Origin of the sequence: Streptomyces sp. NPDC088810 (genome assembly GCF_044750305.1) — a bacterium.
GTDB lineage: Bacteria > Actinomycetota > Actinomycetes > Streptomycetales > Streptomycetaceae > Streptomyces.
This window is the reverse complement of the sequence record NZ_JBIVJQ010000012.1, coordinates 1-55,756: the sequence shown is the minus strand read 5'-3', so window position 1 is coordinate 55,756 and position 55,756 is coordinate 1. Positions and strand designations below refer to the sequence as shown.

The following is a 55,756-nucleotide window of genomic DNA, read 5'->3' as shown; positions in this document are numbered from 1 at the left end:
GGCCGGGTCACGGGCGGCGTGCACCAGGAAGTCGGTCTTGACCAGCAGCCAGTCGACGTCGAGCAGCAGCACCTCGGTGACCCGGTCCACGGAGACGGACACGTCCAGGTCGGGCCCGTCCTGGGCGAGCGCGTCGGCCACCTGGGCGGCGATGAGGTCGGCGCGGTCCTGGTAGAGGGCGAAGAACAGCTCGTCCAGGGTGGCGAAGTTCGAGTAGAAGGCGCCCCGGCTGAATCCGGCGGCCTCGCAGACCTCCTCGATGGAGACCCGCCCGAAGCCCTTGGCCGCGAACACGGCGAACGCGGCGTCGAGCAGCCGGGCCCGGGTGCGAGCCCGGCGCCGGGTGACGCGTTTCGGAGTGTCGTCCATCGGCGTGTCGCTCCTCGCGTCTTTCCCTCGCCGGCCTGCCTCGGTTCGATACGCGAATGTATCCGATACATCGATGTATCGAAAGAGCCGTGACAGCGCCGTCCCGATCGGCCGCCTTGATCGAATGGGAACGCATTTTCGATTAAGGAGTACGCTGGCGTCATGGTCACGCACCTCCAGGGCTCCCTGTTCGACCAGACCGACGAGCTGCGGCTCGGACCGCTCGACGCGCTGCGCCGGACCGAGCTGGGCGCCGGCGCCTGGATCGACGTCCTGCCCGGCTGGCTGAGCGGGGCCGACACGCTGTTCGAACAGCTGGCGGCGGACGTGCCGTGGCGCGCGGAGCACCGCAAGATGTACGACAACGTGGTGGCCGTACCCCGCCTGCTGGCCTTCTACGGCGCCGAGGACCCGCTCCCCCACCCGATCCTGGACGAGGCCCGCGACGCCCTGTCCCGGCACTACGCCGAGGAGCTGGGCGAGCCGTTCACCACCGCCGGTCTCTGCTTCTACCGCAACGGCCGGGACAGCGTGGCCTGGCACGGGGACCGGATCGGGCGGGGTGCCCGCGAGGACACCATGGTCGCGATCCTCTCCGTCGGCGCCCCCCGCGACCTGCTGCTGCGCCCGGCCGGCGGAGGCGGCGGCACGCTGCGCCGGCCCCTCGGCCACGGCGACCTCATCGTGATGGGCGGTTCCTGCCAGCGCACCTGGGAGCACTGCGTCCCGAAGACCAGCCGGGCCACGGGCCCGCGCATCAGCATCCAGTTCCGGCCGCACGGCGTGCACTGACCGGGCGGGCCCCTTGCGCGGGGCCATGACGGATCTGGTTGGCTGTCCCCCCACGACCAGCCGCACACGGGCTCGGAGAGAACATGCGGGCAGAGGTACACCAAGTCGCCGACGGCATCCATCTGGTGCACGGCCACCACGTCAACTGGGTGATCCTGAAGGACGGGGACGCCGTCACCCTGGTGGACACCGGCTATCCGGGAGACCGCCAGGGGGTCCTGGAATCCCTCGCCGAGGTGGGGAGTTCACCCGAGGCGGTCGCCGCCGTGCTGATCACGCACGCGCACAACGACCACCTGGGCTCGGCCGAGTACCTGCGGGCCGGTTACGGCACCCCGGTGTACCTGCACCCGGCCGAAGTCCCCCACGCCCGGCGGGACTTCCTCCAGCAGGCCACCATCGGCGACGTGGTGCGCAACGCCTGGCGGCCCGGTGTCGTCCCCTGGGCGCGGCACGTGATCCAGGTGGGCGGCACCCGGCACAACCCGGTCACCGCGCCCGAGCCGTTCCCGAACGAGGGGCCGCTGGACGTGCCCGGACGTCCCGTGCCCGTGCACACCCCCGGCCACACCGACGGCCACTGCGTCTACCACCTCCCCGGGGCGGGCGTCGTCATCTCCGGCGACGCCCTGGTCAGCGGGCACGCGACCTCGCGCGTCAAGGGCCCGCAGATCCTGCACGACTTCTTCCACCACGAGCGCGCCGGGGTCGTGGCCTCCCTGGACGTGATCGGCGCGCTCGACGGCGACACCCTGCTGCCCGGGCACGGCCCGGTCCACCGCGGCTCGGTGCGGGCTGCGGCCGAGCAGGCCCGGGAGCGGGCCTCCTAGCGGCTCCGGACGCCGACGGGCTCCTCGAACAGGTACGCGGGGCCTTAGGGTGCGTGCCATGGCCTTGCAGATCAACGCCACGAACCCGGAGCACCCCGCGCTCCTGCTCGCCCTGCCCTGGGACACGCCGCTGGAGGAGTGGCCCGAGGAGTACCTCGTGCCGCTCCCCCGCGGCATCTCCCGGCACGTGGTGCGCTACGCGCACGCCGGGGACGAGGTGATCGCCGTCAAGGAGCTGGCCGAACGGCCCGCGCTGCGCGAGTACGAGCTGCTGCGCGACCTGGACCGGCTCGGCATCCCCGCCGTCGACCCGCTCGCCGTGGTCACCGGCCGCACCGACCGGTCCGGCGCCCCGCTGGAGCCGGTGCTGATCACCCGGCACCTGCGCGGCTCGCTGCCGTACCGGTCGATGTTCGAGACGACCATGCGCCCGGCGACCATGCACCGGCTGATGGACGCCCTCGCCGTGCTGCTGGTCCGCCTGCACCTGGCCGGTTTCGCCTGGGGCGACTGCTCGCTGTCCAACACCCTGTTCCGGCGGGACGCGGGCGCCTACGCGGCCTATCTGGTCGACGCCGAGACCGGCGACCTGCACCCGCAGCTCAGCTCCGGGCAGCGGGACTACGACCTGGACCTGGCCCGCGTCAACATCAGCGGCGAGCTGCTGGACCTGGAGGCGTCCGGGGCGCTGCACCCGTCCGTCGACCCGGTCGAGTTCGGCCACGAGATCTGCACCCGCTACCACGGGCTGTGGCAGGAGCTGACCCGCACCTCGGTGTACCCGGCGGGCAAGTACCACTACATCGAGCGCCGGATCCGCCGCCTGAACGACATGGGCTTCGACGTCGCCGAGATGCAGATCGAGCACTCCTCGAACGGCGACACGGTCACCTTCGTGCCGAAGGTGGTCGACGCCGGCCACCACCAGCGGCAGCTGCTGCGGCTGACCGGCCTGGACACCGAGGAGAACCAGGCGCGGCGGCTGCTGAACGACCTGGAGAGCTGGATGGCCACCCAGGACGACTACGCGCCCGGCGACCCCCTCGCCGCCAGGCCCGAGGTGCTCGCCCACCGCTGGGTGCGGGACGTGTTCCGGCCGACCGTGCGGGCGGTGCCGCCGGAGCTGCGCGGCTCCATGGACCCGGCCGAGATCTACCACGAACTCCTCGAACACCGCTGGTACCTGTCCGAGCGCGCGCAGCACGACATAGGGCTCGACACCGCCGTCGAGGACTACATCGACAACGTCCTGCCGAAGGCGCGGACGACCCTGGAGCCGACCACGCCGTTGTAGCTCACTCGTGCGGGACGACGGCCACCGGGCACTCGGCGTGGTGCAGCACCCCGTGCGCCACCGAGCCGATCCGGGCGCCGACCGCCGTACGGCGGGCCCGGCGGCCGACGACCATCAGCTGGGCCCGGCCGGCCAGCGACAGCAGCACCTGTCCGGCGCTGCCCATCTCCACGTGCTCGGCGACGGACACCTCCGGGAACCGCTCGCGCCAGGGCTGGAGGGCCTCGCTCAGCGCCTGCTTCTCGTACGGTTCGAGGCCGCCCGCGTCGTCGAGCAGCTTCAGCGAACCGGGGCTGTAGGCGAAGACCGGCGGCAGCGTCCACGCGCGGACGGCGGTGACGGCCGCGCCGCGGGCCGCCGCCGTCTCGAACGCGAACCGCAGCGCCGCCGCGCTGTCCTCGGGGTTGCCGTGCTGACCGACCACGACGTCCCGGCCGGCCGCCTCCGCCGTGGGCTGGTCCCCGGCCCGGACCAGGACCACGGGCCGGGTCGCCTCCGCAATCACCTGCTGGCCGACCGAGCCCAGCAGGAACCCGACGACGGGTCCGTGCCCGCGCGAACCGAGCACCAGCATCTCGGCCCCGGCCGCCGCCTCGGCCAGGGCATGCGCGGCAGCGCCCTCGACCACGTCGGTGGTCACCGTCAGCCCCGGATGCCGCCCGGAAACGGCGCGCACGGCCTCCGTCACCCCCTCCGCCACCCACCCGTGCTGGGTGTCCCGGTCGGCGGTGGCGAGCGCCTCGGCGTACCGCCAGGCGTGCACCACGCGCAGCGGCAGGCCCCGGCGCACGGCCTCCCGGGCCGCCCAGTCCAGCGCGGCCAGACTCTCCTCCGTGCCGTCCACCCCTGCCGTGATCGGGCGTGTCATCCGTGATCTCCTCGTCGTCGCGTCCTCAGGACACCGGTGCCCGCTGCCGGGCACCGGCGCACCCGGTCATGATGATCTCTCCCCCGAGCCGCCGCACCGGTTCCACGGGCGGCAGGCGCGCTCGATGGTCGCTGTGAGGCAAATGCCCGGTCCCCGTCGGACAAGCGCAACCCGGTCGGCCGAACATACGATGGCCTGGAACCGGCGCGGTGGTCCCCACGACACCGGCCGGGCGATCCGACACCCGGGTGGGGAGACGTATGGCACAGGCCGCCGAGACCGCGCGGACCGTCATCCTGACCGTGGACGACGACCCGGGGGTCTCCCGTGCCGTCGCCCGCGACCTCAGGCGGCGCTACGGCGAGTCGTACCGGATCGTGCGCGCGGAGTCCGGCGAGTCCGCGCTGGAGGCGCTGCGTGAGCTGAAGCTGCGCGGGGACCTGGTGGCGGTGATCCTGGCCGACTACCGGATGCCGCAGATGAACGGCATCGAGTTCCTGGAGCATGCCCTCGACGTGTACCCGGGGGCGCGCCGGGTGCTGCTGACCGCCTACGCGGACACCAACGCGGCGATCGACGCGATCAACGTCGTCGACCTGGACCACTACCTGCTCAAGCCCTGGGACCCCCCGGAGGAGAAGCTCTACCCGGTCCTGGACGACCTGCTGGACGCGTGGCGCAACAGCGCCTACAAGCCGGTGCCCAGCACCAAGGTCGTGGGGCACCGCTGGTCGGCGCGCTCCTCGGACGTGCGCGAGTTCCTGGCCCGCAACCAGGTGCCGTACCGCTGGTACTCGGTGGAGGAACCGGAGGGGCGGCGGCTGCTGGCGGCGGCCGGGCAGGACGGGCAGCGGCTGCCGCTGGTGATCACCGCGGACTGCACGGTCCTGGTCGAGCCGGAGGCGCCGGAGCTGGCCGCGCACGTCGGCCTGGCGACGACACCGACGGCCGACTTCTACGACCTCATCGTGATCGGCGGCGGGCCGGCCGGGCTCGGCGCGGCCGTGTACGGCGCCTCCGAGGGCCTGCGGACCGTGCTGGTGGAGCGGTCGGCGACCGGCGGACAGGCCGGGCAGAGCTCCCGGATCGAGAACTACCTCGGCTTCCCCGACGGCGTCTCCGGCGCCCAGCTCACCGACCGGGCGCGGCGGCAGGCGGCCAAGTTCGGCGCGGAGATCCTGACCGCCCGCGAGGTGACGGGTCTGGAGGTCAACGGCGCCGCCCGGGTCGTACGGTTCGCGGACGGCTCGGCGATCGCCGCGCACAGCGTGATCCTCGCGACCGGGGTGCAGTACCGGCAGCTGGAGGCCGCCGGCTGCACCGACCTGACCGGCTGCGGGGTGTTCTACGGCTCGGCGCTGACCGAGGCCGCCTCCTGCCAGGGCCAGGACGTGTACATCGTCGGCGGCGCCAACTCGGCGGGTCAGGCGGCGATGTACCTGTCCCGGGGCGCGAAGTCGGTGACGCTGCTGGTGCGCGGCCCCGACCTGTCGGCATCCATGTCGCACTATCTGATCCAGCAGATCGGCGAGGCCCCGAACATCTCGGTGCGCTGCCACACGGTGGTCGACCGGGCCCACGGCTCCGACCACCTGGAACAGCTGACGCTCCGGGACACGGTGACCGGGGAGACCGAACAGGTCGACGCCCAATGGATGTTCGTGTTCATCGGGGCCGCCCCGCTGACCGACTGGCTGGGCGAGACGGTGCTGCGCGACGAGCGCGGGTTCATCCTGGCCGGGCCCGACCTGGCCGCCGAAGGCCGGCCGCCGGCCGGCTGGGAGCTGGACCGGCCGCCGTACCACCTGGAGACCAGCATTCCCGGCGTGTTCGTCGCGGGCGACGCGCGCGCCGAGTCCGCCAAGCGTGTCGCGTCCGCCGTCGGAGAGGGAGCCATGGCCGTCATGCTCGTCCACCGGTATCTGGAGCAGTCGTGAGCGGGCAGATCGTGGCGTGCAGCCCGCAGGAGATCGGCTCGCTGTTCCTCTTCGAGAAGCTCAGCGCCGAGCAGTTGGGCCGGCTGTGCGCCCAGGGCCGGGTGGAGCTGTTCCAGCCCGGCCCGGTGTACACCGAGGGCGACCCGGCCACCTGCTTCTTCGTGATGATCGAGGGCACGGTCGTGCTGTCGCGCCGGGTCGGCGGTGACGACGTGGAGGTGACCCGGACCTCGCAGCCCGGGGTGTACGCGGGCGCGATGCAGGCGTACCTCGGCGACCGGGTGCGGCAGGTCTACAACAACTCCATGCGGGTCACCGAGCCGACGCGGTTCTTCGTGCTGCCGGCGGACCTCTTCGCGGACGTGATGCGCGAGTGGTTCCCGATGGCCGTGCACCTGCTGGAGGGCCTGTTCTTCGGGACGAAGAACACCCAGGCGATGATCGGGCAGCGGGAACGGCTGCTGGCCCTGGGCTCGTTGTCGGCGGGGCTCACGCACGAGCTGAACAACCCCGCGGCTGCGGCGGTGCGGGCCACGGCGACCCTGCGGGAGCGGGTCGCGAAGATGCGGCACAAGCTCGCCCTGATCGCCGAGGGGCCCTTCTCCCGCGACTGCCTGGCCAGCCTGATCGAGATCCAGGAGCGCACCGCGGAGCGGGTGGCGAAGGCCCCGGTGCTCAGCCCGCTGGAGGCCAGCGACCGGGAGGACACGCTCAGCGACTGGCTGGAGGACCACGGCTTCGACCAGGGGTGGCAGGTGGCGCCCACCTTCGTGCAGGCCGGACTCGACGTGGACTGGCTGGAGCAGGTCGCGGCGGCGGTGGGCGAGGAGATCCTGCCGAACGCGGTGGGCTGGCTCAACTACACCATCGAGACCGAGCTGTTGATGAACGAGATCGAGGACTCCACCACCCGCATCTCGCACCTGGTCGACGCAGCCAAGCAGTACTCGCAGCTGGACCGGGCCCCGTACCGGGTGGTGGACGTGCACGAACTCCTCGACAGCACGCTGCTGATGCTCTCCGGGAAGTTCGGGCCGGGCATCGAGGTCGTCAAGGAGTACGACCGCACGCTCCCGCCGGTGCCCGCCTACCCGGCGGAGCTGAACCAGGTGTGGACCAACCTCCTCGACAACGCCGTCTCGGCCATGAAGAGCGCGAGCGGCCAGGGCACGCTGACCGTGCGCACGGCGCTCGACCACGAGCGGCTGCTGGTGGAGTTCCGGGACACCGGTCCCGGTGTCCCGCCGGAGATCAAGGACCGGATCTTCGACCCGTTCTTCACCACCAAGCCGGTCGGCGAGGGCACCGGGCTCGGCCTGGACATCTCCTGGCGGATCGTCGTCAACAAGCACCACGGCACCCTGCGGGTCGAGTCCGTGCCCGGCGACACCCGCTTCCAGGTGCTGCTGCCCCTGACCGCCGAGACGCCCGACGAGGAGCCGGTATGACCGACATCGAAGGAATCGACCCGGGCGTCCCGCCCAGCGGCACGGGCTGTGCGGAGTGCGAGGAGGCGGGCGGCTGGTGGTTCCACCTGCGCCGGTGCGCGCAGTGCGGGCACATCGGCTGCTGCGACGACTCCCCCGCGAAGCACGCCACCGCCCACTACCGGGCCACCGGGCACCCGGTGATCCGCAGCTTCGAGCCCGGCGAGGGCTGGTTCTGGAACTACGCCACCGAGGAGTTGTACGCCTCCGGGCCCGAACTCGCTCCCCCCACCGGGCATCCCGCCGACCAGCCGGCGCCCGGTCCGGCGGGCCGGGTGCCGGACGACTGGGCGCAGACGCTGCGTTGACGCCGCGGCGGGCGGCGCGGTCCTTGGCGGCGTTGCCGGTGCCGGCGGCGTCGTCGGTGCCGCGTGGCAGGATGGGTCCGTGTCGCAGACCGCCTTCACCACAGCGCCGCTGATCGGCCGGGACGAGGAACTGGCCCGGCTCACGGGCGTGCTGGAGCGTGCCCGGGGCGGAGCCGCGGGAGCCGTGCTGCTCGCCGGGGACGCCGGGGTCGGCAAGACACGGCTGCTGGACGAGGTGGCCGGGCGGGCGGCGCGGGCGGGCACGACCGTGGTCACCGGGCACTGCGTGGACCTCGGGGACGTCGGCCTGCCCTATCTGCCGTTCACCGAGATCCTCGGCGTGCTCGCCGCCGACGAGCGGTTCACGGCCGTCCTGGCCGGGCATCCGGCGGCGGACCGGCTGCTGGGCGCCGGGCCGGACGCGGCCGGCGGTCCGGACGGGCGGCTCCGGCTCTTCGAGGACGTCGCCGGGCTGCTGGCCGACCTGGCCCAGATGGCCCCGCTGCTGCTCGTCCTGGAGGACCTGCACTGGGCCGACCAGTCCTCCCGGGACCTGCTGCGCTTCCTGCTCAGCCGGGGCGTGCCGCACCGGCCGGGCGGTGCACCGGAGCGGCGGCTGGCGATCCTCGCCTCCTACCGCGCCGACGACCTGCACCGCCGGCACCCGCTGCGGCCCCTGCTCGCCGAACTGGTCCGGCTGCCGGCCGTGGAACGCCTGGAGCTGCGGCCCCTGCCGGACCCAGCGGTCGCCCGGCTGGTGCGGGCGCTGGAGGACCGCCCGCTGCCCGACTCCGTCGTGCGCGGCATCGTCGCCCGCGCGGAGGGCAATGCCTTCTACGCGCAGGAGCTGCTCGCGGCCGGCGCGGGCTCGGGCGGGGTGCCCAGCGGGCTCGCCGACCTGCTGCTCATCCGGGTCGAGCAGCTGTCCGAGACCGCGCAGCAGGTGCTGCGGACCGCCGCCGTGGCCGGGCGGCGGGTGCGGCACGCGCTGCTGCGCGAGGCGGCCGGGCTGCCCGAGGAGGAGCTGGAGGCGGCCCTGCGGGAGGCCGTCGGACGCCAGCTCCTGCTCCCCGGGGACGACGGCACCTACACCTTCCGGCACGCCCTCACCCGCGAGGCGGTCTACGCCGACCTGCTGCCCGGCGAGCGGTCCCGGCTGCACGGCGCGTACGCCCGGCTGCTCGCGGCCGGCGGCCGGACCCCGGAGACCGCGGCGGAGCGCGCCCACCACTCCCGGGAGAGCCACGACCTGCCCGCGGCGCTCGGGGCCTGTGTGGAGGCCGCCGACCACGCCCGGCGGCTGGGCGCACCCGCCGAGGAGCTGCGGCACCTCGAGGCCGCCCTTGACCTGTGGCCGTCGGTGCCCGCGCCCGCCCGGCCCGCCGGGGAGGGCCTGGACCGGGTCACACTGACCCTGCGCGCCTCGGCCGCCGCGGCCCACGCCGGCGAGTTCCACCGCGCGGTCGCGCTGACCCGGGCGGCGCTCGCCGGGGTCGGCCAGGACACCGACGGCGAGCTGGCCGCCCGGGTCCGCTACACGCTGGCCGGGAACCTGCTGACCGTGGACCACCTGACGGCGGCGTTCCGCTACAGCAGCGAGGCACTGGCGATGATCCCCGCCGATCCCCCGTCCCGGACCTGGGTGTGGGCGGCGGCCACGCATGTCGCGGCGGCCCGCCAGACCGGCGAGGACGCGACCGCGCTGCGGATCGGCCGGCAGGCCCTGCGGGTCGCCGAGGAGCTGGGCGTGACCGGTGCCCAGGCCGATCTGCTGATCTCCCTGGCGGTCACGGAGGGCGGTGGCCGGCGCTGCCCGGAGGGCCGGGAGCGGCTGCGGCGGGCCCGGGAGCTGGCCCGCGCCGCCGGGAACGCGCCGGTGGAGACGCGCGCGCTGTTCCACCTGGCGATGGGCGCCTTCGAGGCCGGTGATCTGACGGAGTGCCTGCCGGTGGTGGCCGACGGCCTGGACCGGGCCCGCCGGGCCGGGCTGCTGTCCTCGGTGTATCCGCTGGAGATCCGCTACCTCCAGCTGCTGGTCCTGTACACGCTGGGCCGCTGGGACGAGTGCCTGCGCGCGGCGGCCGAGGCCGCGCCGGGGCTGCCCGGGGCGGGCGGCGCCTTCGCGGTCAGTCCCGCCCTGTACGTGGAGCTGGCCCGTGGCGAGGAGAGCGCCGTGGAGCGGGCCCGGGCGCTGCTGGAGGGGCCGTTCGACTGGATGGGCACACTGGTCGCCGGGATCGTGCTCACGGACGCTGCCGTACGGGACGGCGACCTGGAGGAGGCGGTCGCGCGGTTGCGGGAGACGGTCACGGCCCTCGGTGACGGTACGACGCGGCGGCCGGGCGTCGCGGTCCGGCTGGCCGCGCTGTGCCTGGCGGCGGTCGCCGACCGGGTCACGGAGCCGCGCCGCGCGGGCGGCACCGACCCGGACCCGGCCGGCTGGGCGGACCTCGCGGCCGAACTGGTGGAGCTGGCGCGGGTCACGGCCGGTCAGGACGAGGCCGGCCGCGTGCAGGGGCCGGAGGGGCAGGCCTGGCTGGCCCGTGCCGAGGCGGAGTGGGCGACGGTGGTGTCCGGGCCGGACCCCGCGGCCTGGGCGGAGGCGGTCGCCGCGTTCGGGTACGGCGACGGCTACGAGCAGGCACGGTGCCGGCTGCGGTACGCGCGGGCGCTGCTTGCTGTGGAGCGGCGGGCGGAGGCGGCGGAGCAGGCGCGGCTGGCCCGGGAGACGGCGGCCGGGCTGGGCGCGGCGCCGCTGCTGGAGGACGTCGACACGCTGATCCGCCGGGCCCGCCTCGGGGCCGGGGCTCCTTCCGCCGACCCGGTTCCGCTGACCGCGCGGGAGCGGGACGTCCTGCGGCTGCTCGCGCGGGGCCGCAGCAACCGGCAGATCGGCGAGGAGCTGTTCATCACCGGCAAGACGGCCAGCGTGCACGTGTCGAACATCCTCGCCAAGCTGGGCGCCGCGAGCCGTACGGAGGCGGTGGCGGTGGCCTACCGCCGGGGTCTGATCGCACCCGAGCCGGCCGGGTCGGGGTGAGGTCGGTCCAGGAGGGGAGCTGGGCCACGCAGTAGTCGGTGAACGCGTCGAAGCAGGGCGTGAGGCCCACCCGGTCGGCCATCCAGTAGTTCATCTGGAGGTTGATGTCGGTGTGGTAGTCACCCAGGGTCGGGTTCGCCGTCGCGGGCCCGCGCCCGGAGCCGCTCCCAGGTGTGGTTGCGGTGGTGGGCGGCGGCGTTCGGGGCGTAGTCGGTGCCGCCGCTCAGCACCACGGTCAGTTCCCGGCAGCCGGTGAACTCCACGTGCGATCCGGCGGTGACCGGCAGTTTGCAGGCGGCCCCGGCCAGTTCGGCCGACGGCACGTCCCGCCAGTCCAGGAAGCGGCGAGTAGCGTACGACCCCTTCGGCGGGGTCGACGTCGCCGGACACGGCGATGCCGAGGCCGGCCACGGGGGTGGCCGACTCGGCTGCGTGGGCGAGGAGTTCGTGGGCCAGAGCGGCGATCGTGGCCGGCGCGGGACCGGCGGCCTTCTCCGGCAGGGCGGCGCGACGGGCGAAGCGGACCCGGCAGCACAGGTCGGTGAGGACGGGGCGGACGGCCTTGGTCACGGCGGCCGGGGACAGGCCGGCCCGGCGGCCTGCCTCGAGGCGGGTCAGGGGGCCGTGGGAGAGGACCGCCGTGAAGACCTGGGCGGTGGCCGGCGTGTGCGCGGGGAACGTCTCGGCGTGCGGCGTCGAGCGCATGGCCGGGAACCCAAGGCGCCCTTATTTTCCGCTGTCAATAAAAGAAACAACGGCTGTGACGAAGCCTGTTGGCGCACACGCACGCCCCCGGACAGGCGGATGCCCCGCGCGAGGCGGGGCATCCGGTGGTGCGAGTGTGCTCCGGCGTCCGTCAGTGGTGGGCGCGCGGCGTGTTGGCGGCGGTGACGTTCACCGCGGTCCACGACCTGTCGACCGTCTTGTACTCGGTGCTGTTCGCGCCGTACAGGTCCTTGGCCGCCTTCAGGGTCGCGATGCGCGCCTGGTGGAAGTCGGTGGTGGAGACCATGTAGCGGGTGAGCGCACGGTAGTAGATGGCGGTCGCCTTGGTGCGGCCGATGCCCTTGACCGTGATGTTGTGGTACGTCGGCGAGTTGTAGTTGACGCCGTTGATCGTCTTCTTGCCGCTGCCCTCGGCGAGGAGGTAGTAGGCGTGGGACGAGACACCGGACCCGGCGTGCACCTCGGTGTAGTAGGTGTCCGGCGACCAGTAGTCGATGGTGCCCTCGAGCTTGTCGAGCGAGGGGTGGTCCAGGCGGCGCAGGAACTTCTGCGCGAGGCCCAGCTTCTCGCCGACCAGGTAGTCCGGGGTGTCCTTCGTGTTCTTGGCGTAGAACTCGACGTTCGAGCCGAAGATGTCCGCGAGCGACTCGTTCAGCGAGCCGGGCTCGCCGTACTGGTTGCCGTCGGAGTCGACGAAGGTCGGCTGCAGGTTGGCGGTCGCCTCGACCACGCCGTGGGTCAGCTCGTGACCGGTGACGTCGAGGACGACGAGCGGCTTCTTGAACATCTGGCCGTCGCCGTCGCCGTACAGCATGCAGTTGCAGGTCGGGTCCCAGAAGGCGTTGGCGATCTTGTTGCCCCAGTGGACCATCGCCTGCGCGGGCTTGCTGTTGTTCGCGATGCCCTTGCGCTTGAAGGTGCTCTTGTAGAAGTCGAGCGTCTTCGTGATGCCGTACTGGGCGTCGGCGGCGGCGCTGACCCGGCTGGTGGTCTTGCCGTTGCCCCACACGTTGGTGGTGTTGGTCAGCTTCGAACCGGCGCTGAACTTCTCCGTGTACGAGCCCTTGGCGTCCCGCGTCTCGGTGCCGTACCGGTTCGGGTCCTTGAGCTGGTAGTGGCCGCGCGAGGTCTGCGTGGTGGTGAGACCGACGGTGCCCACGAAGAGGGTCTTGCCGGTGCCCTTGGCGGCCGACGGGTAGGCCGCGGCACCGGTCGCGCCCGAGCCGACGAGGCCGGACGTGCTGGAGGCGGAGCCGACGCCGGTGGCCGGGTCGAGGGTTTCGCCGCGCTCGCGCAGGGCGTCGAGCAGCTTCGGCGACAGGAACTCGTCCCGGGTCGGCGTGTTGCTGCGCACCTTGCCGGTGACCGCGTCGACGACGACCGTGCGGGAGCTGTCCTTGTCGGTGACGGTGACCTGGTAGGCCAGCGCGGAGGCGCCGTCGCGGGCGTCGACCACGAGCTGGGCGCTGCCGGCGTCGCCCTTGGCGGCCTTGGCGGCCTTGGCGGCGGCCTGGCCCGCGGTCAGCTTGGCCTTGGCGGCGGCCGGCTTGACGGCGTGGTCGGCGGCGCGGGTCACGCCCGTGTAGCCGAGCCCCCGGTCGAGGTGGACGATGAGGTCGCCACCGAGCACCGGCAGGTCGTTGTGGGTGCGGACGAAGCGGACGTGACGGGCACCCTCGGGGTCGATCATGACGTCCTGCGCGTGCAGGTCGTCACCCTTCGACACACCGGTCGCCGAGGCGTGCGCGAAGGCCGCGCTGCGCGCCGCCTCCACCACCACCGCGGCGTTCGTGGCGGAGGCGGCGGACCGCTCCACCTCCGTGGAGGGACCCGCGAAGGCCGTACCGGCCAGGCCCGTGGCAGCCGTCGCCACCGCGACGGCGACCGCCACGGTGCGTATGTGCGGTCTACGCAATCTGATCAGGGTTCCTTCGTTCGAAGGCGGCCGGGGTGACCAACCGCCTTGAGGCATGGCGCAGTTGGGCGCCACGGGGGCTGGTATGGCCCCGGGGGTCAACCCTTGCGGATCAGTCATGGGCACGTAAAGCCGGAATGATCCATTTCGCGAACTTCTATGGCAATCCTTTACGAATGGGCGCCACAGAGTGATCACGACATCACCAACTGTGTGTCGACTGTGGAGACGTGACCCCGATCCCCTAGGTTCCCAGGGCGGGATGTGACCGATATCGCATCAGAAACCGAACCGATGGGAGTGGGTAGGGGATGGTCTCAGCAACGGTGGGGCGGGGAGCGGTTCTCGGAGCGGTCGCGCTGTCGCTGCTCGCGGTCCCGGCCCAGGCGGCGACCGGCGGCCCCGACACCCCGGCGGCCGCGACGCTGCCGGCGCCGGACACCGCGGGCCTGGCCGCGGTGCTGCGCTCGGCGGTGGCCCAGGGCGCGCCGGGGGCGCTGGCCCGGATCGACGACCACGGCACGACGTACCGGCTCACCCGCGGCGTCGCCGACCGCACCACCGGACGGGCCATCAGCACCGACGACCGGTTCCGGATCGGCAGCGTCACCAAGACCTTCTCCACCGTCGTGCTGCTCCAGCTCGCCGACGAGCACCGGCTCGCGCTCGACGCGCCGGTCAACCGCTATCTGCCGGGGCTGCTGCCCGACGACCGGATCACGGTACGCCAGGTGCTGAGCCACCGCAGCGGGCTGTACGACTACACGAACGACATGTTCGCCAGCAGCGTCTCCGGCTTCGAGGCGGTCCGGAAGAAAGTGTTCACCTATCGCCAGCTGGTCGCCCTCTCCCTGAAGAAGCCGCGCACCAACGCCCCGGGCGCCGCGTACTCGTACTCGAACACCAATTTCGTCGTCGCCGGGCTCCTCATCGAGAAGCTCACCGGGCAGCCGGTGAGGACGGCGTACCAGAACCGCATCATCGGGCCGCTGAAGCTGACCGACACGTTCTACGTCCACCCGGACACCGCGATCCCGGGCCGGTACGCCCGCGGGTACCTGACCCCGGACACGGCGGGCGCGCCGCTGGTCGACGCGACCGCGCAGACCGTGTCCTGGGCGCAGAGCGCGGGGGCGATCATCTCCAGCGCGCACGACCTCGACGTCTTCTACAGCGCGCTGCTCGGGGGGAAGCTGATGTCCGCGGCGCGGCTCGCGGAGATGGAGCGCTTCACCAAGGTGAACAGCACCACGGCGTACGGGCTCGGACTGCGGCGGCGTGACCTGACCTGCGGGGTGTCGGTGTACGGGCACACGGGGGCGGTACAGGGGTACTACACGTACGCGTTCAGCACGAAGGACGGTGGGCGGAGTCTCACGGCCGTGGCCAACACGTCGAACAACGGCAAGGTGCTGGACACGCTGGCCGGTGCGCTGGAGTCCGCGTTCTGCGGGAAGAGATAGGGCTGGGCAGCGCCGTTGTCGAGTGCCGGCGCGTCGGAGCCGAGTTCCCCGCGCCCCTTGAGGTCGGCCTGCGGGAACCTCCGGACACGTGGCCGGCGTTGTACCGAGCATGGGCGAACTCGTTCCCGGGGGCAATGTGCCCTTGCCGCGAGGTCCGGTACGGCTTCGGGTGGCCGGTGCCTTCGACCTGTCCGCTCTGGTCACCGGGTCCGACGGGAAGGTCGGCGGGGACGCCGACTTCGTCTTCTACAACCAGCCCGAGGCGCCCGGTGTCCGGCTGCGCGGGGACACGCTGGCCGTCGATCCGGGCCGGCTGCGAGCCGGTGCCTGCCGGGTCACGGTCGTGGTCAGCGCGGCCGAGCCCGGCACCCCCCTCGGCCGGCTGCCCGCGCCCCGGCTCCACGTCACCGACCACCTGGGCCGTCCGGTGGCCGGGTTCGCGCCGTCACGGCCCGGCACGGAGACCGTGCTGCTCCTCGCCGAGCTGTATCTCCGTCCGGGCACCGGCTGGAAGCTGCGGGCGCTGGGGCAGGGGTACGCCGACGGGCTGGCGGGTCTCGCCCGGGACTTCGGGGTGGACATATCCGACGTCGGCGGGCAGACGGCGGCGCCGCCATCGGTGCCGCCCGCCCGCCTCCGCCCGCGCCGCCCCGCGCCACAGCGCGCCGTCCGCCCCGGCGCCTGTCCCGCCCCCGCCGACTTCACCGGCCTGGTCAACGCCGCCCGCGCCCGCGCCGGTTCCCCGCCCGTCGTACCGGACCCGCGGCTGGACTCCGCCGCGCGGGCGCACGCCCGGGCCATGGCGGACGCGGGACGGCTCGGCGCGGCGGGGCGGGACGGGGTGCCGGTGTACCGGCGGATCTCGGCCGCCGGTTACGCGTACCTGACCGTCGGCGAGCATCTCGTCTCCGGGCCGCGCACCCCGGCCGCGTTCGTGGACTACTGCCTGGGCTCGGCACAGGCCCGGCGCACCCTGCTTGATCCGGCGTTCCGGCATGCCGTACTGGCCCACGCCGACGCGGGCGACCGGTACTGGACCGCACTGTGGGCCGCTCCGCTCACCCCGGACGGGCTGGCGCACACGGCCGCCGAGGTCGTCGCCCTCACCAACGCCGAACGCGGCCGGGCCGGGCTGCCCCCGCTGGCCGCCGACCCGCTGCTGACAGCCGCCGCCCAGGGGCACTGTGCCGACATGGTGGCCCGGGACTTCTACGCGCACACGTCCCCCGACGGCGGCCGGCCCTGGGACCGGGCCGCCGCTGCGGGATACCGGCGACGCACGATCGGCGAGAACATCGCCTGCGGCCAGCGCTCCCCCGCCGAGGTCGTGGACGGCTGGATGAACAGCCCCGGGCATCGCGCCAACATCCTCAAGCGTGACTTCACGCACATCGGCGTCGGCTTCACCGGCGGCGGCCGGGCGGGCACGTACTGGACCCAGCTGTTCGGTGGCTGAACCGGTACCGTCCGTGATCTTGGCGGAATGCCCTCGTCCGGGACACCATGCCCCACATGAAGGGTGATCTCTTTTCCAGTCAGCACGTGGTGCAGCCGGCCGCGGCGCCGGGCATGTCCGTCGAGAACGCCAAGTGCATCAAGTACGCGGTGAACGGCGAGATGTACGCCCGGCAGGGCGCGATGGTCGCCTACCGCGGCGACCTCACGTTCGAGCGCAAGGGGCAGGGCGTCGGCGGCATGCTCAAGCGTGCGGTCACCGGTGAGGGGCTGCCCCTCATGGCGGTGCGCGGGCAGGGCGAGGCCTGGTTCGCGCACGAGGCGCAGAACTGCTTCATCGTCGAGGTCGAGCCCGGTGACCAGTTCACCGTCAACGGCCGCAACGTCCTGTGTTTCGACGCCTCGCTGGCGTACGAGATCAAGACGGTGAAGGGGTCCGGCATCGCCGGCGGCGGCCTGTTCAACAGCGTGTTCAGCGGGCAGGGCCGGCTCGGCCTGGTCTGCGACGGCAACCCGCTGGTCATCCCGGTGTCCGCGCAGGCGCCGGTGTACGTCGACACCGACGCGGTGGTGGGCTGGACGGCGCACCTGCAGACCTCGCTGCACCGCTCGCAGTCCATCGGTTCGATGCTGCGCGGCGGTTCGGGCGAAGCCGTGCAGCTGATGCTCCAGGGCGAGGGGTTCGTCGTGGTGCGGCCGAGCGAGCTGACGCCCCAGAAGGCCCAGCAGCACTGAACCTTCACATGTGATCCGTGCCCCCGGGCAACCCCCGCCGCCGTACCGGCGTCTTGATCAACGACAGACCGGGCCCCGGCCCCTCGGGCCGGGGCATATTTCCGAGACGCTATACACGACATGTATACACTCCGTGTATAGAAGGGTACGCATGTACGGCAAGGCTTTCGCCCCGGAGTACCAGGGCGCCCTGACCACCCTGTCCGTGAACTCCTCGCTGGCCGATGTGCTGGCCGAGGGCACCGAGCGGCTGCGCGAGGCCGAGCGGGCCGGACGCCCCGGCGAGGCGGCGCGCTGCGGGCTCGCCGTCGCCGAGGCACACCGGCGGCTCGGCCATGTGCACGAGGCCGACCGGGCCTGGAAGGCGAGCTACCGCGCCGCCCGCGAGGCCGGCGACACCGCCGCCATGGCGTGGGCGATGTGGAGCGGGGGCACCCTGGCCCGGCAGCGCGGGGCGTTCCCGCTGGCGTGGCGGCTGCTGGGGCTCGCGGCCGAACTCGGCGAGCGCGGCGGGGACGTGGTCGTGCGCGGCTACTCGCTGGCCGGCCTCGCGGAGACCGGCCGGATCCAGGGCGACTACGCGGCCGTCGGCCGGCTGCACGAGCAGCTGCTGGCCGAGGCCCGCAAGCGGGGCGAGGCCCGGCACACGGTGTGGGCCCTGGAGGGCATCGCCCAGATGCACCGCAACACCGGGGACTACGACAGGGCGTACGCCCTGTTCCAGGAGGCGGCGGAGATAGCCGGCCGGGCCGACGACCGGCGCGGCCACGCCTGGGCGCTGCGCGGGCTCGCGGACGTGCTGTCGGTGCGCGACGGCGCCACCGAGCGGGCGCTGGAGCTGCTGGCCGAGGCCGAGGAGACCTGCCGGGAGATGAACCTCTCCAGCGCCCTCGCCTACAACCACAAGATGCAGGGCAACGTGCTGTACCGGGCGGGCCGTTACGCCGAGGCCCGCGACCGGTACGAGCTGGCGCTGACGGAGTTCCGGGCGATGAGCGAACCCCGCGGTGAGGCGCTGTCCCGGCTGGGTCTCGCCAAGTCCCTCGCCCGGCTCGGCCGCGACCGGGCCGAGACCGCCGCCGAACTCGCCGACCTGGCCCGGACGCTGGAGCGCAGCGGGCTGCGCCACGCGCGGGAGATGGTGGCCCGGGCCCAGCGGGAGTTCGGCCTCGACGCGGAGGCCGTACGGTGACGGCGCCCGTCTCACCGGTGCGGGAGTCCGCCCGGCACGTCCTCGTCCGGTGCCGCGAACTGGTGCGGCCGGAGCTGCGGGCGGCGGTGGGCCGGCTGCACCCCTGGGTGGCCGAGATGGCCGCATACTCCTTCGGCTGGTGCGAGGTCGGCGGGGCGCCCGCCGGCGCGCCGGGCGGCAAGGGCGTACGGCAGGCGCTCGCGGTCCTCGGCGCCGAGGCGGCGGGCGCCGACGGCCGGGCCGGGGTCCCGGCGGCCGTCGCCGTGGAGCTGGTGCACGCCTTCTCGCTCTTGCACGACGACATCATGGACGGCGACGCGACCCGGCGCAGCCGCCCTGCCGTCTGGCAGGCCTACGGCACGGGTCCGGCCGTACTGGCCGGAGACGCCCTGTTCGCTCTGGCGGTGGACACCCTCGCCGCCGCGCCCGAGGCACCCGGCGCGCTACGACTGCTCTCGGCGGCCCTCGCCGACCTGGTGCGCGGACAGGCCGACGACCTGCTGTTCGCGACCCGGCCCTGGACCGGTCCGGAGCGGGTGACGGTGCGGGAGTACGAGGCGATGGCCGAGGGCAAGACCGGCGCGCTGCTGGGCTGCGCCGCCGCGCTGGGCGCCACGCTCGGCGGCGCCCCCCGGGACACGGCCGTCGCCCTGGACCGGGCGGGCCGGCATCTCGGGGTCGCCTTCCAGCTGGTCGACGACGTGCTCGGCATCTGGGGCGAGCCGGCCGTCACCGGAAAGCCCGTCGGCGGTGATCTGCGGGAAGGGAAGAAGACGTTCCCGGTGCTGGCCGCGCTCGGCTCCCCGGCGGCCCGGCAGCTGCCCGCGCTGCTCGGGTCCGCCGAGCACGCCGAGGAGGCCGCCGCGCTGATCGAGGCGGCGGGTGGCCGTACGGCGGCCCTGGCCGAGGCACGCGCCCACACGGCCGCCGCACGGGAGCTGCTCGCCGCCGCACCCCTGGCCGCCGGGGCCGCCGAGGAGCTGACGGGGCTGCTGGACCTGCTGGTGGGCCGCGCGCTGTAACCATGATCGGAAACGCCGTTGACCGACGGCGTCCCGGCGGGCCAAGGTGCGAACGGCGCGGTTCCCGACCCGCGCAGGGAAGGTGGAGCACCGTGATCGACCTCGCGGACATCGAGACCGCCGCACAGCGGATCGCCGGACACGTCGTCCGGACACCGACGGTGCCGAGCCCCGGCCTGAGCGCACTGCTCGGCGTCCCGGTCACCGCCAAGCTCGAACTGCTCCAGCGCACCGGCTCGTTCAAGGCCCGCGGGGCCACCGCCAAACTGCTGTCGCTCAGCGAGGCCGAGCGGGCGGCGGGCGTGGTCGCGGTCAGCGGCGGCAACCACGGGATCGCGCTCGCGGTGATGGCGGCGGCCCTCGATGTGAAGGCGACCGTGGTGATGCCGCGCACCGCGCCCGCGCGCTCCATCGCGCTCGCCGAGGACGCGGGGGCGTCGGTGCGGCTGACGGACGGCATGGACAGCGCCTTCCGGCTGGTGACCCGGTTGCGGGACGAGGGCCTGACACTGGTCCACCCGTTCGACGACCCTGTGGTCATCGCCGGGCAGGGCACGGTGGGGCTGGAGCTGGCCGAGGACGCCGGGGAGCTGACCGATGTCGTCGTCAGCGTGGGCGGCGGCGGTCTGATCGCCGGTGTCGCGGCCGCCCTGCGCGCCCTGCGGCCCGAGGTGCGCGTGTGGGGCGTGGAGACCGCGGGCGCCGAGGCGATGTCCGGGGCGCTGAAGGCCGGCGGTCCGGCGCCGGTGCCGCTGTCCTCCCTGGTCACCACGTTGAGCGCGCCCTCGGTGTCGCAGCTGACGTACGACCATGTGTCCGCGCTGGTCGAGGAGGTCCTGGTGGTCCCGGACCGGGACGCGGTGCAGGGCTGTCTGGACCTCGCCGAGCACGCCAAGGTGTGGGCCGAGCCGGCCGCCGGCTGTCTGCTGCCGGCGGCCCGGCAGGTGGTGGCGCGGGCCGGCGCCGCCGCCCGGCTCGGGCTCGTGGTGTGCGGCGGGAACACCACGCCCGGGGAACTCGTCGGCTGGGCCGGCTCCTTCGGGCTGCTGTGAGCCGGGGTGGCATCCCGGCATCGCAAGCACCTTCGAACGTTTGAATAAAAGGCAAGAAGGGGCCTGAGTTGAGGATTCTTTGAACGCACCCCCGCGCGCCCCGCGTACTTCCGGGAAAGACGAGGCAGGGCTTTCAGCGAGGGAAGACCATGGTCAAGGGGCACGTCTCCGCACACGAGTTGGTCGCCGGCCGGTACCGGCTCCTGGAGGTCTTCGCCCGCGAGACGAACCGCCAGTGGTGGTACGCCGAGGACGTGACCGCGCAACAGCCCCGCCTGGTGGCGCAGACCGCCCTGCCCGAACCCGGTACGGAGGACACCGCGCGCCGCGTCACGGCCCGGGTCGTCCGCACGTCGGAGACCATGCGGCTGCTGCGCCCGGGCCAGATCGCCGCGGTCGTGGACGCCGTGGTGGAGGCGGGCACCCTGTGGACGGTCACCGAGTGGATCGACGGCACGCCGCTGGGCGAACTCCTCGCCGAGGAAGGCTCGTTCCACCCGGTGCGGGCGGCCCGGCTCGGCCTCGAGCTGCTGGACGTGCTGCAGGCCGCGCACGACGAGGGCATCACGCACGGGGAGCTGAGCCCCGGTCAGGTCTTCGTGCGGGACGGCGGCCCGGTCGTCGTCACCGGGTTCGGCCTGGCGGGCGCGACCCTGGTCCCGCGGCTCACGGCACCGTCGTACGCCTCCCCGGAGCAGGCCCGCGACGAACGCATCGGCCCGGCCGCCGACCTGTGGGCGCTGGGCGCGCTGCTGTACACGATGGTCGAGGGCCGGCCGCCGTTCCGGGACCGCGGCCGGCCCGACGCCACGCTGAAGGCGGTGGACCGGCTGCCGCTGCGCACCCCGCTGCGCGCCGGCCCGCTCACCCGGGCCGTACAGGGGCTGCTGCGGAAGGACGCGCGCGAGCGGCTGTCCCGGCCGGTGGTCCGGGAGGCGCTGACCCGGGCGCTGAGCGAGGACACCGACGCGGACCGGGAGCCGGCCCCCACGCCCCGGCTGCGCGGTGCCTACCGGGGCGTACGGCCGGCCGGGCCGCTGCGGAGCAGGCGGGCGGCGGCGGTCGGCGCCACGCTGGCACTGGTCACGGTGGCCGCGGCGGTGCTGGCCGCGACCGGCGCGCTGTCCGGCACGGACACGGCCGCGGCGCCGCCCCGGGCCAGCGCCCCGGCCACCCCCGCCGACCGGCACACCGGCGCCGGCACCCCGACCGCCTCCGCGCCGCCCGCCACGCCGAGCGCCCCGGCCTCCCCCGCCCTGCCGGCCGGCTACCGCGGGTACAGCGCCCCCGAGGGCTTCTCGGTGGCGCTGCCAGACGGCTGGAAGCGGCTGGCCACCTCCCGGGTGTCCGACCTCGCCTACCGCGTCACCTTCGGCCGGGGCGGCGACTCGCCCACCCTCGCCGTCACCTACAGCGAGCGGGTGGGCCCCGACCCGGTCGCCGTCTGGCGGGACGACGTCGAGCCCGGGCTGGCCCGGCTGCCCGGCTACCGCCGGGTGGGTGCCGTACGGGCCGCCACCTACCAGGGGCGCAGGGCCGCCGACCTGGAGTGGCTCGCGGGGTCCGGGGACGCGCGGACGCACACCTTCGGGCGGGGCTTCCTGCTCGGCGGGACGCGGGGTTTCTCCCTGCGCTTCACCACCCCGGCCGCGACGTGGGACGACACCGCCAACCGGCTGGCACTGAAGACGTTCCTGGCGACGTTCCGGCCGCCGAAGGGCTGAGCCGTGCCCGCGGGCCGTTTTCGGGCCGCCGAGCCGGGGACTCGCTTTCTATGGTGCAAATCGGATACACGATGATGACCGAGCAGACGGGTCCCCGGGACCTGGTGGACCACGTGGTGCGCGCCGAGGAGGTCGGTTTCGACTTCTCGGTGATCTCCGACCACTACTTCCCGTGGCTGCGCTCGCAGGGGCACGCCTCGTACGCGTGGAGCGTGCTGGGTGCCGCCGCCCAGGCCACCTCGCGGATCCCCCTGATGACCTATGTCACCTGCCCCATCCTGCGCTACCACCCGGCGATCGTGGCGCAGAAGGCCGCGACCGTCCAGCTGCTCTCGGAGGGCAGGTTCCGGCTCGGCCTCGGGGCCGGCGAGAACCTCAACGAGCATGTCGTGGGCGGCGGCTGGCCCCCGGTCGACGTCCGCCACGAGATGCTCGAAGAGGCGGTGCAGATCATCCGCGCGCTGTTCGAGGGCGGCCATGTCACCCATCACGGGCAGCACTACGACGTGGAGTCGGCCCGGCTGTGGGACCTGCCGGAGCAGGCGCCGCCGATCGGCATCGCCGTCTCCGGCGAGCAGTCCTGCAAGCTCGCCGGCCAGCTCGCCGACCTGGTGATCGCGACCGAGCCGAAGGCGGGCCTGCTCGAGGCCTTCGACCGCCACGGCGGCAGCGGCAAGCCCCGGGTGGGCCAGCTGCCGGTCTGCTACGACCCCGACCGGGACACGGCGATCAGGCGCGCCCACTCCCAGTTCCGCTGGTTCGGACTGGGCTGGAAGGTGAACGCCGAACTGCCCCACCCGGACTCCTTCGAGGCCGCGACCCAGTTCGTCACCGAGGACGACGTCGCCTCCGCCATTCCGTGCGGTGACGACCCCGACGCCTTCGTGGAGGCCGTACGGCCCTACGCCGAAGCCGGGTTCGGGGAGGTCGCCCTGGTGCAGATCGGCGGGGACTCGCAGCCGGAGTTCCTGGACTGGTCGGCGAAGACCCTGCTGCCGGCGCTGCGGGAGGCGTTCGCCTGACGGGCCGCTGTCCGGCCCCGTGGCCCGCGGGCGCCCGCGGGGTTCAGGGGAATCAGTCACTTGGGTGAGCATCTCGGGCACTTCGGGGGTACTAGAGGGCCCTACGCCGATTGTTGCCGGAGGCCCCCGCGTGAACTCGTTCGTGCACAAGACCCTGGTGGTGCAGCTCCTGTCACAGGGCACCGGCCGGTGTCCGGTGCTTGCCCACCTCAGCTACGACGCCGACGACCCGTTCGCCGTCAGCGCCGTCTTCGCCCACGACGGCCGGGTGCTGGCCTGCTGGCGGCTGGACCGGCAGATGCTGAGCGACGGGCTGGCCCGGCCGGTCGGGGTCGGTGACGTGCGGATGCGGCCGGAGGCCACCGGGCCCTGGCACGAGCTGCGCCTGGAGTTCCTCGGGGACACCCGGCCGGACGGCGGCCGGCACCACGCGGTGGTGTTCGCCTGGGCTCCCGCGGTCGCCGCGTTCCTGCGCGAGACCTACAAGGTCGTCCCGGCGGGGCGGGAGCGCTTCCCGGCGGACGAGCTGCTGGCGGAGATCCTCTCCACGGCTGAGTAGCCGTACTCATGCCCGCGACCGGCGCCGGGCCACACGATGGGGCTCCTACGACACCGAGGCCGTCCTCAGGCAAGGAGCCCGCCGTGACCGCAGTGCACCCCGCCCCGCTCCGCGCGGCGCGCCGCGTACCGCCCGCCCTCTTCGCCGGTGTGGTGGCCGCCGGGCTGGCCGTGTCGGCATGGGGCGCACGCGACCGCACCACCTGGTTCCTGGAGACGGTGTGGGCGCTGGTGGGCCTGCCGCTGGTGGTGCTGGCCTGGCGGCGCTTCCCGCTGACGGGGCTGCTGTGCGGGCTGCTGACCGTGCACGCGCTGGTCCTCGCGCTCGGCGGTCACTACACCTACGCGGAGGTACCGGCGGGCGACTGGGTGCGCGACACCCTCGGCCTGGACCGCAATCCCTACGACCGCTTCGGCCACCTGATGCAGGGCTTCGTCCCGGCCGTGCTGGTGCGGGAACTGCTCAGCCGCACCTCACCGTTGCGCGGCAGCCGCTGGCTGGTGCCGCTCACCGTGTGCGCCTGTCTGGCCTTCAGCGCCTGCTTCGAGCTGCTGGAGTGGCTGGCGGCCGAGATCGGCGGACACGGCGCGGACGCGTTCCTCGCCACCCAGGGCGATGTGTGGGACACCCAGTGGGACATGTGCTGCGCACTGATCGGGGCGGTGCTGTCCGTGCTGCTGCTCAGCAGGGTGCACGACCGACAGCTGAGGGCCCTGGCCGCCCGCCGCGACTAGGACCTGTCGCCCTGGCGGTCCGTCCGGGACGTGTGCCGGCGGCGGGCCCACAGGGGCAGGCCGTACCAGCACAGCAGGTACCAGGCGACGACGGCCGCCACCAGGTACGGCACATAGCTGTCGTGGGTGGCCACCCGCAGGATGAGCAGCAGGGACGACGTCATCGTGGCGAGCAGCAGGACCAGGCCGACGAAGGTCATCCGGGACGCCAGCTTCACCGCCTGCGGCTTGACCCGGCGGCCGGAGACCAGGCGGTGCAGGGACACCGGTCCGATGAGGGCGCCGGTCGCGCAGGCGCCCAGGACGACGGTCACGATGTAGATGGCCTGGTCGATGGTGGTGAGCTGCGTGTACTTCGGCTGGAAGACGACGGTCAGCAGAAAACCGAAGAGGATCTGCACCCCCGTCTGCGCCACCCGGACCTCCTGGATGAGCTCGCCCCACATCCGGTCGGCCCGCTCCTCCTCGGTCTCGTTCCGTCCTCTGCGCCGTCCTGCCTCCGTCATGCCGTTGCGTGTAACCGCCCGGCCGTCCCTTCAAACGGTCCGCGTGCGCGGCTACCAGCGGTGCTCCACCTGGTCCTTGATCCGGCGTTCGTACAGCTCGCGGATCGCGGTGAGGGTCTCTTGCGGCAGCGGCGGCAGCTTGGCCGCGGCGGCGTTGGCGCGGGCCTGCTCCGGGTTGCGGGCGCCGGGGATCACCGTGGTCACACCGTCCTGCTCGATGATCCAGCGCAGCGCCAGCTGGGCCGGGGTGTACCCCTGCGGGGCGAGCGCGGCGAACTCGGCGGCGGCCTCGACCCCGGTCCCGTAGTCGACGCCGGAGAACGTCTCGCCCTGGTCGAAGGCCTCGCCGTGCCGGTTGAAGGTGCGGTGGTCGTCGGCCGCGAACACCGTGTCCTTCGTGTACTTGCCGGACAGCAGCCCGGAGGCGAGGGGTACGCGCGCGATGATGCCGACGCCGGCCGCGCGGGCGGCGGGCAGCACCTCGTACAGTGGCTTCATGCGGAACGGGTTGAGGATGATCTGCACGCTCGCCACGTGCGGCCGGGCGATCGCGGTGAGCGCCTCGGCGCAGGTCTCGACGCTCACGCCGTACGCGGCGACGCGCTCCTCCTCGACCAGGGTGTCCAGGGCGTCGAACACCGCGTCGGAGGAGTAGACCGGGGTGGGCGGGCAGTGCAGCTGCACCAGGTCGATCCGGTCGACGCCGAGGTTGCGGCGCGAGCGGTCGTTCCAGGCGCGGAAGTTGTCCAGCACGTAGTTCTCGGGGACCTGCTCGACCCGGCGGCCCATCTTGGTGGCCACCAGCACGTGCAGATCGGGGCGTCCGCGCAGGAACGAGGCGATGGTGCCCTCACTGCGTCCGTCGCCGTACACGTCGGCCGTGTCGAAGAAGGTGACCCCGGCCTCGGCCGCCGCCTCCAGGACGGACAGGGCCTCCTTGTCGTCCACGGCGCCCCAGTCGGCGCCCAGCTGCCATGTGCCGAGGCCGACCACCGATGCCCACTGGCCCGACCTGCCGATCACGCGTTCGTCCATGGCGTCAGTCTGTCATCCGGTACGGCTCCGCCGCGCCCCGCGGAATGCACCGCTCCGCCCGCGGACCTCACCCGGACGGGTGAGACACGTCGACGGACGGCGGACGTCGTACGGGCAGCCCCTAGCGTGACCGCGTGAACGATCGTGCAGTGAACCGCCGTGTGCTGCTGCGCACCGGCGCCGTGCTGGCCGCCGCACCGGTGCTCGTCGCGGCGGATCCCGCCGTGGCCGCGGCCGAACTCCCCGGGTTCCCGGACCGGGTGACGCTCTACCGCACGGCCTACCGCAACTGGGTGGGCGAGATCACCGCCGCGGGACTGTGGGCCTGCGCCCCGGACAGCCCGGAACAGCTGCTCGCGGTCGTGAACTGGGCCTGGCGCCACGGCTGGCGGGTCCGCGCCCGGGGCTGCTCGCACGGCTGGTCGCCGCTCACGGTCACCGAGGGGACGAGCGCCGCCACCCGAGTCCTGCTCGTCGACACCACGCGCCGCCTGACGGGCCTCGCACGGGAGTCAGCCACGGCGGTCCGCGCCGGCGCCGGCGTCACCCTGGAGGCCCTGCTCGCCTTCCTGGAGAAGCACGGTCTGGGGCTGACCGCGACCCCCGCGCCCGGCGACCTGAGCCTGGGCGGCGCGCTGGCGATCGACGCGCACGGCACCGCCGTACCGGCCGACGGCGAACACCCGCCGCCCGGTGGCATGTACGGGTCGCTCAGCAACCGGGTGCTGGAGCTGACGGCGGTGGTGTGGGACGCGGACAGCGGGGCCTATGTGCTGCGCACGTTCCGCCGTGACGAGGCTGACTGCGCCGCGCTGCTGACCCACCTCGGCCGGTCCTTCGTCACCGAGGTGGTGCTGCGGGCCGGCCCGGACAGCAGTCTGCGCTGCGTCAGCCGTACCGACGTCCCGGCCCGCGAGCTGTTCGCGGCACCCGGTTCCGGCGGGCGCACCCTGGAGTCCTTCCTGCGCCGCTCGGGCCGGGTGGAGGCGATCTGGTTCGCCTTCACCGAGTTCCCGTGGCTGAAGGAATGGAGCGTGGCCCCGGTCCGGCCGGCCGGCTCCCGGCACGTCACCTCGCCGTACAACTACCCGTTCTCCGACCGCGTCCCGGAGCCGGTCGCCGATCTGGTGGGACGGCTCGTCGCCGGCGCGGCCTGGTACCTGGCGCCGGTGCTGGGTGCGGCGCAGCTCCAGGTGGCCCGCTTCGGCCTGGCCGCGACGGCGTCGGCCGACCTGTGGGGGCCGTCGAAGAACACGCTGCTGTACCTGCGGCCGACCACGCTGCGGGTGACGGCGAACGGGTACGCGGTGCTCACCTCGCGGGCCGGGGTGCAGCGGGTGGTGCACGAGTTCACCCGGTACTACCGGGAGCGGCTCGCCGCCTACGCGGCCCGCGGCCGTTTCCCGGTCAACGGCTCGGTGGAGATCCGGGTGACGGGCCTCGACGACCCGGCCGAGACGGGCGTCCGGGGCGCGCGCGCCCCGCTGCTGTCCGCGCTGCGGCCGAGCGCGGCACACCCCGAGTGGGACACCGCGGTCTGGCTGGACGTGCTGACCCTGCCGGGCACGCCGTACGCCGAGGCGTTCCTGAGCGAGCTGGAGGACTTCCTGCTCGGCCGCTACGACGGCGGGTACGCGCTCGCGCGTGTGGAGTGGTCGAAGGGCTGGGGCTACACCGCCGACGCGGCCTGGAGCGACGCACGGGTGCTCGGTACGGCCGTGCCGGGTTCGTTCGGCGCGGACGTGTGGGGGCGGGCGGTCGCCGTCCTCGACCGTCTCGACCCGCACCGGGTGTTCGGGAACGGCTTCCTCGACCGGCTTTTGCGGTGACTCACCGCCCGGGCGTGAGCTGCGCCTGTACGACGGGCCCGTAGCGGTCGGCGAGGGCGTCGGCGTCGGTGCCGCGCAGGTGCGGGCCGCGGGCGATGCCGTACATCACGCCGAGGCCGACGAGGGCGGCGACGGCGAGTTCGGCGCGCAGGCCCGCGTCGGGGCCGGTGAGCCGGGCGGCGAGGCGTTCGGTCACCTGGGCGCGGAAGTTGGCCCGCAGCACCTCGCCGTGGTCGCCGTGCAGCGGGGCGAAGGCGATGCGCAGCAGCGGATCGGCGCCCCGCTCGCGCTGGCTGGAGACCACGTGCCGGACCATGTGCCGGCCGAGGTCGTCCAGCGGGGCGTCGAGCAGGTCGTCGGCGTCGGTGTCGAAGGACATCACGCGGGCGAACAGGGCGTCCTTGTTGCCGAAGTACTTCAGGATCAGCGGCGGGCTGACCCCGGCCCGCTCGGCGACGGCCTTGAGGGTGATGTCGGCGTGCGCGTGCCGGGCCAGGAGGTGGCGGGCGGCCTTCAGGATGGCGGCCTTGGTGGCCTCCGCGTCCCGGCGTGCGGGGGCGGGCGCCTGACCGGGTGGCGTGGTCATGGTCCTCATGCTCCCTCCAAAGCCTCGTCGCGGGTGCCCCGGGGGGCGCCGCGGTCCCGCCGGGTGCCGCGGGCGGGGCCGTCGCCGGGGATGGACAGGGCCGCCGCGCAGGCCGCGAGGGCGACGGTGCCGGCCAGGGCGAAGGCGAGCAGGTAGCCGTGCAGGGTGGGCACGGGGACGCCGCCGAGGGGGCTGCTGTGGTGGACGAGGACGGCGGCGACGGCCGCGCTGGAGACGGCCTGGCCGATGGTCCGCATGAGGACGTTGACGCCGTTGGCTGAGGCGGTCTGGGCGGCCGGTACGGCGCGCAGGATCAGGGTCGGCAGCGCGGAGTAGGCGAGCGTGGTGCCGGTCGCCACCACGGTGGCGCCCAGGATGATCATCCACAGGTCGCGGCTGTCGGCGATGCGGAGCGCGTACCCGCAGGCGATGACGGCGGCGCCCAGCGCGAGCGTGATCCGCGGGCCGCGCACGGCCGAGATACGGGCCGACAGCGGCGAGAACAGCAGCATGGTGACGCCGCCGGGCAGCAGGCAGAGCCCGGTGGCGACGATGGACAGGCCGAGGCCGTACCCGGTGGCCTTCGGCGCCTGCACCAGCTGGGCGGTGACCAGCGAGTTGGCGTAGAAGGCGAACCCGGTCAGCAGGGCCGCCACATGGGACAGGCCCACCCGCGGCCGGGTGACCAGCCGCAGATCGACCAACGGCCGTGCGGTGCGGAGCTGCTGCCGGCACCACAGGGCGAGGACGACGGCCGCCCCGAGGAACAGTGCGAGGACCCGTGCGCTCCCCCAGCCCCAGGTGCCGCCCTGGGAGACGCCGAGCAGCAGGCAGACCAGCCCGGCGGCGAGGCCGAGCGCGCCGGCGACGTCGAACCGGCCGGGCTCGCGCAGCGGCGACTCCGGCACCGCCCACCAGGTCGCCGCGACACCCAGCGTGCCCAGGGCGCTGGTCAGCCAGAACATGGTGTGCCAGTCGGCGTACTGCACGACCAGCGCGGCGAGCGGCAGGCCGAGCGCGGCGCCGATGCCGACGGTCGAACTCATCAGCGCCACCGCCGAGCCCCGGCGCTCGGGCGGGAGTTCGTCGCGCAGGATGCTGATGGAGAGCGGGACCACGGAGGCGGCGGCGCCCTGGAGCGCGCGGGCGGCGATGAGGACGCCGATGTCGGAGGAGAGCGCGCACATCACGGAGCCGACGGTCATCAGGGCGAGCGCGGCGGTGAGTACCCGGCGCTTGCCGTACATGTCGCCGGCCCGGCCGAGCACGGGGGTGAGGACGGCGCCGGAGAGCAGGGTCGCGGTGACCGTCCAGGAGACGGTGGCGGCCGACGCGCCGGTGAGCCGGGGCAGGTCGGGCAGGAGCGGGACGACCACGGTCTGCATGACCGCCATGAGGATGCCGCCCGACGCCAGGACCGGGACGGTGAGCCGGTCGCGCAGCCGGGGCCGCGGGGGTATGGGTGCTGGCTGGTCCATCGGCGCTCCTGCGGGCGGCACGGTGACGAGGTGAATACCCATTCACCTTATCGAGTGAATGGGTATTCACCAACGTTTCTTCGCCCGAACGGGGAGCCCCGGCATCAGGCCGGGTTGTGCCGGGTGGGGCGAGCCGGCGGGGGTCGGAGGAAGAGCGGCTAGCCCCGGCGGGCCGTGGAGCGGGCGTGCAGGGCGCGGGCGGCGCGGGGGCCGAGCCAGCGCTTGAGCCTGCGCAGCGGCTCCAGTTGTCCGGCCGCCTTGTCCAGGCCGTAGTACAGCTGCGGCGGGAGGTAGGGCAGCAGCGGCGAGTGGCGCTGGCCGAGCAGGGCGAACATCCGGTGCGGGGGCAGGTGGATGTAGCGGGGCAGGTTCTCGTACCACTGGGCGCTGTAGCGGGCCGCGCTCTGCACGGACAGCAGGTCGGCCTGGCGCCGGCGCTCGTAGGCGGCGAGGGCCTCGGGCAGGCCGGCGTGGTCGCGCAGGGCGCCGGCCAGGCACATGGCGTCCTCCACGGCGAGGCTGGTGCCGGCGCCGATGGAGTAGTGGGTGGTGTGGGCCGCGTCGCCGAGCAGGACCACGTTGCCGTGGTGCCAGGTCCGGTTGGTGAGGGTGCGGAAGGTCAGCCAGGAGGCGCCGGAGCGGGCGATGAGGGGGTGACCGTCGAGGACGTCGGCGAAGAGCTTCTCCAGCAGGGCGAGTCCTTCGGCCTCGTCGGCCCGGTCCAGGCCGAGGCCGGTGAAGGTCTGCGGGGAGCACTCGACGACGCAGGTGCTGTGGTTGCCGCTGTAGCCGTAGCCGTAGGCCCAGATCCAGCCGTGCTCGGTCTCGGTGAAGGCGAAGGTGAAGGCGTCGAAGACCTTGGTGGTGCCGAGCCAGATGTAGTGGTTGCGGCCGGCGGTGACGCGGGTGCCGAAGTGGCCGGCCGCGCGGGTGCGCAGGGCGCTGTGCACGCCGTCGGCCGCGACGACGAGGTCGGCGCCGGCGGGCGGCTCCGTCAGCTCGCTCTCGAACTCCAGGCGGACACCGAGGGCGCGGGCGCGGCCGGCGAGCAGGCCGAGCAGCCGGTGCCGGCCGATCCCGAAGCCCTCGTCGCCCCGGTGCCGGGTGGTCAGGTCGCCGACGCGGGCGACGCCGTCGGTCCAGCGCACGGAGTGCTCCTCGATCGCGCGCACCGATTCCGGGTCGTGCTCCTGGAGCTTGTCGAGGAGTCCGCGCCAGTACGTGACACCCCAGCCGTAGGTGGAACCCTCCGGGTTGCGTTCATGGACGGTGATGTCATGGGACGGGTCCTGCCGCTTGAGCAGGATGGCGAGGTACAGGCCCGCGGGCCCGCCTCCGACGCAGACGACCTTCATACGCACACCCCTGACAGTCACCGGACGTGGTCGGACGGCACCGGAGAGTAGCAGGGCTGCGGCCCGCCCGATCGCGCCAGTTTGGCGTGGTGAGCGGCGCCACTCGGACGGACGGCGACCGGAAAGGATCATCGGAAACCGGGGCCCCTCGGCAAGGAATTCCCCGTTCCGGAGCGGATCGACCCACCGTCACAGCAAGATCATCTTAGTTCAACTCTGTACGACATGTGGTTAATTGTCCGGATCGTAGCCAACCGGTTCCGGATGATTTCTTCCGCTCCGGAACGTCCCGATAGGCATGCGTGGTCACCACTGGACCACTCCTGAGGAGGACCCGCATGCCCGACATCACCCGGCGCCGCGCGCTCACCGCGGCAGCCGCCGTCGCCGCGACGGCCTCGGTCGCCACCCTCGCCGCGCCCGCCGCGTCGGCCGCCGGCCACCACATGCCCACCACCCCCGGCTCCTTCGACGAGGTCTACAAGGGCCGCCGGATACAGGGCCGTCCGGCGAGCGGCGGCGGACACCACCACGAACACGGCGGCGGCTACGCGGTGTTCGTCGACGGCGTGCAACTGCACGTGATGCAGAACGCCGACGGCAGCTGGATCAGCGTCGTCAGCCACTACGACCCGGTGCCCACTCCGCGCGCCGCCGCCCGTGCCGCGGTGGACGAGCTGCAGGGCGCACCGCTGCTGCCGTTCCCCGCCAACTGACCGCCCCCGCAAGGACTTCCGGAGCACCGCGCACCATGACCGTACGCAAGAACCAGGCCACCCTCACCGCCGACGAGAAGAAGCGGTTCGTCGCCGCCGTCCTCGAACTCAAGCGCAGCGGGCGCTACGACGACTTCGTCCGCACGCACAACGAGTTCATCATGTCGGACACCGACACCGGCGAGCGGACCGGCCACCGCTCCCCGTCCTTCCTGCCCTGGCACCGCAGATTCCTGCTCGACTTCGAGCAGGCTCTGCAGTCCGTGGACTCCTCGGTGGCGCTGCCCTACTGGGACTGGAGCACCGACCGCACGGTGCGCGCCTCGCTGTGGGCACCGGACTTCCTCGGCGGCACCGGACGCAGCACCGACGGCCGGGTGATGGACGGCCCGTTCGCCGCGTCCACGGGCAACTGGCCAATCAACGTGCGGGTCGACAGCCGTACGTTCCTGCGCCGCTCGCTCGGCACCAGCGTGCGGGAGCTGCCCACGCGTGCCGAGGTGGAGTCGGTGCTGTCCATGGCGACGTACGACATGGCGCCGTACAACAGCTCCTCGGACGGCTTCCGCAACCACCTGGAGGGCTGGCGCGGGGTCAACCTGCACAACCGCGTGCACGTGTGGGTCGGCGGGCAGATGGCCACCGGGGTCTCCCCCAACGACCCGGTGTTCTGGCTGCACCACGCCTACATCGACAAGCTCTGGTCGGAGTGGCAGCGGCGGCACCCGGGCGTGGGCTATGTGCCGACGGGCGGCACGCCGGACGTGGTGGACCTGAACGACACCATGAAGCCGTGGAACACCGTGCGCCCGGCGGACCTGCTGGATCACACCAAGTTCTACACGTTCGACGTCTGATCAGGCCTCGGCGGTACGGCACTCCGGGTGGCCCCAGCCCTGCGCGTTCTTGGCGATCTTCTCGCCGGCCGCGTAGGGCCGGCCGCACTGGCAGCGGCCGGGGAACTTCGCCTTGATCGTGCGGGCGGACGCGGCGCCGCCGGTGCGGCGGGGCGCCTTCGCGCGCGGTGCCCCGGCCGCCTTCGGGGTGTCGGGCGACGGCGGAGGCTCCGGCGAGCCGAGCGCGCTGCCGGCCGCCTCCTGGACGGAGGCCGCCTGGCTGGCCGCGCGGTCGGCGAAGTCGTTCAGCGGATCGCCGTCGACCTGGTGGGCGGGCACGTAGCGGAACTCGACGGACCGGCCGCCGAGGAGCTCGTCGATGCGGACCACCAGGTCCTGGTTGGCGACGGGCTTGCCGGCGGCGGTCTTCCAGCCGTTTCGCTTCCAGCCGGGCAGCCAGGTGGTGACGGCCTTCATCGCGTACTGGGAGTCCATCCGGATCTCCAGCGGCACGTCCGGGTCGACGGCCGCGAGCAACTGCTCCAGGGCCGTCAGCTCGGCGACGTTGTTGGTGGCCCGGCCGAGCGGGCCGGCCGCCCAGCGCGCGGGGGTCCGCTCGTCGCCGTCCGAGACCACCCACGCCCATCCGGCCGGTCCGGGGTTTCCTTTCGAAGCCCCGTCGCACGCGGCCACCACACGTTCACGCATGTCCTCGATCATGCCACGGCCGCAGGCAGCGCCGTTCCGGGACCGGTTCAGACGTCCTTGACCTTCGGCATCTCGCCCTCGGTGGTCGTGATGTCGATCACCGAGAAGTTCGCGCCCTGCGGGTCGCTCAGCGCCGCGAACCGGCCGAAGGGGCTGCTCATCGGCCCGAAGCGGAGGATCCCGCCGAGCTTGACCGCCCGGTCGACGGCGGCGTCGCAGTCGTCGACGGCGAAGTAGACATTGATGTACGACGGCACCTCGGGCGGGAAGTCGTCCGTCATCCGCATCCGGCCGAGGACGGTGTCCCCGCCGACGTCGAACATCCGGAAGTCGACCGCGTCGTCCTCGATCTCCTTCATCCGGTACGGGAAGACGGCCGAGAGGAAGGCGTCCGCCTGCTCCGGCTCCCTGGTGAAGACCTCGGCCCAGCAGTAGGCGCCGGGCGTGGCCGTCGTCTCGAAGCCCTCGTGGGTGCCCGCCTGCCACACGCCGAACACGGCCCCGCTGGGCTCCCGGGCCAGGCACATGGTGCCGAACTCGCCGACCTGCATCGGCTCCATCAGCATCTCGCCGCCGTTCTGCCGGATCTTCTCCGCGGTGGCCGCGGCGTCCGGCGAGGCCAAGTACAGGCACCACTGCGACTGGCCCTCCTGGCCGGGCATCGGCGGGACGACGGCGGCGACGGCCTTGCCGTCCGCATAGGCCTGTGTGTAGTTGCCGTACTCCGACGACGACTCGCCGAAGGTCCAGCCGAGGACGTCACCGTAGAACCGCTTGGCTCCCTCGACGTCGCTGAACATCGCATCGGCCCAACAGGGCGTTCCCTCGGGTTGCACGGCCATGATCGAAGCCCTCTCGGTCAGCTGGGGTCCCGCTACCTCACGCTAGCCACCCCGTCGACGCCCCGCTCGCCGAACGCCCGGAGCCGCAAACTCGGGGAAAGCCGGGCGCGGGGGCACAAGATCGGCGCGCGATCAGCACAACCGCCACAGAACGCTCCTCACGCAGGTTTACACCACACGGTGATCAAAACCGCCCCTTTCACGCTGTACCGGGACACCACGCGTCCTGTTTGGCTGTTCCGAGCACAGCGGCATCCCGCGCACCACCGACCGATCCGCACCATCCCCGTCCGCCTGTTTGCAGGAGGGAATGTGTCCACTCCGGACATCGCCACCGGTTCCGCAGTCGACGAACCCGATCCCGGCACGCCGGCCGACGCCCGGCTCACCAGCCTGAGCACCCGGGCGGCCCGGCAGCTCACGACCACCACCAAATCCGAACCGCAGATGCAGGCCATCACCTCGCGATGGCTGCTGAAGACCCTGCCGTGGGTGGACGTCAAGGGCGGCGCCTACCGGGTCAACCGGCGTCTGCAGCTGCGCACCGGTCGCGGGCGCGTGCACTTCGAGCAGAACGGCGCGGACGACGTCCGGGTGATTCCCGAGACCCTGACCGAGCTGCCGATCCTGCGCGGCTATCCCGACACCGACGTGCTGCGGGAGATCGCCACCCGCTTCCAGTGCCGGGAGGTGCGCGCGGGCCAGGTGCTGTTCGAGGCGGGGCAGCCGGTCACCGAGGCGTACCTCGTGGCGCACGGGCGCTTCACCCGGTACGCCAACGGAAAGTACGGCGACGAGGAGATCGTCGGCGTCGTCACCAACGGCGACCAGATGGGCGACGAGGCGGTCGGCCAGTCCGATCCGCTGTGGCTGACCTCCGTCCGGGCGGAGACCGCGGGTGTGGTGCTGGCGCTGCCCTGGGCGGTCGTGGAGGAGTACACCGCGCGGGTGCCCTCCCTCGCGGCGCACCTGCGGGCGTACGTCGAGCGGCAGGGCCGGCCGATGAACCGCAAAGGTGAGGCGGAGCTGCCCGTGCAGGCCGGGCACGTCGGCGAGCCGACCCTGCCGGCTGGCTTCGTCGACTACGAACTCTCCCCGCGCGAGTACGAGTTGTCGCTCACGCAGACCGTGTTGCGGGTGCACACGAGGGTGGCCGACCTCTACAACGACCCGATGGACCAGACCGCCCAGCAGCTGAGGCTGACCGTCGAGGAGATCCGCGAGCGGCAGGAGTGGGAGCTGGTCAACAACCGCGAGTTCGGACTCCTGCACAACGTCGACTACGGCCAGCGCATCAGCAGCCTAACGGGACCGCCGACCCCCGACGACATGGACGAACTGCTGGCGATGCGGCGCAAGACGAAGGTCTTCCTCGCCCACCCCAAGGCGATCGCGGCCTTCTTCCGGCAGTGCAACAAACGGGGACTGGTGCCGGGCACCGCGAGCGTCGACGGTCATGAGGTGCCCGCCTGGCGAGGCGTGCCGATCTTCCCGTGCAGCAAGATCCCGATCACCGAGAACCACACCAGCAGCATCATCGCGCTGCGCACCGGCGAGGCCGACCAGGGCGTGATCGGCCTCTACCAGACCGGCATCCCCGAGGAGTTCCAGCCGGGCCTGAACGTCCGCTTCATGGGCATCGACAGCGCCGCGATCATCAACTACCTCGTCACGGCCTACTACTCGCTGGCCATCCTGGTGCCCGACGCGGCCGGAATCCTGGAGAACGTCCAGATCGGCCGGACCGCCGAGTGACGGCCGGGAGCATCCGATGAGCACACAGACCCACGCGTACCGGCTGCCCGGGCCGCCGGACATCGCCCGGAGCATGCGCAGGGACCGGCGCACCGGGACGATCCCCGGACTGCGCCACCGGCCGGCCGCTCCCGCCGATCCGGCGAAGGCCGCCGAGGTCGACCGCCGGCTGGAGGCCTGGGCGCGCGGCCTCGACCTGTTCCCCGCGGCATGGAAGGGGGACTTCTCCGGCTTCCAGTTCGGCCGGGCCGTCGTACTGCAGCATCCCGGCGCCCTCGACCTGGACCGCCTGACCGTTGCCGGCAAGCTGCTCCTCGCGGAGAACGTCGTCGACTCCTGCTACTGCGAGGAGGACGAGGGCCGGGGCGGCGCCCGCCGCGGGCTCGGCGGGCGGCTGATCACGGCCCAGTCGGCGATCGACCCCTACCACGGCATCCCCGAGCTGGAGGAGGAGTGGCGTCAGGGCGTACGGGCCGACGGTCCCCTGCGCTCGTACCACTTCGCCCTCGCCGACTTCGCCGCGTTCGCCACGCCCAGCCAGACCGACCGGTTCGTGCACGACATCGCCCGGCTGCACCTGGGCTACCTGGCCGAGGCCGCCTGGGCGGAGACCCGGTACACGCCCAGGGTGTGGGAGTACCTGGTGATGCGGCAGTTCAACAACTTCCGGCCCTGTCTGTCGATCGTCGACGCGGTGGACGGCTACGAAGTGCCCGAACAGGTCTACGCCCGCCCCGAGATCCAGCGGATCACGGCGCTGGCCTGCAACGCCACCACCATCGTGAACGACCTGTACTCCTTCACCAAGGAGCTGGCCAGCGATCCGACCCACCTGAACCTGCCGCAGGTGGTCGCCGCCAACGAACGCTGCGGGCTGAAGGCCGCCTATCTGAAGTCCGTCGAGATCCACAACCGGATCATGGAGGCCTTCGAGGAGGAGTCCGCCGTGCTGTCCGGCACCTCGCCCGTCGTGGAGCGCTACGCCCAGGGGCTCGCCGCCTGGGTGTCCGGCAACCACGAGTGGCACGCCACCAACTCCCACCGTTACCACCTGCCCGACTACTGGTAACCGCCCGCTGTCACGGAACGAACCACCGCCAACTGCGCAAGGAGCCACCGTTGACGACCGTGCCCGTCACCCGGACCGCATCCGTTCCGGTACCGGCCCAGTCCACTTACCAGAGCCGCGTCGCCGACTACTGGAACGCCGAGGAGAACCCGGTCAACCTCGAACTCGGCAAGATCGACGACCTCTACCACCACCACTACGGGATCGGAGCGGCCGACCGCTCGGTGCTCGACGAGCCGGACAGCGCGCTGCGGCGGGAGCGCATCACCACCGAACTGCACCGGCTCGAACACGCCCAGGCCGAACTGCTCGCCTCCCACCTCGGGCCGCTCTCCCCCACGGACCGGGTCTTCGACGCCGGCTGCGGCCGCGGCGGCGGCAGCGTGGTGGCGCACCTGCGGTACGGCTGCCACGCCGACGGCGTCACGATCTCCGCCAAGCAGGCCGACTTCGCCAATGAGCAGGCCCGCAAGCGGGGCATCGACGGCAAGGTGCGCTACCACCACCGCAACATGCTCGACACCGGCTTCGAGACCGGCGGGTACGCGGCGTCCTGGAACAACGAGTCCACCATGTACGTCGAGCTGGACCTGCTCTTCGCCGAGCACGCCCGGCTGCTGCGCCGCGGCGGACGCTACGTGGTGATCACCGGCTGCTACAACGACACCTACGGACAGGCCTCCCGCGAGGTGTCGCTGATCAACGCGCACTACATCTGCGACATCCATCCGCGGTCGGCGTACTTCCGCGCGCTGGCCCGCAACCGGCTGGTGCCCGTGCACGTGGAAGACCTGACGCAGGCCACCATCCCGTACTGGGAACTGCGCAGGGAGGCGGACCACCTGGTCACCGGCATCGAGGACACGTTCCTGTCCGCGTACCGCAACGGCAGTTTCCAGTACCTGCTCATCGTGGCCGACCGGGTCTGAGCCCGGCGAAATCCCGTCGACAGCGAGGGCGTCCAGGCGCTGGGATGGGCTGCGATGAGTGCCTTCCACAGCCACAGGCAGATGCACGCCGACGAGGTAGCCCTCGACGCCCCGCTGGTCCGACGACTGATCGCCCGCCGGTTCCCGCAGTGGGCCGCGCTGCCCTTACGGCGTCTCGCGTCCTCCGGGACCGAGAACGCCATGTTCCGTCTGGGCGGCGACCTCGTGGTCCGGCTCCCCCGGCGCCCCTCCGCCGTGCCGGACGTCACGCACGAGCACCGCTGGCTGCCCCGGCTCGGCCCGCTGCTGCCGGTGGCGGTGCCCGAGCCGCTGGGCATGGGCGAACCCGATGACGGCTTCCCGTGGCCCTGGTCCGTGTACCGCTGGCTGGAGGGACACAATCCGGTCGCGGGAGCCGTGGTGGAACCGGAGCGGCTCGCCGAGGAGCTGGGGGGGTTCGTGCGCGCGCTGCGCCGGATCGACCCGCACGACGGGCCGGCCGCCGGCCGGGGCGTGCCGCTCGCCGACCGGGACGAGCCGACCCGCGCCGCGCTCGCCCGGCTCACCGGCCGGATCGACACCGGGGCCGTGACGGCCTTGTGGGAGGAGGCGCTGCGGGCCCCGGCGCACTCCGGTCCGCCGGCCTGGGCGCACGCGGACCTGTCCCCGGGGAACGTGCTGGTCGACGGCGGACGGCTGAGCGCGGTCATCGACTTCGGCACCGCCGGGGTCGGCGATCCCGCCGTGGATCTGATCGTGGCCTGGAACCTGCTGCCGGCGACCGCCCGCGAGACCTTCCGCAAGGCCGTCGGGGCGGGGGACGCGGAGTGGGCGCGCGGACGGGGCTGGGCGCTGTCGATCTCACTGATCCAGCTGCCGTACTACTGGGACACCAACCCGGCCCTGGCGGAGAACTCCCGGCATGTGATCGCCGAAATCCTCGCCGAGGCCGGGGCGCGGTGACGGCGGCCGGACCCTACGGCTGTCCGCCGGCGTACGCCTGCTCCAGGGCCGCCGCGTCCAGCTTGCCCATGCCCATCATGGCCTTGGTGGCGCGCGCGGCCTTCTCCGGGTCCGGGTCGCCGATCATGTCGAGCAGCGGGGCGTACACGACCTGCCAGGAGACGCCGTACTTGTCCTTGAGCCAGCCGCACGGGCCGCCCTCGCCGCCGTTCTCGGTGAGCTTCGTCCAGTAGTGGTCGATCTCGTCCTGGTCGGCGCACAGGATCTGGAAGGAGATCGCCTCGTTGAACGTGAACTCGGGGCCGCCGTTGAGCGCGACGAACTTCTGGCCGTTGGCGGTGAACTCCACGGTCAGCACGGAACCGGCCGGTCCGGGACCGGACTCGGGCCACCGGACGACGCGGCCGATGCCGGAGTTCTCGAAGACGGACACGTAGTGGTGCGCGGCCTCCTCCGCCTGGCCGTCGAACCAGAGACACGTGGTGAATCCGTCGGTGGTCATGAGCGCCTCCTGGGGGTGGAGCGGGGCGTGGAACGCGGTCACGGGTGTCGACCGCGCCGGGGCGCGAAACTCATCGGTCTGCCCTCCGGACCATCCGAACGGGTGAAGGCGCTCCCGGGGCATCCCGGCCGCGCCGTCGGCCGCACTGCCCGGCCGGCCGGGCACTCCGGTCAGGCGGCCAGGCAGAGCCCCTGGTACGGCCGGTGCGGTGCGGCGGCGGGCCGGCGTCGCTCGGCCGTGCGCCGGGCCAGCTCGCCGTGGGTCAGCGACAGCAGATCGCCGAGCCCCAGGCCGAGCGCGTGAGCGGCGGCGGCGAGCACCTCGGACGAGGCCTCCTTGCGGCCCCGCTCGATCTCGGACAGGTAGGGCAGCGAGATCCGGGCCGCGTCGGCCACGTCCTTGAGCGTGCGTTCCTGCGCCTGCCGCTCGCGGCGCAGCACCTCTCCGACCAGATCCCGCCAGAGGGGCTCCCTGGGTGCGGGCAGAGGGATGACGCGGGCTTCGTCGCTCACCGGGTTGCTCATCCCGTCAGCCTAGGAGCGGTACCGTCGGGGGCAAGGGCCCGGTGTTGCGCCCTGAGGGAAATCCAGGCCGGTCGGGGGCTTGGACCGGCCGTTTTTCGCCAGTGCTGAACGGCCGGTGCATGCGCCGCGTCACCGTGGGTACCCGCGCCGTGAGCGCCTCGACGGCACGCATACACCGGCGGTCGACGGGTACTCGGTGCACGTGAGCTGTACCGGGAACCCGACACAAGCTGTAGAGGCAGACGTCGAACCGTGACTTTCGTGGGAGAGGCAATGAACACCGCCGCCGGGATCCGGTCGGAAGCAGAGGTCGTGGAGCAGACCGAGCAGGACAGGACGGGCGACGGAGCACTGCCTGGCATCGCGGACCCGGCGTCCATCGCCCCGCGGGACGCCCGGGAGCTGTCGCGACAGTTCTTCCGCCGGCTGACAGAGCTGGAAGAGGGCACGCACGAGTACCAGTACGCGCGCAACACCCTCATCGAGATGAACATGTCGCTGGTGCGGTTCGCGGCCGGACGGTTCCGGGGCCGCGGCGACGACATGGAGGACATCGTCCAGACCGGCATGATCGGCCTCATCAAGGCCATCGACCGGTTCGAACTGGCACGCGAGGTCGAGTTCACCTCGTTCGCGCTGCCGTACATCGTCGGTGAGATCAAGCGGTTCTTCCGGGACACCACCTGGGCGGTCCACGTGCCGCGCCGGCTCCAGGAGCTGCGCGTGGAGCTGGCCAAGGCCCGTGAGGAGCTGTCCAGCCGACTGGACCGCGATCCGACGACCGCCGAGCTGGCCACGCTGATGAACATCTCCGAGAAGGAGGTGGTCGAGGCCCAGCTCGCCTCCAACGGCTACAACTCCGCCTCCCTGGACGCCGCGCTCACCGGCGACGGCCCCGAGGACGGCGAGGCGGTGCTCGCCGACTTCATCGGCGTGGAGGAGGAGGGGCTGCAGCTCGTCGAGGACTTCCACGCGCTCGCCCCGCTGATGGCGGAGCTGAGCGAACGCGACCGCCAGATCATTCACCTGCGGTTCGTGGAGGAAGCCACCCAGGCGGAGATCGGCGAGCGGCTCGGTTGCTCCCAGATGCACGTCTCCCGGCTGATCAAGCGGATCATCACCCGGCTGCGCGAGGGGATGCTCGGCGAGCTCGGCTGCGCCTGACGCCGGGCGTCCGGCTCAGTCCCGCCGCAGTTCGAAGACAGCGCGCACGCGCTTGCCCACGGGTACGCGCTCGACGGTGACCTGCGAGGCCAGGGCGTGCACGATCTCCAGACCGTGCCGCCCGATCCGCTGGGGGTCCTTCGGGAAACGGCGGGGCAGGGCGCTGCTGCTGTCGTACACGGACACCACCACCGCGGCGTCCGTGCCTTCCAGTTCCAGGATGTACGGCCCGTTGCTGTGCCGGTCGGCGTTGGTGACCAGCTCGCTCACCATCAGCAGCAGCTCGCCGTCCGCCCGGCCGTCGGCGCTGGCGCACCACTCCGTGCGCAGCTGCTGGAGGAACTGGGACGCGAAGGCGCGCGCGTCGGCGATGCATCCGGGTTCGCCGGTGTAGTGCGCCGCGCGCCGCAGCGGCTCCACGGGTACGTCGAAGCCAGTCGGTATCACTGCCCCGCCCAGGTGCTCGGTCATACTGTCTCTCTCGGAAAACCCGGTCCGGCCGGTCGATGTTGCACCAGTCCTCGTACCCCGAGCCCGGCCCGCCAGTCCACCCGATCCGTTCGCCGACCGCGCACAGTGGCGAGAGTCACTGCGGCGCCCCGGACGGCCCGCAGTGCGGCTCAGGAACCGCCCTGCTGCTGAGGCTGCTCCTGCTGCTGGTCCTGCTGCTCTTGTTGCTGTTGCTCTTGTTGCTGCTGGTCCTGCTGCTGCGGCGCCTGGGACTGTTCGCCGGTCTGCGGGGCCGCCGTCTCGGTGGCGGCCGGCGCGGACGCCTGCGAGGACGGGGGCGTGATGGACGGCCTCTCCGTCGTCGGCGATCCCGCCGACGGAGCCGACGTCTCGGCGGACGAGGGCTGGGCCGACGGGGTCTCGCTGGCCGGAGTCCTGGACTCCGGGCTCTTCTCGCTCGACGGTGCGCTGGTCTCCGGCGACGAGGGGGCGGTCGACTTCGGCTCGGAGGGCGAGGACGACTCGGAGGACGGCGAAGACGACTTCTCGGAGGGCGACGAGGACTCTTCCGAGGGCGACGAGGACTTCGACTCGGACGGCGAGGACGATTCCGAGGACGGCGAGGACGACTTCGACGACGGTGACGAGGACTCCGACGACGGCGAGGACGACTTCGAAGAGGGCGACGACGACTCGGACGACGACGAAGAGGACGACGGGGACGTCGAACCCGACGAGGACGAGGGCGCCGAGGGGGACGTCGAGGGGCTGACGCTGGGCGACGTCGGCGGGCAGGGCGACCCGGAGCCCTTCCCGGTCACGCACGGCACCGGCACCCACGGGTGCGTGTTCTTCGGCGGCTCGCCGCGCTGGTCGTGCCGGCCGCTGTCGTCGCCGCGGTGGCGGTGCAGCCACTCGTGGTGGTGGGAGTCGTAGATCACGAAAACCTTGACGATCACAGGGGCGGGCTGCACCACGACGACGTTCGTGGGCTGGTACGAGGACCAGCGCTGGCCGACCACCCGCGGGGCGGTGTGCTGGGCGACCGGCTCCTTCAGTGGGTTGCCGCAGGCGCAGCGCAGCCGGGGCACGCCGTGTCCGTCGATCAGGACCGCGGTACCGCTCTGCAGGACGGACTGGTAGCTCGTGGCACCGCCGTCACGGTACCCGTGGTTGGTGACGCGGGTGTCGGCGCGCAGCTGCACCGAGGTGAGGGAACGGAGGTAGGAGCCGACGCCGGTGGGCTGGATGCCGATCGACGAGGCGAACGCCCGGTTCTTGCTCGGGTCGGCCTGCAGGGCCCTGATCTGCCTCTCGACGTCACAGCTGGCCGTCCTGCGGACGCCGCTGTACAGGCCGGGCGCCCCGCCCTGCACGCTGCGGACCTCGGTAGGGCCGGTCGGCGGAGGGGCGACGGGGTTGGTCCGCCCCGGCGAGGTGGTGCCCCTTCCGGGGGGCGTGGTGCCCTTGCCGGGGGGCGTGGTGCCCTTGCCGGGCGAGGTCGTCGTCTTCCCGGGCGAGGTGCTCGTCTTGCCCGGCGCGCTCGGGGTGGTGCCTTCTTTCGCGGTCGACTCCGTGAACGGGTCCTGGCCGGTGCTGTTGGCGGCCTCCAGGAAGACCTCGCCGCGCGCGGCGGATCCGCCGCCGCCCGGACGGGTGAAGAACACCCCGAGGACCACGGCGGCGAGCAGGGCCGCGGTGAGTGCCGCCACCCGGGGCACCGACTTCCACCACGGGCCGTGCGGCTCCTTGCCGCCGAAGCCGCCGGGCGGCGGCTGCGAGGGTGGCGGGCCGGCGGGCGGCCGGGAGGAGCCCGACAGCGGGCCGGAGGGCGGCCCGGTGGGACGGCCGGAGGACGGAGGTTCGACGCTCACGAGTCCTACTTCCCGTCGCGCACGTACTCCTCGTTGCGATGCGTTCCCGTCGCGATGCGCGGCTTCAGTCAGACAATTCCGTTAAACGCTTTTTGGTGCATTTGGCTACACATTGACACTATTGTGTGCCGAAAAGCTGCGCCGCCCGCAAGCCGAGCACCGGGGCGGCCCAGCCCGGGGGCCGGGGCACGGGTTCCGGCCGGCCGGCCGCGGGTCCGGCGGTCAGGGCCGCGCGCAGGGCGGCGACGAAGGCGAGGCAGGTGTCGTGGCGGGCGTCGGGGCTCTTGGCCAGGGCCTTGGCGAAGACCGGGTCGACGGCCGGGGCGAGACCGGCGCGGGCCCCGCTCGGCGGGGGCGGCTCGTCGTACTGGTGGGCCCACAGCAGGGCCATGTCGTCCTCACGCTGGAACGGGGGGCGGCCGGTGAGGGTCTCGTAGACGACGCAGGACAGGCCGTACACGTCGCAGCGGCCGTCGACGGGGCGGCCGGAGATCTGCTCGGGGGCCACGTAGTCGAGGGTGCCGACGAACTGCCCGACGCTGGTGAACCCGGTCAGGGACAGCGACTTCTTGGTGAGCCCGAAGTCGGTGAGGTACACGTGCTCGGGGTGGTCGCTGTCGGTGCCCTCGGCGACCAGGATGTTGCCGGGCTTGACGTCCCGGTGGACCAGGCCGTGCTCGTGGGCGGCGTCCAGGGCGGAGGCCACCTGGGCGGCGATCCGCACCGCGTCCGGCGGCGGCAGCGGACCGCGCACGTCGAGCAGGTGGCGCAGGTCGCTGCCGGAGACGTACCGCATGGCGATGTAGAGCACCCCGTCGGTCTCGCCGGCCTCGAAGACCGGGACGATGTGCGGGTGGTCGATCGCCGCGGCCACCTGGGACTCGTGGGTGAACCGCTTGCGGAAGGTGTCGTTGCGGGCGAGCTCCGGGGCGAGCAGTTTCAGCGCGACCGTACGGTCCAGGCGCACGTCGTGGGCGCGGTAGACGACCGCCATGCCACCGCGCCCGATCTCGCTCTCGATCAGGTAGCCCGCCACCTGCCGGCCGACCAGTTCCGCCGAGGGACGGCCCGCGAACAGGCTGGTCTCGCCGGCCATCAGCGCTCACCCTCGGGCGCGACGAGCCGGGTCGGGGCGCGCCCGGTGTCGTCCACCCCGTCCACCGACCGGTCGGTGGCGTAGGTGCTCAGCCGCCGTCCGTCGCCGTACAGCCACCGCCCCTCCTGCGCGTCGTACAGCCACATGGACGCGCCGTCGACTACGAGCCCGATGCGCAGCCCCTGGGTACGGGCCTCGAAGGCCTCGCCGTCCAGCCCGCCGGCCGCCAGGTCCTCCACGGCTGCCCGGTAGTCGGCCAGCGCCTGCTCGGCCCGCACCAGCAGGGGGCGCGGATCGGCGGTGCCGTCGGGTTCGCCGCCGGCGGGCGGGTCGTCGGGTACGGCGACGAGGAGTCGGCCGTCGACCCAGGCGGCCCAGCCGTTGGCGCAGCGGATGTACCCCCAGTCGCCGCGCCGCTCCACGAGCTGCACCGGCAGCAGCGGGTCCAGGGGCACGGTGGGCCGCGCCGGGTCCGGGGCCTCCCAGGCGGGCAGGCCGTGCGGCGGGACGACGTGCGTGGGCCGGAAGCCGGAGGCGGTCATCGCCCGCCCGCCTCCGCGTCGGGACCGGCTCGCACCGGCGCGGCGGCCGGGCGGCCGCGCACCCCGGGAGTACGGACGGCATCACCAGCACGCATGCCGGAATTCTACCGATTCGTTCACCTGTGCGCTCCGCCCGGCGGGCGCGGGCGGCCGGTCAGGCGACGGGGACGACGAGGGCCGGGACGGTCCGCTGCATGCGCAGCGCGTCGACGGACTCCGCGAGCAGTTCGTACTCGGTGGTGTCGTCGCCGGTCGCGATCCGGACCAGCCGGCCGGCGGCCAACTCGTCGGCGACGAGATCCTGCTGGTCGGGGTCGCCGCACCAGGCGCGCAGCACGGTCGGCACGTCGGGCACGGTGTCGGCGACCGGGACGAGCGAGCTGGGCGGGAAGTGCTCCGCCTCGGGCTGCGGGTCGAGGCGGTCGGCGATCCAGTTCGCCCGGTCGCGCAGCCACCACAGGGCGAGGGCCAGGGTGGGCGCCCGATAGGTCCCCAGGGGTACTCCGATGCGCCGGCCGCCGCAGGTGCCGTACGCGGTGACATGGCACAGGAACTCGTCGTGCATGCGCACTCCCCGTCGCGTCGTTCGCCTGCCGGCGGGCCTCGCTTTCGGTGCGGCTCATGTGCGGTGCGTGAGGGGAACCTCGCTGGAAGTGAAGTCCTCACAGTCGAGTATGTTCACTGCTGAATCACTGTCACCATGTCTTTCCGGCCAGTCTCTTGGCATATTCCGTGCCCGTTCTGGCCGGAATATGACGGGCCGTACGGCCGTACGGGCATGACCCCGGAGGTAATCGACCCGGCCACCCCTCCTCCCGCATGGTGGTCACACCGGATCGGCGCCACCGCGAGCCGGACCCTGACCAGCACAGACGACCTCGATGGAGGATGCTTCGCCATGGCCGTACACACCGACCGTTACGAGAACGCCGCCGCCCGTTACTTCGAGGCCTGGAACGCCACCGGGCCGGAGGCCGTCGAGAAGGCCGTCGCCGCCGCGTGGACCGCGGACGGCGGCTACACCGACCCCCTCGCGGACGTCCGCGGCCACGACGGGATCGCAGCCGTGATCGCGGCCGTCCACGAGCAGTTCCCGGGCTTCGTGTTCCGCCCGCTGGGCGCGGTCGACGGGCACCACGACACCGCGCGCTTCGGCTGGGAGCTGGTGAACCCGTCCGACGGCTCGGCGCCGGTGGCCGGGTTCGACGTGGTCACGCTGGACGGCGAGGGGCGCATCCGGCAGGTGCTGGGATTCCTGGACCGGGTGCCGGCGGGCGCCTGACCCGGCCCTCCCCTCGTCCGCCTGTGCGGCGCTACGGCCGGACGATCGCGTCGATCCGTGCCAGCTCCCCGGCGTCGAAGTCCAGGTTGCGGATGGCCGCGACGCTGTCCTCCAGCTGCCGCGCGCTGCTCGCACCGACCAGGGCGGAGGTCACCCGGCCGCCGCGGAGCACCCAGGCGAGGGCGAGCTGGGCCAGGGTCTGGCCGCGGGACTTCGCGATCTCGTCCAGCGCGCGCAGCCGGGCGACCAGGTCCTCGGTGACCGCGTCCGAGTTCAGGAACGGGCTGTCGCTCGCCGCCCGCGAGTCCTCGGGGATGCCGTCGAGGTAGCGGCCGGTGAGCAGGCCCTGCTCCAGCGGGGAGTACACGATGGAGCCGACCTGGAGTTCGTCCAGGGTGTCGAGCAAACCCTGGTCCTCGGGGCGCCGGTCGAGCATCGAGTAGCGCGGCTGGTGGATGAGGAGCGGGGTGCCCAGTTCGCCGAGGATGCGGGCGGCCTCGCGGGTCTGCTCGGCGGAGTAGTTGGAGACGCCGACGTAGAGGGCCTTGCCCCGCTGCACCGCCGTGTGCAGGGCGCCCATCGTCTCCTCCAGGGGAGTGTCCGGGTCGAAGCGGTGCGAGTAGAAGATGTCGACGTAGTCCAGGCCCATCCGCTGCAGGCTCTGGTCGAGCGAGGACAGCAGGTGCTTGCGCGAGCCCCATTCGCCGTACGGGCCCGGCCACATCAGATAGCCGGCCTTGGTGGAGATCACCAGCTCGTCCCGGTGGCGGCCGAGGTCCGCCTTCAGCGCCTCGCCGAAGGCGGACTCGGCGGCGCCGGGCGGCGGGCCGTAGTTGTTGGCCAGGTCGAAGTGGGTCACGCCGAGGTCGAAGGCGCGGCGCAGGATGGCCCGCTGGGTCTCGACGGGCCGGTCGGGTCCGAAGTTGTGCCACAGGCCGAGCGACAGGGCGGGCAGTTTCAGGCCGCTGCGTCCGGTCCGCCGGTAGGGCATGTCGGCATAGCGGTCGGGGTGTGCGGTGTACAACGGGACTCCAGAGGGGTGGGCACACGATCTACCGGTTCCACTCTTCCCCGCACGGCCGGCAGCGGTCCAACAGGAGAATCCGATGAGATTCAGCGGCTAGGCTTCTCAATCATGGAACTGCGCCATCTCCAGCACTTCGTCGCGGTCGCCGAGGACCAGCACTTCACCCGGGCCGCCGAGCGCCTGATGGTGTCCCAGTCGGGCCTGTCGGCGTCCATCCGGGCGCTGGAGCGGGAGCTGCGGGCGCCGCTGTTCGTGCGGACCACCCGCAGGGTGACGCTCACCGAGGCGGGGCGGGCACTGCTGGTGGAGGCCGAGCGGATCCTGGCACAGGTGCGCTCCGCGCACGAGGCGGTGGCCGCGGTGCAGGGCGTGCTGCGGGGCACGCTGGCCCTCGGCACCGAGCAGTGCATCGCCGGGGTGCAGGTGGCCCGGCTGCTGGCGGCCTTCCGGGGGCGGCACCCGGATGTGGAGATCCGGCTGCGGCAGGCCGGCTCGGGCGCGCTGGCCGAGGAGGTCGCGGCCGGGCGGCTCGACCTGGCCTTCGCCTACCGCACCCAGGCCGACACCGACCAGCTGCGTTCGGTGGCGCTGACGAGCGAGCCGATGACCGTGCTGTGCCACCCCAGCCACCGGCTGGCGGCGGCCCCGGCCGTGCTCGGCCCGGACGACCTGGCCGGGGAGGTCTTCGTGGACTTCCACCCCGACTGGGGTCCGCGCCGCACCACCGACGCCGCGTTCGCCGCGGCCGGTGTCCGGCGCACGGTCGCCCTGGAGGTCAACGACGTGCACAGCCTGCTGGACCTGGTGGACGAGAACCTGGGGATCGCCGTCGTACCCCGGCACTTCCGGCACAAGCGGCCGGCGCTCGCGGCGCTCCCGCTGAAGGGCGTGGGCGAGGCGGAGTACGAGACGGTCGCCCTGCTGCCGCCGGACCGGGCCACGAGTCCGGCCGCCCGGGCGCTCGTCACCCTGCTCGAAACAGGGGGCCTGACACCACCCCGGGACGGGGCCCAGCCCTCCTGATTCCGGCCGTCCGCCGCCGCAGACTCATGACCGTCAGCCACGCCGACGACGGTCAGGAGCACCCACGATGGCAGAACACACCCGGCGGACCGTGCTGCGCGGCACGGCCGGACTCGCGGCGGCGGGCACACTCGCCGGTACGGCCGGCCGGCCGGCGGCGGCCCAGGGCGGCATCGCACCGGCGCCCCCTCACTTGCCCTTCCTCGAGGGCGCGTTCGCACCGGTCACGGAGGAACTGACCGCGTACGACCTGCCGGTCACCGGCCGCATACCGCGCGAGCTGAACGGCCGCCTGCTGCGCAACGGGCCCAACGTGCTGGGCCTGGAGGATCCGCGGGCGCACCACTGGATGCTCGGCGAGGGCATGGTGCACGGGGTCCGGCTGCGCGACGGCAGGGCCGAGTGGTACCGCAACCGCTGGGTGCGGTCCTCGCAGGTCGCGCGGAAGCTCGGCGAGCCGTACCCGGGTCCGGTGCCGCCGGACGACTTCTCGTGCAACACCCACGTGATCCCGTACCGGGGCCGGATCCTCGCCCTCCAGGAGAGCGGCCCGCTGCCGTACGAACTCGACGGCGAGCTGAACACCGTCGGCACCTACGACTTCCGGGGCACCCTGGAGGGCGCGTTCACCGCGCACACCAAGTTCGACGCCCACGCCGGTGAGCTGCACGCCCTCGCCTACTACCCGGCCTGGGACCACATCCGGCACCTGGTGGTGGACCCGTCGGGCCGTGTCGCGCGCACCACGCGGATCCCGGTGCCGGACGCACCGATGGTCCACGACTTCGCGCTCACCGCGCGGCACGTGGTCGTCATCGACGTCCCGGTCACCTTCGACCCGGCGGCGGCGCGGCGCGGCGACCCGGTGCCGTACCTCTGGAATCCCCGGCATCCCGCCCGCGTGGGTGTCATGCCGCGCTCGGGCGGGCCGGTGCGCTGGTCCGCGATCGACCCGGTGTTCTTCTCGCACACCCTCAACGCCTACGACGAAGGGGCGTCGGTGGTGGTCGACCTGACGACGTATCCGGCGCCGTTCGAGGTCGCCGGGCGCGGCTCGGGCGGGCCGTACGCGGTGGGCACCCCGCGGCTGGAACGCTGGACCGTGGATCCGGACCGGGGCCGGGTACGGCAGCGGGTGCTGGACGACCGGCCGCAGGAATTCCCGCGCGTGAACGAGGCGTTGGTGTCCCGGCGGCACCGCTACGGCTACTCGGCGGCCTGCGCCGAGTTCACGCTGGCGTACCTCTCCCCCGACGCGAATCCGCCCGACCGCGCCTTCTCCAACGCGCTGATCAAGCACGACCTGCTGCGCGGCACCACCCGGCTGCACCGGCTGCCCCGGGGCGCGGCGGCCGGCGAGGCGGTGTTCGTGCCCCGGGATCCGGCGGACCACCGGGCCGCCGAGGACGACGGCTACGCACTCGCGTACGTCTACGATCCCGACCGCCGGGCGACCGACCTGGTGATCCTCGCGGCGCAGGACTTCACCGGCGAGCCGGTGGCGCGGGTGCATCTGCCCGGGCGGGTGCCCCTGGGCTTCCACGGAAGCTGGATTCCGGACGCGTGAGCGGCGGCGATTTGCGATGGTGGACGGTATGCATGCGAAGGACATCCTCATCGACGGCTACGGCCGCATCCAGGAAGAAGTCCATGCCGCCCTCGACGGACTCGGCCCGGACGAACTGCACCACCGCCCGGCCCCCGACGCCAACTCCATCGCCTGGCTGGTCTGGCACCTCACCCGGGTGCAGGACGACCACATCGCCGACGCGTTCGAACTCGACCAGGTGTGGCTCTCCCAGGGCTGGGAGAAGCGGTTCGGCCTCGGCCTGCCCCGGCACGACACCGGTTACGGGCACACCCCCGCCAAGGTCGCGAAGGTGCGGGTCGAGTCGGCGGACCTGCTGACCGGGTACTACGACGCCGTCCACAAGCAGACCCTCGGTGCCCTGCGCTCGCTGGCCGCCAAGGATCTGGAACGCATCGTGGACGAGCGCTGGGATCCCCCGGTGTCGCTGGGGGTCCGCCTGGTGAGCGTCCTGTCCGACGACTTTCAGCACATCGGACAGGCCGCCTACCTGAGGGGGCTGCTTCAGAGCGCGGCCGCGTAACCCGGCAGGACCACGTCCTCGATGAGGGCCTTGCGCTCGTCGAACGGGATGAACGCGCTCTTGACGGCGTTCACCGTGACCGTGCGCAGGTCCTCGACGGTCCAGCCGGCCTGCTCCACCAGCAGGGACATCTCGCGGGTCATCGTCGTACCGGACACCAGCCGGTTGTCGGTGTTCAGGGTCACCCGGAAGCCCAGGTCCTTGAGGGCGGTGATCGGGTGCTCGGCGATCGACGTGGCGCAGCCCGTCTGCAGGTTGGAGGTGGGGCACATCTCCAGGGCGATACGGCGGTCGCGCACCCACGAGGCGAGGCGGCCGAGCTTGCCGGCCGCGAGGTCGGGGATGTCCTCGGTGAGGCGGACGCCGTGGCCGATGCGCTGGGCGCCGCACACCTGGAGGGCCTGGTGGATGCTGGGCAGGCCGTGGGCCTCGCCGGCGTGGATGGTGAAGGGGACGTTCTCGCGGCGCAGGTGCTCGAAGGCCGCGAGGTGGTCGGCGGGCGGGAAGCCGTCCTCGGCGCCGGCGATGTCGAAGCCGACGACCCCGGCGTCCCGGTAGGCGACGGCCAGGTCGGCGGCCTCGCGGACGCGGTCGAACATCCGCATGCCGCACAGCAGGGTGCCGACGCGGACCGGGGTGCCGGCCGCCGCGGCCTTGGCCATGCCGGCGGCGAGGCCCTCCTGGACGGTCTCCACGACCTCGCGCATCGTCAGCCCGCCGTTGGTGTTCAGCTCGGGCGCGTACCGCACCTCGGCGTAGACGACGCCGTCGGCGGCGAGGTCGAGGACGTACTCCTCGGCCGTGCGCAGCAGGCCCTCGCGGGTCTGCATGACGGCGAGGGTGTGCTCGAAGGTGGCGATGTAGCGGACCAGGTCGCCGGAGTTGGCGGCCTCCACGTACCAGGCGGCCAGCTCGTCGGGGTCGGTGGTGGGCAGGGTGTGGCCGACCGCGTCCGCGAGCTCGACGACGGTGGCGGGGCGCAGGCCGCCGTCGAGGTGGTCGTGCAGGACGGCCTTGGGGAGCCGGCGGAGGGTCTCGGTGTCGATGCGGGACGCGGTCATGGGCGTTTCGTTCCTCGGCAGGTGGTGCGGTGGTGGTCAGTGGCCGGCGGGCTGGAGCAGGTCCCAGCGGTTGCCGTACAGGTCCTGGAAGACGGCGACCGTGCCGTACGGCTCGTGGCGCGGCTCCTCCAGGAAGGTCACGCCGGCCGCGGTCATCCGGGCGTGGTCGCGGGCGAAGTCGTCGGTGTGCAGGAAGAAGCCGACGCGCCCGCCGGTCTGGTCCCCGACCCGGGATCGCTGGTCCGCGTCCTTGCCGCGGGCCAGCAGCAGACCGGTGCCCGAGCCGTCACCGGGCTCGACGACGACCCAGCGCGAGCCGTCGGGGCGCGGGGCATCCTCGACGAGACGGAAACCCAGGGCTTCCGTGTAGAAGCGGATGGCCTCGTCGTAGTCGTGCACGACGAGGGTGACCAGGGCGAGGCGACGCATGCTGACCTTCCGGGTGGGGCTGGTTAGCCGGTGAGGTTATACGTAAAACTCCCGGGATGCCAGTCCCGGTCTACGCGCGTCATGGAGGGGGCATCCGGGAGTGGGGGCGGGGGCGGGGGCTCCGCGGCACGGGGAGGCGGGGGGCCGTGCCGGAGGGGGTGCACCCGCCACAAGGGAGCGAGGCTCGCCGGTCTCGGGTGCGCGGGGCGTCCACGCTCGGCGGGCGGGGCGTCCGGGCTTGGCGGAGCGGGGCGTCCGGGCTTGGCGGAGCGGGGCGTCCGGGCTTGGCGGAGCGGGGCGTCCGGGCTTGGCGGAGCGGGGCTCCGGCCGTACGGGGCAGGGTGCCCCCAGCCACGGGCGGAGCGGGGCGTCCGGGCTTCGCGCAGCGGGGCTCTCCGGCTGTACGGGGCAGGGTGCCCCCAGCCACGGGCGGAGCGGGGCGTCCGGGCTTCGCGCAGCGCTGGGCGTCCGAGCTTCGCGGAGCGGGGCGTCCGGGCTTCGCTGAGCGGGCGCTCCGGCCGTACGGGGGCAGCGTGCCCCAGCCACGGGCGGAGCGGGGCGTCCGGGCTTAGCGGAGCGGGGCGTACGAGCTTCGCGCAGCGCTGGGCGTACGGACTTCGCGGAGCGCTGGGCGTACGGGCTCGGCGGAGCGGGCGCTCCGGTCGTACGAGAGCAGGGTGCCACCAGCCACCGGCGGAGCGGGCCCCGTCGTCACGGAACAGGGTGCCCCTCGCCTCGGTGAGCGGGCGTCACGATTCGCGGAGCGGGACTCTCCGGCCATGCAAGGGCAGGGTCTCCGCAGCCGCCGGCGCGGAAGGGGGTATCCAGCAGCGGCGGAGGAGCTGCGATTCCGGCCGTCACGGCCCGGGGCTCTCCCCCGGCCGGCCGTCACGGACCGGGGTTGTCCGGCCATCGCGGAGCTGCGGCTCCGCCTGTCGGGAAGCGGTTCCCAGCCGCCGGAGCACCGCTCGCCGCCAGCCGGCCGCGGCCCGCCCGGGGTGCGGCCCCGCGGGTCCGGGGCCTTCGGCGCCGGCCGGCGGCGCCGCGCCGCGCCCGCCCGGAGGGTGCTCCCGTCAGGGGCTTGTCTCTCCTTGGGCGACCTCCACCCGGTGGTGGACGTCGGCCGTTGCGGTGGCCGAGGCGACGCAGGACACGGTGGTGCAGGTGGCGAGGAGCGTGGCCACGGCGCGGCCTGCTCGGGGGCGAGGGGGCCGGGCCAGCAGGGCCCGGACGCGTTGGGGAACGGGGCCGGTGGCGGCGCCGGGGGTGAAGCCGGGCCGGGCGGACCGCGCGGCGTGGCCGGCGAGGGCGGCGCGGGCGACGGCCCGGGCGGTCAGGCGGCGGTCGCCGACCGAGGCGGCGGCGGCCTCGTCGGCGGCGCGTTCGGCGGCGAGCCGTATCGTGTCGCGGACCCGGCGCAGCGCCGGATGGCAGTGCGCCGCGAGCTCGGCGGCGGCGAGGGCGACGTGGTGGCCCCCCGCGTTGTGCGCCCGCTCGTGCGCGAGCAGCGCCTCCCGCTCGGGCCCGTCCAGGCTGCGCAGCATCGCCGTGGTGACGACCACCCGGTGCGGGCGCCCGGGCAGGGCGTAGGCGTCGGGCCGGTCCGAGTCCACCACGCACAGGTCGCCGGCGGCGGGTCGGCACGCGGCCTCGGCCCGGGCCGCCCGGTAGGCGCGGCTCTGGCGCAGTGCCGAGCGGACCAGCGTCGAGCAGGAGCCGGCGAGGGCGCCGGCCGAGGCGACGGCGGCCGGGACGACGAAGACGGCGGAGGCGGCGTGCAGCGGGTGGACCAGCTCGCCGAGCGCGGCGAAGAGCGGCAGCTCGAGCAGCCCGATGAGGACGAACGCGGCGAGCGCGGCCAGCGAGCAGCCGGCGAGGAGCACGGCACAACCGGTGACGGCCCACAGCGCGACGACCGGGGTCAGACGGCCCAGGGCCCGGCGGGCCAGGACCGGCAGGGCGCACGGCAGCAGCAGCGGGAGCAGCAGCAGGGCGGTCATCGGCCGTCGGCTTCGAGCAGGTCCCGCAGGACGCGTTCGTCGTCCGGGCTGAGCTGGGCGACGAAGCGGGCCAGCACGGTCTCCCGGTCGCCGTCCCGGTCCATCGCGCTGTGCATCCGGCGGGCGGTGAGACCATGGGCGTCCTGGACGTCCCGCGCGGGAGAGTAGGTGTAGCCGCGGCCCTGGCGGCGCCGGTCGAGGACCCCCTTGGCGTGCAGCCGGGTGAGGATCGTCGTCACCGTCGTACGGGCGAGGTCCACCCCCAGGCTCTGCTGGACCTGTCCGGGCGTCCGGGGCGTGCCGGCGGCCCAGAGGACGGCCATGACGCTCGCTTCGAGTTCGCCGGCCGGCCGGCGTTCGTCCTTGGCGTCGGTCATGGGAACGTCCCTCACCCCGTCCTCGTGTGGCGTCCGGCTCCGTCTACACGATGGTAGTCGCCCGGATCCGCTCCGCGGCCGCCGGCCGGGAGAGCCCGCGGACCGCCTGCCGGGCCCTGCCCGAACGCCTCCGTCAGTCGGTCCGCGTACGGGCCTCGCCGAGCCGTGTCAGTTCCTCGTCGGTGAGCCGCAGCGCACCGGCGGCGACGTTCTCGACCACGTGGTCGGGGTTGCCGGTGCCGGGGATGGCGAGGACGTGCGGGCCCTGGTGCAGCGTCCAGGCGATCCGGACCTGCGCGGGACTCGCGCCATGCGCCCGGGCGACGGAGAGCACCGCGTCGTCGTGGGCGGCCGTCGCACCGCGCTCCCCGCCCGCGCCGGCCACGGCGTAGAAGGGGACGAAGGCGATGCCCCGCTCCCCGCACAGCCGCAGGACGTCGTCGCCGACGGGATCGGGGCGGTCCACGGCGTACCGGTTCTGCACGCTCACCACGGGTGCGATCGCCAGCGCCTCGGCGAGGTGCCGGGGTTCGACGCCGGAGATCCCGAGGTGCCGGATCAGCCCCGCCTGCCGCAACTCGGCGAGGGCGCCGAAGTGTTCGGCGATGGAGTCCTGGTTCATCCGGCGCAGGTACACGACGTCGAGATGGTCCCGCCCGAGCTGGCGCAGGTTCTCCTCGACGTGTCCGCGCAGCTGGTCGGGCCGGGCGGAGGTGCCCCACTCGCCGTGGTGGTCCCGGTAGGGGCCGACCTTGGCGGCGACGACCAGGCCCTCGGGGTACGGGGAGAGCGCCGTGTTGATGAGTTCGTTGGCGGAACGCAGCGAGGAGAAGTAGAAGGCCGCCGTGTCGATGTGGTTCACGCCCAGCTCGACGGCCCGGCGCAGGACGGCGAGCGACCGTTCGCGGTCGCTCGGGGTGCCGAGGTGGAAGGCGGCGCTGCCCGTCAGCCGCATCGCGCCGAACCCGATGCGGTGGACGGGCAGTTCGCCGAGTTTCCAGGTGCCGGAGAAGTCCGCGGTGATCGGTTGTGCAGTCACCGGCGGAGTCTCGCACACGGCACCCGGCCGGGCGTCAGCAGTACAGGTTGCCGCCCGGGCTGACGCCGAGGATCTGGGTGAACCTCTGGTAGGCGTCGACGCGGCTCTGCACCTGCGCGGGGTT

The 55,756-nt window shown here is 73.1% G+C and carries 51 protein-coding genes and 3 pseudogenes (1 of these 54 cut by a window edge); 29 read left to right on the top strand and 25 right to left on the bottom strand.

The window, feature by feature from the left end; genetic code table 11:
• Positions 1–369, bottom strand: partial view of a TetR/AcrR family transcriptional regulator gene (locus ACIP4Y_RS30990; RefSeq protein WP_358644905.1) — the 5' portion only. 252 nt of this gene lie to the left of the window's left edge; only the first 369 of its 621 coding nucleotides appear in the window; the start codon lies at positions 367–369; its stop codon lies beyond the left edge, outside the window.
• Between the two features lie 162 nt (positions 370–531).
• Here ACIP4Y_RS30990 and ACIP4Y_RS30985 point away from each other — a divergent pair, with 162 nt between their 5' ends.
• The 3 genes from ACIP4Y_RS30985 (at position 532) to ACIP4Y_RS30975 (ending at position 3,285) form a co-directional block, all read left to right on the top strand.
• Positions 532–1,161 carry an alpha-ketoglutarate-dependent dioxygenase AlkB gene (locus ACIP4Y_RS30985; RefSeq protein WP_401398964.1) on the top strand — a complete coding sequence of 210 codons (630 nt, stop codon included), beginning with the start codon at positions 532–534 and terminating at the stop codon, positions 1,159–1,161.
• An 83-nt stretch (positions 1,162–1,244) separates the two neighbouring features.
• Positions 1,245–1,991, top strand: coding sequence for an MBL fold metallo-hydrolase (locus tag ACIP4Y_RS30980; protein WP_401398963.1), 747 nt, complete (start codon positions 1,245–1,247; stop codon positions 1,989–1,991).
• Positions 1,992–2,049: 58 nt separating this feature from the next.
• On the top strand, positions 2,050–3,285 hold the full coding sequence (locus ACIP4Y_RS30975; RefSeq protein ID WP_401398962.1) for a DUF4032 domain-containing protein: 1,236 nt from the start codon (positions 2,050–2,052) through the stop codon (positions 3,283–3,285).
• Between the two features lies 1 nt (position 3,286).
• Here the strand turns inward: ACIP4Y_RS30975 and ACIP4Y_RS30970 are convergent, their stop codons facing one another.
• Positions 3,287–4,153, bottom strand: coding sequence for a universal stress protein (locus ACIP4Y_RS30970; RefSeq protein ID WP_401398961.1), 867 nt, complete (start codon positions 4,151–4,153; stop codon positions 3,287–3,289).
• Between the two features lie 260 nt (positions 4,154–4,413).
• On the opposite strand from ACIP4Y_RS30970, the gene ACIP4Y_RS30965 reads away from it, so the two are divergent.
• The 4 genes from ACIP4Y_RS30965 (at position 4,414) to ACIP4Y_RS30950 (ending at position 10,925) form a co-directional block, all read left to right on the top strand.
• Positions 4,414–6,090, top strand: coding sequence for an FAD-dependent oxidoreductase (locus ACIP4Y_RS30965; RefSeq protein WP_401398960.1), 1,677 nt, complete (start codon positions 4,414–4,416; stop codon positions 6,088–6,090).
• Positions 6,087–7,538: an ATP-binding protein gene (locus ACIP4Y_RS30960; RefSeq protein WP_401398959.1), complete on the top strand. Its 1,452-nt coding sequence runs from the start codon at positions 6,087–6,089 to the stop codon at positions 7,536–7,538. Before ACIP4Y_RS30965 ends, ACIP4Y_RS30960 begins: the two co-directional genes overlap by 4 nt.
• Positions 7,535–7,885 carry a UBP-type zinc finger domain-containing protein gene (locus tag ACIP4Y_RS30955; protein ID WP_358644891.1) on the top strand — a complete coding sequence of 117 codons (351 nt, stop codon included), beginning with the start codon at positions 7,535–7,537 and terminating at the stop codon, positions 7,883–7,885. The genes ACIP4Y_RS30960 and ACIP4Y_RS30955 overlap by 4 nt, the downstream gene beginning before the upstream one ends.
• A gap of 79 nt (positions 7,886–7,964) precedes the next feature.
• Positions 7,965–10,925, top strand: a complete 2,961-nt coding sequence (locus tag ACIP4Y_RS30950; RefSeq protein WP_401398958.1) for an AAA family ATPase — start codon at positions 7,965–7,967, stop codon at positions 10,923–10,925.
• Here the strand turns inward: ACIP4Y_RS30950 and ACIP4Y_RS30945 are convergent.
• A pseudogene (locus ACIP4Y_RS30945) lies at positions 10,921–11,197 on the bottom strand (glycosyl hydrolase family 95 catalytic domain-containing protein); the annotation flags it as partial. The gene ACIP4Y_RS30950 and the pseudogene ACIP4Y_RS30945 sit on opposite strands and share 5 nt — an antisense overlap.
• Positions 11,198–11,781: 584 nt before the next feature.
• Complete coding sequence (locus tag ACIP4Y_RS30940) at positions 11,782–13,542, bottom strand: M4 family metallopeptidase (RefSeq protein WP_401398957.1); 1,761 nt, start codon at positions 13,540–13,542, stop codon at positions 11,782–11,784.
• Positions 13,543–13,877: 335 nt separating this feature from the next.
• Here ACIP4Y_RS30940 and ACIP4Y_RS30935 point away from each other — a divergent pair, with 335 nt between their 5' ends.
• The 10 genes from ACIP4Y_RS30935 (at position 13,878) to ACIP4Y_RS30890 (ending at position 24,524) form a co-directional block, all read left to right on the top strand.
• Complete coding sequence (locus ACIP4Y_RS30935; RefSeq protein ID WP_401398956.1) at positions 13,878–15,029, top strand: serine hydrolase domain-containing protein; 1,152 nt, start codon at positions 13,878–13,880, stop codon at positions 15,027–15,029.
• A gap of 109 nt (positions 15,030–15,138) precedes the next feature.
• Positions 15,139–16,485, top strand: coding sequence for a CAP domain-containing protein (locus ACIP4Y_RS30930; RefSeq protein WP_401398955.1), 1,347 nt, complete (start codon positions 15,139–15,141; stop codon positions 16,483–16,485).
• A 56-nt stretch (positions 16,486–16,541) separates the two neighbouring features.
• Positions 16,542–17,219 carry an AIM24 family protein gene (locus tag ACIP4Y_RS30925; protein ID WP_401398954.1) on the top strand — a complete coding sequence of 226 codons (678 nt, stop codon included), beginning with the start codon at positions 16,542–16,544 and terminating at the stop codon, positions 17,217–17,219.
• A 151-nt stretch (positions 17,220–17,370) separates the two neighbouring features.
• Positions 17,371–18,411: a tetratricopeptide repeat protein gene (locus ACIP4Y_RS30920; protein WP_401398953.1), complete on the top strand. Its 1,041-nt coding sequence runs from the start codon at positions 17,371–17,373 to the stop codon at positions 18,409–18,411.
• Positions 18,408–19,433 (top strand): polyprenyl synthetase family protein, encoded by a 1,026-nt coding sequence (locus tag ACIP4Y_RS30915; protein WP_401398952.1) that lies wholly within the window; start codon positions 18,408–18,410, stop codon positions 19,431–19,433. Before ACIP4Y_RS30920 ends, ACIP4Y_RS30915 begins: the two co-directional genes overlap by 4 nt.
• Positions 19,434–19,525: 92 nt before the next feature.
• A complete protein-coding gene (locus ACIP4Y_RS30910; protein ID WP_401398951.1) occupies positions 19,526–20,485 on the top strand; it encodes a threonine/serine dehydratase in 960 nt (319 codons plus the stop codon).
• Between the two features lie 149 nt (positions 20,486–20,634).
• Positions 20,635–22,209, top strand: coding sequence for a serine/threonine protein kinase (locus ACIP4Y_RS30905; protein WP_401398950.1), 1,575 nt, complete (start codon positions 20,635–20,637; stop codon positions 22,207–22,209).
• Positions 22,210–22,259: 50 nt separating this feature from the next.
• Positions 22,260–23,231, top strand: coding sequence for an LLM class F420-dependent oxidoreductase (locus ACIP4Y_RS30900; protein WP_358644875.1), 972 nt, complete (start codon positions 22,260–22,262; stop codon positions 23,229–23,231).
• Between the two features lie 130 nt (positions 23,232–23,361).
• A complete protein-coding gene (locus ACIP4Y_RS30895) occupies positions 23,362–23,790 on the top strand; it encodes an SsgA family sporulation/cell division regulator (protein WP_401398949.1) in 429 nt (142 codons plus the stop codon).
• 83 nt (positions 23,791–23,873) lie between these two features.
• Entirely contained in the window at positions 23,874–24,524 is a 651-nt protein-coding gene (locus ACIP4Y_RS30890; RefSeq protein WP_401398948.1) for a DUF2238 domain-containing protein, read from the top strand.
• Here ACIP4Y_RS30890 and ACIP4Y_RS30885 read toward each other — a convergent pair.
• The gene (locus ACIP4Y_RS30885) at positions 24,521–25,030 is read right to left on the bottom strand and encodes a DUF6328 family protein (protein ID WP_358644871.1); all 510 of its coding nucleotides are present in this window, start codon (positions 25,028–25,030) and stop codon (positions 24,521–24,523) included. The genes ACIP4Y_RS30890 and ACIP4Y_RS30885 overlap by 4 nt on opposite strands.
• Before the next feature lie 51 nt (positions 25,031–25,081).
• On the bottom strand, positions 25,082–26,065 hold the full coding sequence (locus tag ACIP4Y_RS30880; protein WP_401398947.1) for an aldo/keto reductase: 984 nt from the start codon (positions 26,063–26,065) through the stop codon (positions 25,082–25,084).
• 134 nt (positions 26,066–26,199) lie between these two features.
• On the opposite strand from ACIP4Y_RS30880, the gene ACIP4Y_RS30875 reads away from it, so the two are divergent.
• Complete coding sequence (locus ACIP4Y_RS30875) at positions 26,200–27,894, top strand: cholesterol oxidase substrate-binding domain-containing protein (RefSeq protein WP_401398946.1); 1,695 nt, start codon at positions 26,200–26,202, stop codon at positions 27,892–27,894.
• A 1-nt stretch (position 27,895) separates the two neighbouring features.
• Here the strand turns inward: ACIP4Y_RS30875 and ACIP4Y_RS30870 are convergent, their stop codons facing one another.
• From ACIP4Y_RS30870 to ACIP4Y_RS30860, 3 genes are all read right to left on the bottom strand, one after another.
• Positions 27,896–28,489 carry a TetR family transcriptional regulator gene (locus tag ACIP4Y_RS30870; protein ID WP_401398945.1) on the bottom strand — a complete coding sequence of 198 codons (594 nt, stop codon included), beginning with the start codon at positions 28,487–28,489 and terminating at the stop codon, positions 27,896–27,898.
• Complete coding sequence (locus ACIP4Y_RS30865) at positions 28,486–29,958, bottom strand: MFS transporter (protein WP_401398944.1); 1,473 nt, start codon at positions 29,956–29,958, stop codon at positions 28,486–28,488. Before ACIP4Y_RS30865 ends, ACIP4Y_RS30870 begins: the two co-directional genes overlap by 4 nt.
• Before the next feature lie 158 nt (positions 29,959–30,116).
• Positions 30,117–31,313, bottom strand: coding sequence for an FAD-dependent monooxygenase (locus tag ACIP4Y_RS30860; RefSeq protein ID WP_401398943.1), 1,197 nt, complete (start codon positions 31,311–31,313; stop codon positions 30,117–30,119).
• A 338-nt stretch (positions 31,314–31,651) separates the two neighbouring features.
• Between ACIP4Y_RS30860 and ACIP4Y_RS30855 the strand changes: the two genes are divergently transcribed.
• Together ACIP4Y_RS30855 and ACIP4Y_RS30850 are read left to right on the top strand one after the other, a co-directional pair.
• Positions 31,652–32,029 carry a tyrosinase cofactor gene (locus ACIP4Y_RS30855; protein ID WP_401398942.1) on the top strand — a complete coding sequence of 126 codons (378 nt, stop codon included), beginning with the start codon at positions 31,652–31,654 and terminating at the stop codon, positions 32,027–32,029.
• A gap of 35 nt (positions 32,030–32,064) precedes the next feature.
• Positions 32,065–32,886 carry a tyrosinase family protein gene (locus tag ACIP4Y_RS30850; RefSeq protein ID WP_358644858.1) on the top strand — a complete coding sequence of 274 codons (822 nt, stop codon included), beginning with the start codon at positions 32,065–32,067 and terminating at the stop codon, positions 32,884–32,886.
• On the opposite strand, the gene ACIP4Y_RS30845 is transcribed toward ACIP4Y_RS30850, so the two are convergent.
• A complete protein-coding gene (locus tag ACIP4Y_RS30845; protein WP_401398941.1) occupies positions 32,887–33,585 on the bottom strand; it encodes a ribonuclease H in 699 nt (232 codons plus the stop codon).
• Positions 33,586–33,620: 35 nt separating this feature from the next.
• Positions 33,621–34,415 (bottom strand): VOC family protein, encoded by a 795-nt coding sequence (locus tag ACIP4Y_RS30840; RefSeq protein ID WP_401398940.1) that lies wholly within the window; start codon positions 34,413–34,415, stop codon positions 33,621–33,623.
• Positions 34,416–34,727: 312 nt separating this feature from the next.
• Between ACIP4Y_RS30840 and ACIP4Y_RS30835 the strand changes: the two genes are divergently transcribed.
• The 4 genes from ACIP4Y_RS30835 to ACIP4Y_RS30820 are packed head-to-tail and all read left to right on the top strand — an operon-like array spanning position 34,728 to position 39,131.
• Positions 34,728–36,170, top strand: a complete 1,443-nt coding sequence (locus tag ACIP4Y_RS30835; protein ID WP_401398939.1) for a family 2B encapsulin nanocompartment shell protein — start codon at positions 34,728–34,730, stop codon at positions 36,168–36,170.
• 16 nt (positions 36,171–36,186) lie between these two features.
• Positions 36,187–37,239 (top strand): family 2 encapsulin nanocompartment cargo protein terpene cyclase, encoded by a 1,053-nt coding sequence (locus ACIP4Y_RS30830; protein WP_401398938.1) that lies wholly within the window; start codon positions 36,187–36,189, stop codon positions 37,237–37,239.
• Positions 37,240–37,289: 50 nt separating this feature from the next.
• Complete coding sequence (locus ACIP4Y_RS30825; RefSeq protein ID WP_401398937.1) at positions 37,290–38,168, top strand: geranyl diphosphate 2-C-methyltransferase; 879 nt, start codon at positions 37,290–37,292, stop codon at positions 38,166–38,168.
• A gap of 54 nt (positions 38,169–38,222) precedes the next feature.
• Complete coding sequence (locus ACIP4Y_RS30820) at positions 38,223–39,131, top strand: aminoglycoside phosphotransferase family protein (protein WP_401398936.1); 909 nt, start codon at positions 38,223–38,225, stop codon at positions 39,129–39,131.
• Positions 39,132–39,144: 13 nt separating this feature from the next.
• On the opposite strand, the gene ACIP4Y_RS30815 is transcribed toward ACIP4Y_RS30820, so the two are convergent.
• Positions 39,145–39,633, bottom strand: a complete 489-nt coding sequence (locus ACIP4Y_RS30815; RefSeq protein WP_358644850.1) for a VOC family protein — start codon at positions 39,631–39,633, stop codon at positions 39,145–39,147.
• 170 nt (positions 39,634–39,803) lie between these two features.
• Positions 39,804–40,157 (bottom strand): helix-turn-helix domain-containing protein, encoded by a 354-nt coding sequence (locus ACIP4Y_RS30810; RefSeq protein WP_401398935.1) that lies wholly within the window; start codon positions 40,155–40,157, stop codon positions 39,804–39,806.
• A 273-nt stretch (positions 40,158–40,430) separates the two neighbouring features.
• On the opposite strand from ACIP4Y_RS30810, the gene ACIP4Y_RS30805 reads away from it, so the two are divergent.
• The gene (locus tag ACIP4Y_RS30805) at positions 40,431–41,321 is read left to right on the top strand and encodes an RNA polymerase sigma factor SigF (RefSeq protein ID WP_401398934.1); all 891 of its coding nucleotides are present in this window, start codon (positions 40,431–40,433) and stop codon (positions 41,319–41,321) included.
• Positions 41,322–41,336: 15 nt separating this feature from the next.
• On the opposite strand, the gene ACIP4Y_RS30800 is transcribed toward ACIP4Y_RS30805, so the two are convergent.
• The 5 genes and pseudogenes from ACIP4Y_RS30800 to ACIP4Y_RS30780 all read right to left on the bottom strand — a co-directional run bounded on the left by ACIP4Y_RS30800 (position 41,337) and on the right by ACIP4Y_RS30780 (position 45,848).
• Complete coding sequence (locus ACIP4Y_RS30800) at positions 41,337–41,792, bottom strand: ATP-binding protein (protein ID WP_401398933.1); 456 nt, start codon at positions 41,790–41,792, stop codon at positions 41,337–41,339.
• A 638-nt stretch (positions 41,793–42,430) separates the two neighbouring features.
• Positions 42,431–43,645: pseudogene (locus ACIP4Y_RS30795) on the bottom strand (DUF6777 domain-containing protein); the annotation flags it as partial.
• Between the two features lie 118 nt (positions 43,646–43,763).
• Positions 43,764–44,741, bottom strand: a complete 978-nt coding sequence (locus ACIP4Y_RS30790) for a serine/threonine-protein kinase (RefSeq protein WP_358644844.1) — start codon at positions 44,739–44,741, stop codon at positions 43,764–43,766.
• Positions 44,741–45,283 (bottom strand): hypothetical protein, encoded by a 543-nt coding sequence (locus ACIP4Y_RS30785; protein WP_401398932.1) that lies wholly within the window; start codon positions 45,281–45,283, stop codon positions 44,741–44,743. The genes ACIP4Y_RS30790 and ACIP4Y_RS30785 overlap by 1 nt, the downstream gene beginning before the upstream one ends.
• A gap of 154 nt (positions 45,284–45,437) precedes the next feature.
• Positions 45,438–45,848 (bottom strand): hypothetical protein, encoded by a 411-nt coding sequence (locus tag ACIP4Y_RS30780; RefSeq protein WP_401398931.1) that lies wholly within the window; start codon positions 45,846–45,848, stop codon positions 45,438–45,440.
• 333 nt (positions 45,849–46,181) lie between these two features.
• Between ACIP4Y_RS30780 and ACIP4Y_RS30775 the strand changes: the two genes are divergently transcribed.
• A complete protein-coding gene (locus tag ACIP4Y_RS30775; RefSeq protein WP_401398930.1) occupies positions 46,182–46,565 on the top strand; it encodes a nuclear transport factor 2 family protein in 384 nt (127 codons plus the stop codon).
• A gap of 31 nt (positions 46,566–46,596) precedes the next feature.
• Here the strand turns inward: ACIP4Y_RS30775 and mgrA are convergent, their stop codons facing one another.
• Complete coding sequence (mgrA, locus tag ACIP4Y_RS30770) at positions 46,597–47,589, bottom strand: L-glyceraldehyde 3-phosphate reductase (RefSeq protein WP_401398929.1); 993 nt, start codon at positions 47,587–47,589, stop codon at positions 46,597–46,599.
• Between the two features lie 111 nt (positions 47,590–47,700).
• On the opposite strand from mgrA, the gene ACIP4Y_RS30765 reads away from it, so the two are divergent.
• From ACIP4Y_RS30765 to ACIP4Y_RS30755, 3 genes are all read left to right on the top strand, one after another.
• Positions 47,701–48,615, top strand: coding sequence for a LysR substrate-binding domain-containing protein (locus ACIP4Y_RS30765; protein WP_358644835.1), 915 nt, complete (start codon positions 47,701–47,703; stop codon positions 48,613–48,615).
• A 67-nt stretch (positions 48,616–48,682) separates the two neighbouring features.
• Positions 48,683–50,182, top strand: coding sequence for a carotenoid oxygenase family protein (locus tag ACIP4Y_RS30760; RefSeq protein ID WP_401398928.1), 1,500 nt, complete (start codon positions 48,683–48,685; stop codon positions 50,180–50,182).
• Between the two features lie 28 nt (positions 50,183–50,210).
• Positions 50,211–50,726, top strand: a complete 516-nt coding sequence (locus ACIP4Y_RS30755; protein WP_401398927.1) for a DinB family protein — start codon at positions 50,211–50,213, stop codon at positions 50,724–50,726.
• Here the strand turns inward: ACIP4Y_RS30755 and ACIP4Y_RS30750 are convergent.
• The 6 genes and pseudogenes from ACIP4Y_RS30750 to ACIP4Y_RS30725 form a co-directional block, all read right to left on the bottom strand.
• Positions 50,708–51,787, bottom strand: a complete 1,080-nt coding sequence (locus tag ACIP4Y_RS30750; protein ID WP_358644829.1) for an adenosine deaminase — start codon at positions 51,785–51,787, stop codon at positions 50,708–50,710. The two genes, ACIP4Y_RS30755 and ACIP4Y_RS30750, sit on opposite strands and share 19 nt — an antisense overlap.
• A 36-nt stretch (positions 51,788–51,823) precedes the next feature.
• Entirely contained in the window at positions 51,824–52,216 is a 393-nt protein-coding gene (locus tag ACIP4Y_RS30745; RefSeq protein ID WP_401398926.1) for a VOC family protein, read from the bottom strand.
• 1,073 nt (positions 52,217–53,289) lie between these two features.
• Positions 53,290–54,216, bottom strand: a complete 927-nt coding sequence (locus ACIP4Y_RS30740; protein ID WP_401398925.1) for a M48 family metalloprotease — start codon at positions 54,214–54,216, stop codon at positions 53,290–53,292.
• Positions 54,213–54,593, bottom strand: a complete 381-nt coding sequence (locus ACIP4Y_RS30735) for a BlaI/MecI/CopY family transcriptional regulator (protein WP_401398924.1) — start codon at positions 54,591–54,593, stop codon at positions 54,213–54,215. The genes ACIP4Y_RS30740 and ACIP4Y_RS30735 overlap by 4 nt, the downstream gene beginning before the upstream one ends.
• A gap of 133 nt (positions 54,594–54,726) precedes the next feature.
• Positions 54,727–55,632: an aldo/keto reductase gene (locus ACIP4Y_RS30730; RefSeq protein ID WP_401398923.1), complete on the bottom strand. Its 906-nt coding sequence runs from the start codon at positions 55,630–55,632 to the stop codon at positions 54,727–54,729.
• A 34-nt stretch (positions 55,633–55,666) separates the two neighbouring features.
• A pseudogene (locus ACIP4Y_RS30725) lies at positions 55,667–55,756 on the bottom strand (chitinase); the annotation flags it as partial.

Bases quoted from the DNA above. Each gene is read 5' to 3' on its own strand.
- ACIP4Y_RS30985 (WP_401398964.1), top strand. From the start codon at position 532: ATGGTCACGCACCTCCAGGGCTCCCTGTTCGACCAGACCGACGAGCTG.
- ACIP4Y_RS30980 (WP_401398963.1), top strand. From the start codon at position 1,245: ATGCGGGCAGAGGTACACCAAGTCGCCGACGGCATCCATCTGGTGCAC.
- ACIP4Y_RS30975 (WP_401398962.1), top strand. From the start codon at position 2,050: ATGGCCTTGCAGATCAACGCCACGAACCCGGAGCACCCCGCGCTCCTG.
- ACIP4Y_RS30970 (WP_401398961.1), bottom strand. From the start codon at position 4,153: ATGACACGCCCGATCACGGCAGGGGTGGACGGCACGGAGGAGAGTCTG.
- ACIP4Y_RS30965 (WP_401398960.1), top strand. From the start codon at position 4,414: ATGGCACAGGCCGCCGAGACCGCGCGGACCGTCATCCTGACCGTGGAC.
- ACIP4Y_RS30955 (WP_358644891.1), top strand. From the start codon at position 7,535: ATGACCGACATCGAAGGAATCGACCCGGGCGTCCCGCCCAGCGGCACG.
- ACIP4Y_RS30935 (WP_401398956.1), top strand. From the start codon at position 13,878: ATGGTCTCAGCAACGGTGGGGCGGGGAGCGGTTCTCGGAGCGGTCGCG.
- ACIP4Y_RS30930 (WP_401398955.1), top strand. From the start codon at position 15,139: ATGGGCGAACTCGTTCCCGGGGGCAATGTGCCCTTGCCGCGAGGTCCG.
- ACIP4Y_RS30925 (WP_401398954.1), top strand. From the start codon at position 16,542: ATGAAGGGTGATCTCTTTTCCAGTCAGCACGTGGTGCAGCCGGCCGCG.
- ACIP4Y_RS30920 (WP_401398953.1), top strand. From the start codon at position 17,371: ATGTACGGCAAGGCTTTCGCCCCGGAGTACCAGGGCGCCCTGACCACC.
- ACIP4Y_RS30905 (WP_401398950.1), top strand. From the start codon at position 20,635: ATGGTCAAGGGGCACGTCTCCGCACACGAGTTGGTCGCCGGCCGGTAC.
- ACIP4Y_RS30900 (WP_358644875.1), top strand. From the start codon at position 22,260: ATGGTGCAAATCGGATACACGATGATGACCGAGCAGACGGGTCCCCGG.
- ACIP4Y_RS30885 (WP_358644871.1), bottom strand. From the start codon at position 25,030: ATGACGGAGGCAGGACGGCGCAGAGGACGGAACGAGACCGAGGAGGAG.
- ACIP4Y_RS30880 (WP_401398947.1), bottom strand. From the start codon at position 26,065: ATGGACGAACGCGTGATCGGCAGGTCGGGCCAGTGGGCATCGGTGGTC.
- ACIP4Y_RS30870 (WP_401398945.1), bottom strand. From the start codon at position 28,489: ATGAGGACCATGACCACGCCACCCGGTCAGGCGCCCGCCCCCGCACGC.
- ACIP4Y_RS30865 (WP_401398944.1), bottom strand. From the start codon at position 29,958: ATGGACCAGCCAGCACCCATACCCCCGCGGCCCCGGCTGCGCGACCGG.
- ACIP4Y_RS30860 (WP_401398943.1), bottom strand. From the start codon at position 31,313: ATGAAGGTCGTCTGCGTCGGAGGCGGGCCCGCGGGCCTGTACCTCGCC.
- ACIP4Y_RS30855 (WP_401398942.1), top strand. From the start codon at position 31,652: ATGCCCGACATCACCCGGCGCCGCGCGCTCACCGCGGCAGCCGCCGTC.
- ACIP4Y_RS30850 (WP_358644858.1), top strand. From the start codon at position 32,065: ATGACCGTACGCAAGAACCAGGCCACCCTCACCGCCGACGAGAAGAAG.
- ACIP4Y_RS30845 (WP_401398941.1), bottom strand. From the start codon at position 33,585: ATGATCGAGGACATGCGTGAACGTGTGGTGGCCGCGTGCGACGGGGCT.
- ACIP4Y_RS30840 (WP_401398940.1), bottom strand. From the start codon at position 34,415: ATGGCCGTGCAACCCGAGGGAACGCCCTGTTGGGCCGATGCGATGTTC.
- ACIP4Y_RS30830 (WP_401398938.1), top strand. From the start codon at position 36,187: ATGAGCACACAGACCCACGCGTACCGGCTGCCCGGGCCGCCGGACATC.
- ACIP4Y_RS30820 (WP_401398936.1), top strand. From the start codon at position 38,223: ATGAGTGCCTTCCACAGCCACAGGCAGATGCACGCCGACGAGGTAGCC.
- ACIP4Y_RS30815 (WP_358644850.1), bottom strand. From the start codon at position 39,633: ATGACCACCGACGGATTCACCACGTGTCTCTGGTTCGACGGCCAGGCG.
- ACIP4Y_RS30810 (WP_401398935.1), bottom strand. From the start codon at position 40,157: ATGAGCAACCCGGTGAGCGACGAAGCCCGCGTCATCCCTCTGCCCGCA.
- ACIP4Y_RS30805 (WP_401398934.1), top strand. From the start codon at position 40,431: ATGAACACCGCCGCCGGGATCCGGTCGGAAGCAGAGGTCGTGGAGCAG.
- ACIP4Y_RS30800 (WP_401398933.1), bottom strand. From the start codon at position 41,792: ATGACCGAGCACCTGGGCGGGGCAGTGATACCGACTGGCTTCGACGTA.
- ACIP4Y_RS30790 (WP_358644844.1), bottom strand. From the start codon at position 44,741: ATGGCCGGCGAGACCAGCCTGTTCGCGGGCCGTCCCTCGGCGGAACTG.
- ACIP4Y_RS30785 (WP_401398932.1), bottom strand. From the start codon at position 45,283: ATGACCGCCTCCGGCTTCCGGCCCACGCACGTCGTCCCGCCGCACGGC.
- ACIP4Y_RS30780 (WP_401398931.1), bottom strand. From the start codon at position 45,848: ATGCACGACGAGTTCCTGTGCCATGTCACCGCGTACGGCACCTGCGGC.
- ACIP4Y_RS30775 (WP_401398930.1), top strand. From the start codon at position 46,182: ATGGCCGTACACACCGACCGTTACGAGAACGCCGCCGCCCGTTACTTC.
- ACIP4Y_RS30765 (WP_358644835.1), top strand. From the start codon at position 47,701: ATGGAACTGCGCCATCTCCAGCACTTCGTCGCGGTCGCCGAGGACCAG.
- ACIP4Y_RS30760 (WP_401398928.1), top strand. From the start codon at position 48,683: ATGGCAGAACACACCCGGCGGACCGTGCTGCGCGGCACGGCCGGACTC.
- ACIP4Y_RS30755 (WP_401398927.1), top strand. From the start codon at position 50,211: ATGCATGCGAAGGACATCCTCATCGACGGCTACGGCCGCATCCAGGAA.
- ACIP4Y_RS30750 (WP_358644829.1), bottom strand. From the start codon at position 51,787: ATGACCGCGTCCCGCATCGACACCGAGACCCTCCGCCGGCTCCCCAAG.
- ACIP4Y_RS30745 (WP_401398926.1), bottom strand. From the start codon at position 52,216: ATGCGTCGCCTCGCCCTGGTCACCCTCGTCGTGCACGACTACGACGAG.
- ACIP4Y_RS30740 (WP_401398925.1), bottom strand. From the start codon at position 54,216: ATGACCGCCCTGCTGCTGCTCCCGCTGCTGCTGCCGTGCGCCCTGCCG.
- ACIP4Y_RS30735 (WP_401398924.1), bottom strand. From the start codon at position 54,593: ATGACCGACGCCAAGGACGAACGCCGGCCGGCCGGCGAACTCGAAGCG.